The 57,671-nt window shown below is 39.5% G+C and carries 35 protein-coding genes (1 of these 35 running past the window's edge); 26 read left to right on the top strand and 9 right to left on the bottom strand.

Translation table 11 applies throughout. The features are described 5' to 3' along the window. Window positions 1–594: 594 nt before the first annotated feature. Together LVD51_RS02535 and LVD51_RS02540 are read left to right on the top strand one after the other, a co-directional pair. The gene (locus LVD51_RS02535) at window positions 595–1,236 is read left to right on the top strand and encodes a 3-keto-disaccharide hydrolase (protein ID WP_236969613.1); all 642 of its coding nucleotides are present in this window, start codon (window positions 595–597) and stop codon (window positions 1,234–1,236) included. Between the two features lie 25 nt (window positions 1,237–1,261). After that, window positions 1,262–4,375, top strand: coding sequence for a PVC-type heme-binding CxxCH protein (locus LVD51_RS02540; RefSeq protein WP_236969614.1), 3,114 nt, complete (start codon window positions 1,262–1,264; stop codon window positions 4,373–4,375). Window positions 4,376–4,498: 123 nt separating this feature from the next. On the opposite strand, the gene LVD51_RS02545 is transcribed toward LVD51_RS02540, so the two are convergent. Further along, complete coding sequence (locus LVD51_RS02545; RefSeq protein ID WP_236969615.1) at window positions 4,499–5,791, bottom strand: DUF5690 family protein; 1,293 nt, start codon at window positions 5,789–5,791, stop codon at window positions 4,499–4,501. 133 nt (window positions 5,792–5,924) lie between these two features. Between LVD51_RS02545 and LVD51_RS02550 the strand changes: the two genes are divergently transcribed. From LVD51_RS02550 to LVD51_RS02600, 11 genes are all read left to right on the top strand, one after another. Further along, on the top strand, window positions 5,925–6,545 hold the full coding sequence (locus LVD51_RS02550) for a helix-turn-helix domain-containing protein (protein ID WP_236969616.1): 621 nt from the start codon (window positions 5,925–5,927) through the stop codon (window positions 6,543–6,545). A 7-nt stretch (window positions 6,546–6,552) separates the two neighbouring features. Then, window positions 6,553–7,641 (top strand): zinc-binding dehydrogenase, encoded by a 1,089-nt coding sequence (locus tag LVD51_RS02555; protein ID WP_236969617.1) that lies wholly within the window; start codon window positions 6,553–6,555, stop codon window positions 7,639–7,641. 38 nt (window positions 7,642–7,679) lie between these two features. Next, window positions 7,680–8,360, top strand: a complete 681-nt coding sequence (locus LVD51_RS02560; RefSeq protein ID WP_236969618.1) for an HAD-IA family hydrolase — start codon at window positions 7,680–7,682, stop codon at window positions 8,358–8,360. A gap of 66 nt (window positions 8,361–8,426) precedes the next feature. Beyond that, window positions 8,427–9,404 (top strand): metallophosphoesterase family protein, encoded by a 978-nt coding sequence (locus tag LVD51_RS02565; RefSeq protein ID WP_236969619.1) that lies wholly within the window; start codon window positions 8,427–8,429, stop codon window positions 9,402–9,404. A 713-nt stretch (window positions 9,405–10,117) separates the two neighbouring features. Further along, the gene (locus LVD51_RS02570; RefSeq protein WP_236969620.1) at window positions 10,118–10,297 is read left to right on the top strand and encodes a hypothetical protein; all 180 of its coding nucleotides are present in this window, start codon (window positions 10,118–10,120) and stop codon (window positions 10,295–10,297) included. A 1,491-nt stretch (window positions 10,298–11,788) separates the two neighbouring features. Continuing rightward, on the top strand, window positions 11,789–12,055 hold the full coding sequence (locus LVD51_RS02575) for a hypothetical protein (protein ID WP_236969621.1): 267 nt from the start codon (window positions 11,789–11,791) through the stop codon (window positions 12,053–12,055). Between the two features lie 503 nt (window positions 12,056–12,558). Further along, window positions 12,559–13,719 (top strand): CPBP family intramembrane glutamic endopeptidase, encoded by a 1,161-nt coding sequence (locus LVD51_RS02580; RefSeq protein ID WP_236969622.1) that lies wholly within the window; start codon window positions 12,559–12,561, stop codon window positions 13,717–13,719. Window positions 13,720–14,072: 353 nt separating this feature from the next. Then, a complete protein-coding gene (locus LVD51_RS02585; protein ID WP_236969623.1) occupies window positions 14,073–15,677 on the top strand; it encodes a sulfatase family protein in 1,605 nt (534 codons plus the stop codon). 122 nt (window positions 15,678–15,799) lie between these two features. Next, on the top strand, window positions 15,800–18,202 hold the full coding sequence (locus LVD51_RS02590; protein ID WP_236969624.1) for a hypothetical protein: 2,403 nt from the start codon (window positions 15,800–15,802) through the stop codon (window positions 18,200–18,202). 838 nt (window positions 18,203–19,040) lie between these two features. After that, the gene (locus tag LVD51_RS02595; RefSeq protein WP_236969625.1) at window positions 19,041–20,873 is read left to right on the top strand and encodes a sulfatase-like hydrolase/transferase; all 1,833 of its coding nucleotides are present in this window, start codon (window positions 19,041–19,043) and stop codon (window positions 20,871–20,873) included. A gap of 87 nt (window positions 20,874–20,960) precedes the next feature. Beyond that, window positions 20,961–21,815: a glycerophosphodiester phosphodiesterase gene (locus LVD51_RS02600; RefSeq protein WP_236969626.1), complete on the top strand. Its 855-nt coding sequence runs from the start codon at window positions 20,961–20,963 to the stop codon at window positions 21,813–21,815. Window positions 21,816–23,957: 2,142 nt separating this feature from the next. On the opposite strand, the gene lpdA is transcribed toward LVD51_RS02600, so the two are convergent. The 3 genes from lpdA to LVD51_RS02615 are packed head-to-tail and all read right to left on the bottom strand — an operon-like array spanning window position 23,958 to window position 27,910. Beyond that, the gene (gene lpdA / locus LVD51_RS02605) at window positions 23,958–25,364 is read right to left on the bottom strand and encodes a dihydrolipoyl dehydrogenase (RefSeq protein WP_236969627.1); all 1,407 of its coding nucleotides are present in this window, start codon (window positions 25,362–25,364) and stop codon (window positions 23,958–23,960) included. Between the two features lie 21 nt (window positions 25,365–25,385). Further along, window positions 25,386–26,783 (bottom strand): PSP1 domain-containing protein, encoded by a 1,398-nt coding sequence (locus LVD51_RS02610; RefSeq protein ID WP_236969628.1) that lies wholly within the window; start codon window positions 26,781–26,783, stop codon window positions 25,386–25,388. 29 nt (window positions 26,784–26,812) lie between these two features. After that, window positions 26,813–27,910, bottom strand: a complete 1,098-nt coding sequence (locus LVD51_RS02615; protein WP_262912710.1) for a DNA polymerase III subunit — start codon at window positions 27,908–27,910, stop codon at window positions 26,813–26,815. A 103-nt stretch (window positions 27,911–28,013) separates the two neighbouring features. Between LVD51_RS02615 and LVD51_RS02620 the strand changes: the two genes are divergently transcribed. Then, on the top strand, window positions 28,014–28,424 hold the full coding sequence (locus LVD51_RS02620) for a 6-pyruvoyl trahydropterin synthase family protein (RefSeq protein WP_236969630.1): 411 nt from the start codon (window positions 28,014–28,016) through the stop codon (window positions 28,422–28,424). Window positions 28,425–28,429: 5 nt separating this feature from the next. Here the strand turns inward: LVD51_RS02620 and LVD51_RS02625 are convergent, their stop codons facing one another. Both LVD51_RS02625 and glyA read right to left on the bottom strand, forming a co-directional pair. Further along, window positions 28,430–29,500 (bottom strand): metallophosphoesterase, encoded by a 1,071-nt coding sequence (locus tag LVD51_RS02625; RefSeq protein WP_236969631.1) that lies wholly within the window; start codon window positions 29,498–29,500, stop codon window positions 28,430–28,432. 1,912 nt (window positions 29,501–31,412) lie between these two features. After that, window positions 31,413–32,687 (bottom strand): serine hydroxymethyltransferase, encoded by a 1,275-nt coding sequence (glyA, locus tag LVD51_RS02630; RefSeq protein ID WP_236969632.1) that lies wholly within the window; start codon window positions 32,685–32,687, stop codon window positions 31,413–31,415. 584 nt (window positions 32,688–33,271) lie between these two features. On the opposite strand from glyA, the gene proB reads away from it, so the two are divergent. The 5 genes from proB to LVD51_RS02655 all read left to right on the top strand — a co-directional run bounded on the left by proB (window position 33,272) and on the right by LVD51_RS02655 (window position 39,980). Beyond that, window positions 33,272–34,366 carry a glutamate 5-kinase gene (proB, locus tag LVD51_RS02635; protein WP_236969633.1) on the top strand — a complete coding sequence of 365 codons (1,095 nt, stop codon included), beginning with the start codon at window positions 33,272–33,274 and terminating at the stop codon, window positions 34,364–34,366. A gap of 222 nt (window positions 34,367–34,588) precedes the next feature. Further along, the gene (gene queE / locus LVD51_RS02640; RefSeq protein ID WP_236969634.1) at window positions 34,589–35,221 is read left to right on the top strand and encodes a 7-carboxy-7-deazaguanine synthase; all 633 of its coding nucleotides are present in this window, start codon (window positions 34,589–34,591) and stop codon (window positions 35,219–35,221) included. Between the two features lie 799 nt (window positions 35,222–36,020). After that, entirely contained in the window at window positions 36,021–36,683 is a 663-nt protein-coding gene (locus LVD51_RS02645) for an outer membrane beta-barrel protein (RefSeq protein ID WP_236969635.1), read from the top strand. Between the two features lie 75 nt (window positions 36,684–36,758). Beyond that, window positions 36,759–39,092, top strand: a complete 2,334-nt coding sequence (locus LVD51_RS02650; protein WP_236969636.1) for a TonB-dependent receptor plug domain-containing protein — start codon at window positions 36,759–36,761, stop codon at window positions 39,090–39,092. Window positions 39,093–39,101: 9 nt separating this feature from the next. Further along, entirely contained in the window at window positions 39,102–39,980 is an 879-nt protein-coding gene (locus tag LVD51_RS02655; RefSeq protein ID WP_236969637.1) for a DUF4249 domain-containing protein, read from the top strand. A gap of 1,093 nt (window positions 39,981–41,073) precedes the next feature. On the opposite strand, the gene LVD51_RS02660 is transcribed toward LVD51_RS02655, so the two are convergent. Beyond that, window positions 41,074–44,400, bottom strand: a complete 3,327-nt coding sequence (locus tag LVD51_RS02660) for a DEAD/DEAH box helicase (protein ID WP_236969638.1) — start codon at window positions 44,398–44,400, stop codon at window positions 41,074–41,076. 81 nt (window positions 44,401–44,481) lie between these two features. On the opposite strand from LVD51_RS02660, the gene LVD51_RS02665 reads away from it, so the two are divergent. The 7 genes from LVD51_RS02665 to LVD51_RS02695 all read left to right on the top strand — a co-directional run bounded on the left by LVD51_RS02665 (window position 44,482) and on the right by LVD51_RS02695 (window position 56,113). Continuing rightward, the gene (locus tag LVD51_RS02665; RefSeq protein ID WP_236969639.1) at window positions 44,482–45,408 is read left to right on the top strand and encodes a bile acid:sodium symporter family protein; all 927 of its coding nucleotides are present in this window, start codon (window positions 44,482–44,484) and stop codon (window positions 45,406–45,408) included. A 228-nt stretch (window positions 45,409–45,636) separates the two neighbouring features. Continuing rightward, entirely contained in the window at window positions 45,637–46,986 is a 1,350-nt protein-coding gene (locus tag LVD51_RS02670; RefSeq protein WP_236969640.1) for a DUF937 domain-containing protein, read from the top strand. Window positions 46,987–47,146: 160 nt separating this feature from the next. After that, window positions 47,147–48,280: an aspartyl protease family protein gene (locus tag LVD51_RS02675; protein ID WP_236969641.1), complete on the top strand. Its 1,134-nt coding sequence runs from the start codon at window positions 47,147–47,149 to the stop codon at window positions 48,278–48,280. Between the two features lie 31 nt (window positions 48,281–48,311). After that, on the top strand, window positions 48,312–49,772 hold the full coding sequence (locus LVD51_RS02680) for a Na+/H+ antiporter NhaC family protein (protein WP_236969642.1): 1,461 nt from the start codon (window positions 48,312–48,314) through the stop codon (window positions 49,770–49,772). A 152-nt stretch (window positions 49,773–49,924) separates the two neighbouring features. Then, a complete protein-coding gene (locus tag LVD51_RS02685) occupies window positions 49,925–53,479 on the top strand; it encodes a reprolysin-like metallopeptidase (RefSeq protein WP_236969643.1) in 3,555 nt (1,184 codons plus the stop codon). Beyond that, window positions 53,476–55,422 carry a DUF294 nucleotidyltransferase-like domain-containing protein gene (locus tag LVD51_RS02690; protein WP_236969644.1) on the top strand — a complete coding sequence of 649 codons (1,947 nt, stop codon included), beginning with the start codon at window positions 53,476–53,478 and terminating at the stop codon, window positions 55,420–55,422. Before LVD51_RS02685 ends, LVD51_RS02690 begins: the two co-directional genes overlap by 4 nt. Window position 55,423: 1 nt before the next feature. Continuing rightward, on the top strand, window positions 55,424–56,113 hold the full coding sequence (locus LVD51_RS02695) for a 3'-5' exonuclease (protein WP_236969645.1): 690 nt from the start codon (window positions 55,424–55,426) through the stop codon (window positions 56,111–56,113). A 318-nt stretch (window positions 56,114–56,431) separates the two neighbouring features. Here LVD51_RS02695 and LVD51_RS02700 read toward each other — a convergent pair whose 3' ends face one another. Then, window positions 56,432–57,502 (bottom strand): cytochrome-c peroxidase, encoded by a 1,071-nt coding sequence (locus tag LVD51_RS02700; protein ID WP_236969646.1) that lies wholly within the window; start codon window positions 57,500–57,502, stop codon window positions 56,432–56,434. 68 nt (window positions 57,503–57,570) lie between these two features. Beyond that, window positions 57,571–57,671 carry the end of a hypothetical protein gene (locus tag LVD51_RS02705; protein ID WP_236969647.1) on the bottom strand. 682 nt of this gene lie beyond the right edge of the window, so only the last 101 of its 783 coding nucleotides appear in the window; the start codon falls outside the window, past its right edge — the gene reads right to left on this strand; its stop codon occupies window positions 57,571–57,573.

The following is a 57,671-nucleotide window of genomic DNA, read 5'->3' on the forward strand; positions in this document are numbered from 1 at the left end:
GTGGCTCCCTCATCGTAGACCTATTTAAGGTCTACGGTTCTTCGAACTACATTCGGTCGTGAGCTTCATTCGGTCATATTCAGGACATTGGATGCTACATATTTTGCTCGTTCACATTTAGTCCATCGGGTTGCCCTAACTGGCAACTGCCCTCAGTCATCTCACCATTGACCGATTTACGGTCAATGATACTTTTGGCTATTCCATCCGAGATCAACAGATCTCGGTTCTCTCATCGATAATCCCTATTGGATCATTGGTGCCTTCCACTTCATTCGTTCGTGTTCGATAATGTACTATATTCAGTCATTATAAAATGTAATTCGTATTCCTTGAAGAACCAAGGTCTATATAAACTTTCAATGAAGATTTGTCTTATACAAGAACCTATTGTCTGCATATATATGGAATAGAATATTGTATATGTTTTATGCTATAAAAGTAGAATTTAATAACTGCCATTCTAAAGTGAGCTTGACAAGATTCGGCTTAATTTTATTATATTGTATTATTGGTTGTCTAGAGTAGGAATAGATAATCAGTCAATAATTAATTACATAAAAACTTCGCTCACCTATGATAAAGTCATTTACTATGAGGTTAAAATTACTATCCCTTTTTCTTTTTTTTCAAATGTCACAGGGTATTACACAAATTAAAATGCACGAAGTCCATCTATTTAATGGATATAACTTGGAGGGCTGGCAGACTGTGAATCCAAAGTTTATGGAAATGTGGTCGGTACAAGACAGTAGTATCGTTTGCGGAGATGGGATTGCTCATATTCCCAAAAATACCTATCTCCATACTCAGAAGGAATATCATAATTTTGAATTGACCTGTTTGTTTAAAATAACGGGAGATCCAAGTACTGGTCTCATAAATAGTGGGATTCAGTATCGATCACAGGTTGTCGATGGCAAAATGATAGGCTATCAAGCCGATATAGGTGATGGATATTGGGGTGATTTATACGATGAACATCGTCGAGGACTATTGGCAGGCGGCCATCGTGCTGTATTGAATCTGGTGTTAAATAAAAATGGTTGGAATACCTACCGCATCAAGGTGATCGGACCTCGACATCAGTTGTTTATTAATGGAGTGAAAACAGTAGAATATTGGGAAGAAAATGAGGAAATACCAGATACAGGAGTGATTTCTGTCCAAAACCATAGCGGAGGCAATTCGAAAGTAGAATTTAGAAATATTACCGTGGTCGAATTTCCGGATTAGGCCATAAATCGAATAAATCATTATCATGAAATTTATACTCACCTGTGTACTGGGAGTGCTGTTGTTGTGTAGTGCTTATGGACAGAAAAAAACACATTCAGAACGACTAGATCCTTATCCACCATCGGTACAACAAAAGATGTTTGAGTTGCAGCCCGGTTTTGTGATTGAGTTGGTGGCAAGTGAAGCCGATGGTATTGTCAATCCCATCGATTTGACCTTTGACGATGCAGGTAGGTTGTGGACCCAAACGGCGCGGATGTATCCCCTAGATCCAGTCAATGATTTGAGCTGGGGGGCTTTGCAAGAATTATTGGAAGACCAAGCCAAGCAAGATTCTTACCCTGGATTTAAACGAGTGAAAGATTTGTATGAGGGCAAGGTGAAGGGGGATGATGAGATATTGATATTGGATCATTTATACGATGATGAAGTTGTAACAGTTAATTCATGGGCTAAGGGGTTGGCCATCCCTATGTCTATATTGCCCTATAAGGATGGTGTGGTTGTGGCACAGGGCTCGGAAATGATTTATTTGAAAGATGGCGATAGAGATGGAATGGCCGACCAACGCAAGGCAGTACTTAAGGGATTTGGTTTCACCGACACCCACACTATGGCCCATACTTTGATAAAAGGGCCGGGCGGTTGGTTGTACTTTAGTCAGGGTGCTCTAAATAAAGGGGAAGTTTATGCCACGGAGAGCGATGCCAAAGTAAGAATTGATTATAGTAAAATAGTGCGGTTTAAGCCCGATGGTCAAGCCATTGAATTGGTAAATGCAGGTCTAAATAATATTTGGGGAGTGCAACTGCGCAGCAATGGTCAATGGTATGGTATAGAGGCCAATGATTTGGGCTATTCCGTAGTGCCTATGGAAGGGGGAACGGCTTATCCGGGAATTGGAAATGATAAATTGAGATCCTACCAACCTTTTATGCCTAGATTACATGAGTTTAGAGTGGGAGGGACTGGGTTGTCTGGACTGGCCTTTGCCGATGACGAATCGGGATCTTTTCCTTCGACCTATGAAAATGTTGCCTTGTTGGCCAATCCAATTACCAATGCCATCAATGCGGTACGGATCATACGGAAACCGGATGGAAGGGTGGAAGCTGAGGTTTTGCCTGATCTATTGAAGAGTACAGACGATTGGTTTCGCCCCGTCAATCTTGAATTTGGGCCAGATGGATGTCTGTATATCGCGGATTGGTACAACAAAATCGTATCGCATAATGAAGTGACAACCAGTCATCCCGATCGAGACAAATCCCATGGCCGGATTTGGCGAATACGTCATGTCGATCAAAAGCCACGGCGGATTCCCAATTTTTATACCTTATCTCCAGACGATTTAATCGATTATTTAACAGCGCCATCTCTGTGGATGAAACGGGCTGCTTGGAATCAAATCGATGAGCGATCTATCGGGGAAACCAAACATTTGACCTCAGCCTTACTCGCTTTATTGGAGGATGACGATCAGACCGAGGTCACTAGGATTCACGCTCTTTGGAGTTTGGAAAGTATTGGCCAAATAGATGTAGAGCTCTGGCGAGATATATTGCAATCGGCCCCCGATAATTTAAAACGAGAAGCTATTCGCTCACTATCTCAACTAGTGGTAGAGCCTGTGGAGTACTATGATTTGCTCAAAATATTGGCGGAAGATGACAATCCACAGATTAGGGCCCAGGTCTTGCGAACATTGGGTGAATTTGACGACCTCGATTTCGAAGGCATTGGGATCTTGGTTCAAGCTTGTAAGGTGGCCTTGTCGGGCAATGATATGGGGGGAAGCTACGAACGGCGATTTGAGCGTTATTTGGCTCGGAAGGCCTTGGAGTCTTATCCCGTTAAGTTAACTCAATTTTTGGATCGAGAATTTTATTTTGACCATCCCAAGGAAAATGTCTTATGGGCTTTAGCCGCCTTGCCGGATAGATTTAGATCATTGTATTTTATACATTTATGGCAAAACCTATCTCTAGATCGATTTAGTCCGGAATTGTTTATTGAAATCAGCAATATGTTAGATGAAAACAGGGTGTATCGCCTTGTGGATACTGTATTTCAAAACCCTAAATACAGCAGGGAATATTTAAACTATATGGTGGAATATAAATCCAATATTCGGGATACTTCCCTGGCTCGAATGATGGAGCCTGTAGTCATAGCTAGTTTGGAATCAGAGGATGATGTTGAATTGGCTTTAAAGGTTATTAGCTTGTGGAAGATGGAAAAAGCCAATGAAGGAGTTTTGACTTTATTCAACTCCGGTCAGACCTCGGAACGGCACTTAGATCTCATTATTCAGGCCATGAAAAATAATGCGAAATCCAATATTGATATTTTTGCATCTATTTCATCTGATCCTTCTATTCATAGGCAATATCGTTTGGCGGCCTTGCAAGTAGTGAGCAATGCGGACATAGATCGCGGTGGAAAATTGGCATTGAGTTATTTAGAAAAAGCAGGTAAAAGAGATAAGGCCTCTTTTGTTAAAGAGATGGCTACTTCGGTCAATGGATCTGGGATCTTATTGAATTTGTTAGATGAAAAAGTCTTGGCTGAGGGTGATATTCCCATTGAGGTGGCAGAGCGGATGAAGTCTTCGAGGCCAGATGATGCCAGATCTGTGGAACTGTATGCAAAACTATTACAAGCCAATCAGAAAAAAAATCCTGTAAAGGAGGAGATAGATATAGCCATTGAGAAAGTGAATCGTCATTCGGCTAATCTGGAGAATGGAAAAATCTTATTTAAAACATGTTTGATGTGTCATAGTGTTGGAGGAAAGGGTGTGAATTTTGGGCCTGCACTTGACGGATCGGCATACCGAAGTGTAGAGGCTATCGTGACCGCCCTTATCGATCCCGATGCTGCGGTGGAATCGGGATATGCGGTGTATCGAGTGGAGAAAGGGGATGGGAGTAATTTACAGGGCTATCTTATTTCTCAAAACGACAATGGTGTAACTCTTGGGTTTATGGGAGGCGGAGAGACGTTTATCCCGCAGTCCGAGATTGTGCAGCAGGGCTTTTTACAGGGTAGGTCATTTATGCTAAGGAATTTGATTGCTGGGTATAGCGATCAAGAGTTGGCCGATTTAGTAGGTTATATTCGATCTTTAAAATAATACGATTTAATCTTTATAATTATCTGAAATAAGATACTTTCTGTAAAATTACTGAGAATGATTAATGAAAAATATAGGTAATATAACGTGGAAGAATGTAATTCGTATTAATCTATCTTGACTTCAATTATGCGGGCTTTCCAGCTGGGGTAAGGACGGTTGATTCCTAGATTGAAAAGATAAAAAAACCACTGGTATTAATAATATTCCTATGCCGACATATATGTTTAATTGGGTGAAAAAATGTACCCATGATAGGTCAAAAGAAAATATTTGTTTCGAAATTAGAATGCCTACACTTGCCAAATACCCAAGTGCATCGGCAATGTAGAATAAAAAGCCTATGGTGCCGGTAAATCTTATTATGGCTAGAAACCTTTCAAAGATCAAACAGTGAAACAAGATATAGGGAAGGTAGATTCCCGTGCCAGAGATTATCATCCAAGCGACTGAAGAGATTGCAGAATTTTGGAATAGAATAGTAGAAACCAATATTAATACAGCCGCTAAAATCGTAGCGTATAGTGACCATTTAAAAGCGATTTTGTTGTTGGTTATTAAAATTCCCGCTGCAGATATCATTAAGACGATGACTGCAATCGGTGTTTCTGTTAAAGCGATAAAACCAGGTTTGTCTCCATAGCCCAATTCCGCCCAGAAATCGACCATGAAATTATCTCTAAAATCTCGGACGATAGTGAGCAATACATAGATGATGACCAATGCTGCAAATGCCCAACCGTGTTGATAGATGAAAGCACGACGTTGATATTTATTCATCGACTGTCGCTCCGTTCTGGCTAATTTGTCTTCTTCACTAGGGGGATTGCAGCGACTTAGTAAATAGATGGCCAGTAAGAAAAAAGGGAAAAATACCAGACCTGTGAAAAAAGGCATAGAAAATTCATTGATGCCCCATATTTGCATGAGATATAAACTCACTGATTTAATAAATCCAGTAGCAAATATGAAGGTGGCACTCAATCCAGCTACCAATAATTCTGTATTTTTTCTGCCTTCTAATGAAGATAAAACCAGTCCAAATACCATGCCTAAGGGTAGTCCATTTAAAAACATGGCCAGGGGTTTCCATTCCAATGGAAGTATATAAAAGGCCAATAACATAAGGAGACCAAATCCTACCAATCCTGCCAAAAGTAAGGTCTTTCCACTTTGTTTGTATTCGGATACTATTTTAATGCCAATAAATTTGGATATCATATAGCCGATGACTTGACTAATGACTAATAATGTCTTAAAATCAAAGTCATGGAGTTGTAAGTCTGTAAATTGACCGGCGAGAAATGATTTTCGAACAGCATACATGCCAGTATAGGCTATAAAAGCCGAAACGACGAGGTATAAATCATTTCTCGAAATGCGAATACGATTAATAGCTGGATTTGAAATTTTCATAAGAAGAAAATTATTATATGATTATTCGCTGCAAAGATAATTTTCAATATAGATGTGATGTCTTGTATTGTTGTTATGTAATCATTAAGTTTATTGTGGTTGCTCTGAAATGGCTTATAATATTTTTCTTGATATGAAAAACGTTATATATTTGCTCATAAGAATTAATACTATGCCCAATTCGGAATATATCACCATATGGATAGGATCTAAGATTAAGGATGTCAGAAAGTCTAAGGAGTTAAAACTGGCTGATCTTGCTCAGATGTCTGGTATAAGTATTGCTATGTTGTCAAAGATTGAAAATGGACGCGTTTTTCCGACCCTGCCTTCCCTTTTGCAGATTTTTGAAGTGTTGGATATTGAATTGTATTCATTTTTCAATGATTTATATATCACCAATAAATTTCCTGGCTATATATTTAAAAAGCGGAAAGATCTCAAGTTGCTGGAAAAGGAGGAGGGCGCCATTGGATTTCAATACGAGTTGATATTGTCACATACTATTGAGAGGTCGTCGGTGGAAATTTCACTACTCACATTAAAGCAAGACAATCATCGGGAGAAACTGTCTACTGAAGGCTTTGAATATATCTATTTAATCAAAGGTGAAATCGAATATAGATTGGGACAAAACACATTTTATATGGAAGAGGGCGATTCATTGTTTTTTGATGGTAGGATAGACCATGTACCTATCAATAGAGGTGAGGAAGCAGTGCTTTTGGTCTTGTATTTTATCACGTTGAATTAATTGAAAAATGAGTATAAATAACCTGCCCTGGGCCATGGTATACAATCCAGATGAAAAAAAATTTGAAAAAACTGGGTTTGCCCACTGGGATGTATCAAATGGAGAAGTTTGGGTGAAAATTGTATATGCTACCATATGCACCAGCGATTTGCATACCGTATCGGGTCGACGTTCTTGTGCTGGACCCTGTATATTGGGACATGAAATCATAGGAGAAGTCGTGGCCTGTGCTGATGTTGATGATTATTATGGTCATTCTTTGCAATTGGGTGATTTGGTGACTTGGTCGGTGTATGCATATGATGCCCAAGATGAGATGGCGGTCAAAGGAATTCCCCAAAAGTCGAGTCAGCTGTATAAATACGGTCATGAGGTATTGGATGAAGATCAAATCATGAGTGGTGGTTTTGGCAGTCATTGTCTATTGAAGGAAGGAACATCCATTTTTAAGTTGTCCAACAATTTTTCATACAAGGTGGCAGCACCATTGAATTGTAGTCATGCGACAGTGGCTGGTAGTTTGCGATTGGCTGGAGAAATAAAGGGTCGAAACGTATTGGTTATTGGGGCTGGAATGATAGGGCTGTCCGCTTCAGCAATGGCGGTAGAATCAGGGGCTCGCAATGTTGTGACGACAGATATAGATGATGAGAGGTTGAATAGAAGTAGGGATTTTGGGGTGGATCTTGTATTGTCACATCACTTGTCCAATGAGGATTTGGAAATTGCATTGACAGATATTGGGGGAATCGATATTGTTATAGATACCAGTGGTTCTCCAGATGCTATTGAGAAGTGGATTTCGAAAATGAATATTGGTGGAACGGCCGTATTGATTGGTTCTGTATTTACTCAAAGAGATATTCATTTAAATGCAGAAAAATGTGTTCGCAATTTGTGGACAATTCGAGGATTACACAATTATATGCCTCAAGATTTGGCCTATGCTATTGATTTTATGGAAAACAATCACCAACGCTATCCTTTTGACAGTTTGGTGAAAAATGAATTTAAATTGTCAGATATAGAACTTGCCTTTACGCAAGCTCATCGAGGGGAAGATTATAGAGTAGGAGTCTATGTCGATCAACCATAGATGATAACATTAGATTGTAATAAAATATAATGAATATTATGAAGAATGTGAAATTAGTTGTATTTGACATGGCGGGTACGACGGTAGATGAGGATAATGTAGTTTATAAAACCTTGCAAAAAGCCATTAATCAATACGATGAATCGGTGACTTTGGATTTTGTCTTAGATCATGGAGCGGGCAAAGAAAAGCATCAAGCCATAAAAGATATTGTTATTCATTTGGCCGAGGGCCAGCGATGGTTGAATATGTCTGAAGTGATATTTTCGGAATTTGTGAAAATGTTAGATCTAGCTTATGGAGATTTAGTGGTTAAACCTTGTGCAGGTGTTGTTGATTTTATTGGGGAATTGAGGAAGTTGGGTATAAAGGTAGCATTGAATACTGGGTATAATTCTGAGGTGGCCAATTTGTTGTTGAAAAAGCTTTCTTGGGAAAAAGGTAGGGAATATGATATCTTAGTAACGGCAGATCTTGCCACGCAATCCAGGCCTCACCCCGATATGATTTATTTGGCTATGGATGGTTTAGGATTGAAAGATAGTAGTGATGTTGTAAAAATAGGGGATTCAATTATTGATATCGAAGAGGGGAAAAATGCGGGCTGTGGCATGACGGTTGGTGTAACCACTGGTGCTCAAACTAGGATTCAATTGTTGACGGCAAATCCCACTTGTGTGGTAGATAATGTATTGGAATTATTAGATATATTAAAATAGCATATAGGGGGATTGTCTCTGAAGTGCGTTGTAAAAATTTCTTAATAAGTATATAAATCATCAATAATGAAACGACGAGATTTTATAGAGAAGACGGGTTTGACCGCTGGATTTGTGTTGACGGGGAATCAATCCAAGCCTAAGTCTCAAATAAGAGATTTTTCAATTAATGCGACACCATTAGAGACTGAGATATCATTTAAAGGTATTGAAAAGCCATTCACTGTACTCCAAATCAGTGATAGTCATATTTCTTGTGACGATGCTTCTGATAAAGTTTATGAAATTTACAGTAGTAGGATGGGTAGGGCCTATGAAAGGGTTCGCCATTTTCAAACAAATGAAGAAACGACACCACTTAGATGTTTTGAAGAAACTTTGACAAATGCTGTGAACGATAAGGTCGATATGTTGGCATTGACTGGAGATTTAATAAACTATCCTTCAGCTACAGCGGTCAATCGTATTTTGGCTATGGTTAAAGAAACCCAAATTCCATTTGTATACACAGCCGGCAATCACGACTGGCATTATGAGGGAATGGAAGGCTCGTCTGAAGAATTGCGACGTACCTGGGTTGAAAAAAGTTTAAAGCCCTTGTATCAAGGTAGTCATCCGCTTTATTCTTCCACTGTTTTTCATGATGTCAATTTTTTGTGTATTGACAATAGTACTTATCAGATCAGTGAGGACCAATTGAATTTTTTTAAGCAGCAAAAGAAGTCTGGACTACCTATTGTTTTATTTGTCCACATTCCATTGTATATGCCAAACATGAGGATTTGTTGTGGACATCCTGATTGGGGATGGGAGGCTGATGATTCATCGGAGATAGAGCGAAGGCAGCGATGGCCAAAGTCGGGTAATAGTTCGTCGACGGTGTCATTTCTCAAAGAAGTCATGAGCAGTAAAAATATTCTCGGAGTATTTACCGGCCATTGGCATCATACTAGGAATACCAGTTATCGTGGTATTCATCAATATTTTGCAGGTCCCAATTTAAATGGTCAGTATCGCAAGATTTCGTTTTTGCCTAAGGTGTAGCATTGTCCATTGTTAGCCATGATTAGGGAACCGCCACTGCGCTCCGGGTGATTGCCCTGTAAATCGTCAGGCATTTATACCTCTGGCTCCGACGTGATCTTTTAATTCATTTTGAGGACGTAGAGACGCAATGCCTTGCGTCTCCCAACAGGGTCGAATGAGACGCAAGGCCAACCCACCCGAAACACAGTGATTTCGGTTTCTTCACCCAATCGACATTTAGTCGATTGGATACTTCGTATTTCGTTCAGTCATGTCTCTACTGTGAGGCGTGATTGCCCTGTAAATCTATAGAATTTTACTTAATAATATTATGTCGTCCTTTCAGGACTTCTTTCGATACCATATCCTTAGACAGGACTTTTTCTTGCCCTGGTATATTTCGCCCTTTCAGGGCTTTTTATTAAACATAAATCAATAGTCAACACCTTTTAACCTTAATTAAATGTTTGCTTGATAAAAAAATGCTTAGACATACAAATTTTACTGTGTCAGAATTTCGAATTTGCATAATATTATTGTTGTTATTAATGAGGTCATCATGGATTTGTCATGATTTTTGCAATCAGATATTATAAAAAGGATGGTGGTATTGTCAGATTATAGTTAGGCCAATGAATTCTAATTTGGCAAAAATCCCGCCAAATCAATTTAAAACCACATTCTATCCGTGGGTTTTCAACCCACGGCTATTAACATATCATCCCTACAGGATGACTGTGCGAAGTTGCTCTTTAGAGCAACCAAATGCCGTAAATCGGCATTTGGCGAAGATGACCGAACAAAATGCACGACTGAATAAAGTTGCTCAAAGAGCAACCCGATGGACTAAATGTCCATCGGATGAAGGAGCCACGACCACTGTGTCGTGGATGGGTGGGGAAAGACCGTAAATGGATCAATGGTGAGGATGACTGAATGAGGCTCGGAGAGCCATTGACTGTAAATCGGTCAATGATGAAGGAACCATGACCACCGTGTCGTGGATGGGTTGGCCTTCCCATTTCGGGTGGGTGACTGAACGAAATGCGAAGCATCTGAGACCGTAAATCGGTCTCAGGTGAAGGAACCATGACCACCGTGTCGTGGATGGGTTGGCCTTCCCATTTCGGGTGGGTGACTGAACGAAATGCGAAGCATCTGAGACCGTAAATCGGTCTCAGGTGAAGGAACCACGACCACCGTGTCGTGGGTGGGTTGGCCTTCATATTTCGGGTGGGTGACCAGCCACTGCGCCGAGGCGTGATTGCAACGTTGGTAGTAGAGACGCAATGCCTTGCGTCTCCCAACAGGGTCGAATGAGACGCAATGCCAACCCACCCGAAACACAGTGATTTCGGTTCCTTCACCCAATCGACATTTAGTCGATTGGATACTTTGTATTTCGTTCAGTCATGTCTCTACGGTGAGGCGTGATCGCAACATAATTCGATAAGTTTTTAGCCACTGCGCTCCGGGTGGGTTCGCCACTGTGCTACGACGAGACAGCATTTATATTGATAAGTATTACATAAGTGGGATTGTAATAGACGATTTGATGAAATATTGTGAATTTCGAGGATTTTTTTGCATTTTTTCTGAAAAATATTAAGAGGAAAATTTTTCTATCTTCCATTTTCTTTTTATATTTAAAATCATCATATAGTTGACCCCCTCGAAGAATCACATAATGATAAGAGTATCCTTAATCGGAGAAATTAATTTTAGCCTTTTGTGGTGATAAAGATTACAATTAAATAGCATTTATAAATCATTGCCTTTATCGGAAATAATCACTTTGTTACGGTGATTGATGCGAATAATTCCCAAAGAGTTATCGGCGAATGTATTTTAATAATGCTACTTTTTTGAGGTGGTTTCAGCTGCATCTGGTTTTCTATGAAAACAGGGTGATATTGTCGCAGGGGGGCTTGTAGTTGTTATTGTATACTGGTAAATTAAAGTATGGAACTATATCAGATAATTATATTTATTGCTATCGTGTTAGAAAACGTGTACATCTTTAATTTCAAAAAGTCAAGTGTGGATTGGAGAAGAAGAGTATTTTTTGTCGGATTGTTCTTGGTCGCGATTTATGAAATTTTTTTTACGGACACAGGAGCTATTCAAAATGGAGTTGTATTAAAGAATATGGTGAGATGGATATGTTATATTGTTGGTAATTATGGTATTATATGCTATGTATATTCGATTTCAAATGCATTGATGAAGAGCCATCGCGTATAGGGATTCCATCTATGTAGAATAAATTTTCGTCGAGTTCTCACGTCGAGCCATGTCTTGTACATAGTTCTCTACTCAGAAATTGACACTGGATTAAAAGGCAGGTATTGGAAGATATCCACTTTTCTCGGTGATTGTATTTCGTATAAATAATATAAATTATGGAATTGTATTACATAGTCATTTTAATAGCCTTCCTTTTAGAAAGTATTTACACCGTGAAATACAAGAAGTCAAAGGGAGGTATAAGAGGAAAATTAATGTTTTTAGCAGTGCTCATTGGGGCATTGATTATAATAGGTTTTATTATAGTTTGGGGGGCAAACCAAGGTGGTCATGTATTGGAGGATTTGATAAAATGGCTTTGTTACATTATTGGAACAATAGGTATATTGTATTATGGAGCTTTAATATTAAGGCATTATTGAAATAACTGTATTCGAATTCAAGCAGTTCGAAAAAATAGATATGGAAAAAGGTTCCTAATCGTGAAGCTTTCCTTTACATCTATTGAGAACAGATTTGTTTCCTCTTCTGCAAATTAATTTCTAATTAAGTAAATCGGTCTTTCATACTTCGAATAATGTTAATGCTTCTACCTCCAAAGCAGAGAGTGGCTCATTGTCTTATTTAAGGAGGGATAATCAATTATAATTGTAACTCGTATTGTATAGTAGGTTTAGCTATGGAAAATGTAAAAAGGCAAGTTGAATAATAGAACTCATTATTTTTATTAAAAAGTGTAACAAAGATTCCATTTTAATGGATTTGCTAAAGTTGAGCTATTACAATCCAATGATTAGGTCCTCTCTGAGAAAACCATATATCTTTCTGTGTTTAATCCATGAATTCCAATAAAATATCTAACATTGTATGTATATTAATCGATAATTCAAGGATTGCAAAAATATTGGCCTTAAAATCACTAGAGATGAAAAAAGAATGGACGCATAGTATCTTTTACACCATTTTATTGACCGTTATATGGCTATTTGTCAATCGATCGACGGGTGGAAGTTTGTTTTATTTAGATGCTTTGTTTTTTGTGGCTTTGTATTTTCTGTTTTTCACTTATGGCAAACCGGCCACCAGTCAATGGTTGAAGAATTATTGTGATGTAAGGCGGGTGCGTATTTTATTTTTTCCCACTTTGCTATTGGTTATTTATTATATATATGGCATTATACACGGTCAACCCATATTCGATGGGCCGATGTTGCTCGTGCCATTCTTAGTTTATTTTCCATCACTGATGGTATCGGTTTTTGAGCAAAAGGGGAGTGAAGTTCACAAGTCGGATATGTTTACACTGTGGTTTTTTTTATTTCCCATAACCTTGGTGGATCTTCCTTTTAAATCCAATTTGCCCATTGATGGAGTGAGTTTGGAATCGGTATTTAGGATGGTGGTCATGTTGGCTTCTATTCATGCCTTTGTCGTACTTAGGGGGTTGAAAGATGTAGGTTTTTTCCCAGAATTTTCATGGAAAAAATTAGCTACCACGACATGGGTATGGCTATTGTATATTGGAGTAATCTTCGCTGTTGGATTTGCAGTTAAATTTATACAGTATGCCGGTTATGAAAATGTAGATTGGGTTTGGGTAGAGAAAATGGCGACCAAGAGTATTAAAATATTCTTTCATACAGCGATTTTTGAAGAATTGTTTTTTAGGGGGTATTTTCAAAATATGTTGTGCAAGCAATTGGACAAAAACTTTCAGCATAAAAAGTATTGGTTGATTGGGTCGGTGACCATGGTGGCTATCTCACTTTTGACAGGGTATGGGATGGAAGGTAGTATGCAATGGTTTCCCGCTTTGGTTTCTGTGATTATTATGGGATTTGCCTATTATTTGGCCCAGAGGTTTCCGGCTTTACAGGCTACCTATCTCGGTATGGCTATCGCCAGTATAGTGTTTGGATTGGTTCACTTTCACAGTGGTTCTATCATTTTTGTCGGTTTTGCCAGTGTTGCTGGTTGGGCTTATGGTTATGTGTATTACAGAACGAAAAACGTGTTTTACGCCGCCCTCATTCACACCTTGGTTAATTCATCGGCGCCATGGTTTGGGTTGGAATTGATGAAGTAAAAGGAATGTGAAAGAGGAAAAGTGGATGGTATTTATGCGTTTTTGCACAAAACTTTTTTGTATTAAATCTTCATAACTGAGAGCTTATTCTGTTTCGGCTCTACTTTTTATCAGTGTCAAAAACCATGATATCGATGGTCTAGGGTGGTGTTATAATCATTGGTTATTCTCTTCACTCAAGAACCTTAAATTTATGATATTGAATCGGTCAAAATTATTGTAATCAATTGATCTTCTTTTATTAATACTTATCACCATGTGAAGTATTTGTAAATAAATTATTATCTACCATTATAAATACGATTATTTATATATTTTAGGAATATATTAATACAAACCATTATTATACATTGATGAAACTTATTGAATTTTTGTTTTATTCTGCAGTTGTAACTGCGATTTTTAGTTGCAGTGAAAAAAGTCAAGAGATTGCAGAAGTCCAGCGACCCAATATCCTATTTGCCATCAGCGATGATCAAAGCTTTATTCATACTGGGTTCGGAGGATCGGATTGGATTAATACACCGGCCTTTGATCGCATCGCTTCCGAAGGTGTTTATTTTACCAATTGTTATGCCGGATCACCGGGATGTGCTCCTTCGCGGAGCTCCATTGTAACTGGGCGTTATCATTGGCAAAATGAAGAAGCAGGTCAACACGCTGCTGGATGGATGGAAAAATATGTTCCCTTCGTCGATATATTGGCGACCAATGGCTATCATGCCGGACGTACCGGTAAGGGCGTAGGTCCATTTAAATATGGTGACTCTCCATTGCGAAGTGAAGACGCCGCGGGCAAGGCATACAACGATATAAAATACGATTCTAATAATGATGAACGGTACGCAGAAGGTATTAATAATGTCAATTACTTTGAAAATTTTAAAGCCTTTCTAAGTGAGCGCGAGGAAAATCAACCCTTCTTTTTTTGGTATGGGTGTAAAGAACCACATCGCAGTTTTGAAAAGGATTCTTGGATCAGAAGGAATAAAAAATTGTCCGATGTCGTCGTCCCCGATTTTTTACCAGATGTTGAAGAAATACGTGGCGATTTGTTGGATTACGCAGTGGAAATAGAGTGGTTTGATCTCCATTTGGCAAGAATGATCCAACATCTAGAGGAAATAGGTGAATTGGAAAATACCGTGATTATCGTCACATCTGATAATGGAATGGCCTTCCCTAGAGCCAAAGCCAATGGATATGAATACGGGGTGCACGTACCTATGGCCATCCGATTTCCCAAAGGAATACCGGCCGGTAAAAAAATACATGAAGTCGTTAGTTTTGTGGATTTGGCTCCTACAATATTGGATTTGACACATACACCCAGGGATGGAATGTTGCCGATGTCGGGGCAGAGTTTGGCGCCTATGCTGACCTCGCAAAATGAAGGGGCAGAGTTGAAACTCAGAAATTATGCCCTAATGGGTAGGGAAAGACATTCCTCTTCCCGATACATGAATTGGGGCTATCCACAGCGAATATTGCGAAAAGGTGATTTTTTATTTATCTGGAATGCCAAGCCTAATCGATGGCCTGCTGGCGCACCTCAGCGATTAAAAGAGCAGTCTTCTAATGAAACTTTTCCCATGCACGGAATAGACAAGGATGGTATACATCACTCAGAATGGGCATATACCGATATTGATGCCTGCCCGACTAAGTCGTTTATAATCCAGCATCATCATGAGAATGAGTATTATAAATATTTTGTCTGGTCGGTGGCCAAAAGACAACAACACGAATTGTATAATGTGGTGGAAGATCCACATTGCCTCAATAATTTAATTGCCCAGGCCGATATGAGATTTGTCAGAAATGAAATGCTGGAATTACTAAATCAAGAACTAGAAAAAACCAAAGATCCCCGAAAAGTAGGACCTGATACGGAAATATTTGATAGCTATCCCAGACATAGTCCTATGCGTTATTTTCCCAATCCAGCTGAAAATTGATTACTAATTTACCAGACTTGATAGAATGTAAGTAAAATACAAGTATTGGGCATTTAAATACTTTGAGAATTGTATCTGTGGCTGCTATATTTCGAAATTATTTCATTGTGTAAAATAGTATTATGCGACTGTGGTTGAAATTGTCAATTTTATTTTTTCTACTTATTGGTATGTACTCTCCTTTAAAGGCAGACGATATCGATTTTACGAAGGCTGAGGTCGAGGTTTTAACAAAATCTCCGTTAGGGAAGGTATCTTTGGAAATGCTGGAAGCAGAATTAAAGGTGAGAACGGGGCTGACGTGGGATAAAAATACCTCAAGCTCATCGAGCCCCCTTGTCGTATTGACGACTGTTGAAGTCATTAAGGGAGAAAGAAAATTTAAAGATGTTTTTAATCCCCCTTCAGTATTAAATAAAGATGGATTTAAAATAGCAGTCTATGAATCCGGTCAGCGAAATATCCTTGTCATTGCTGGACACGATGCACGTGGATTGCTATTTGGAGTGGGCTATTTCTTAAGAAAAAGTCGTTTGGCTAAAAACAGCGTGATGGTTCCATCATCTATATCCATCGATACATGGCCTGAAACTCCTCTTAGAGGGCATCAATTGGGCTATCGACCTAAGGTGAATTCTTATGATGGATTTACTGTGGCCATGTGGGAGCAATACATTCGGGACTTGATTGTATTCGGGACCAATGCGGTGGAATTGATGCCGCCCAATACCGACGACGATTCCCATAGCCCAATGTTTACATTGCCGCAAAAAGAGATGTTGGTAGAGATGAGTGGATTGTTGGAGAAATATGGCCTAGATGTATGGATGTGGTATCCATTGATGCACGGAGATTATGCAGATCCCAATGTGGTGGAAAAGTCCTTGGTTGAAAATGAAGAGATTTTTAAATCAATACCCAAATTAGATGCCGTATTTGTACCTGGAGGCGATCCGGGAAAACAGACTCCAAAGGTCTTGTTTGAGCATTTGGCAAGAAAAATAAAAGTATTGCATAAGTATCATCCCAATGCCGAGATTTGGATATCTCCACAGGGGTATAGCGCGGAATGGATGGAAGAATTTATAGCCTTACTGAAAGACTATCCATCATGGATTTCCGGTGTGGTGCATGGACCTTGGGTGAGAATGGATGTCAATGATTTGCGAAAGGTAGTGCCCCAAAAATACCCCATTAGACGATATCCCGATATAACTCACAGCATAGACGGTCAATATTTTGTGCCCAGTTGGGATTATGCTTATACCGTCACTCAAAATCGAGAGACCATCAATCCCCGGCCATTGGATCACGGCAAGATTTATCGCTCTGTTGCTCCTGAAAATGCTATTGGCTTTATTTCTTATTCCGAAGGTGTAAACGACGATGTCAATAAGATGATATGGAGCGGACTGGGGTGGGATCGATCCAGTAGAGTTATCGATATTTTAAGGGATTACAGCCGTTATTTTATCGGTGTGGACTACGAGGATGATTTTGCTCAAGGACTTTTAAATTTAGAAAAAAATTGGCAGGGTAGTCTGATTGACAATAAAATGGTGGTCACTCATCATCAGATGTTTCGAGAAATGGAGAAAAAAGCAGCGCCAAATGTCCAACTTAATTGGCGGTTTCAATCTGCACTATATCGGTCGTATTACGATGTGTACAATTATCATCGATTGATCTATGAAACTTCTCTCGAACAACAGGCGATGTCCATACTTAGAAAAGCCCAATATTTCGGCTCAAAGAAGGCTATGGATTTGGCTATGGAGGTAGTGGACAAGTCGGTAGAACAAGGTACATCGAGTGATGAGCGTCAACGGGTATTCGAATTGGCCGAGGCATTGTTTCAGAGTATCAGAATGCAGTTGAGTACGGATAAATATTATGCCAAAGCTACTATCCGTGGCGGTAATCTCGACTTAATCGACACGCCTTTGAACAATCGATTGTGGTTGGAATCGGAATTTGTGAGAATTCGAAATCTAGATGAAGAAGAGGATCGCATCAATGAATTAGATAAAATAGTCAATTGGCAAAATCCTGGACCTGGGGGGTATTACGATGACTTAGGGGATTTGACCAATCAGCCCCATATGGTCTACGACTTAGACTATGAAAAAGATCCCAATTCTTTTCGTTCGTCTTTTGTTGGTTTGCCAGGGGGGTATAGCTTAGAGATGGATCGCATTCGTCGTTGGCGGGTATCTTGGAAAACCTATATGCAGACTATTTATGGATTACCTCTGCAAATGCATTATGAGGATTTGGACCCGAGGGCGCAGTATCGAGTAAAGGTTACCTATGTTGAGGAGGAACCGATAAGATTGCGCACGGATGATGGAACTGTGATACACGATTACCTTGAGCCGGAGGAATCTCCCAGACCTGTGGAATTCGATATTCCCATGTCAGAAACCAGTGATGGAGTCTTGGATTTGTTTTGGGAAATTGATCCAAGTGGAAAAGGACCTGGCCGGGGTTGCTCGGTAGCAGAAGTGTGGTTAATTAAAAACTAATTTTATGCATTTATTTCCAATTTATGGAAGAGAGAATTCAAGCGAGATTCCAAGTTTGATTCCAAGTGAGATTCTAAGTGCGAGGCCAAGCGAGATTTCAAGTTTGATTCAACAGGATAATTTAACATAGATTTCAAAATTGCCCGATCTTCTAGTGTTGAAGATATGAAGAAAGGCTTGGTTAGTCTGTTTTAGAATAATACGATTTACGTTTTATGATGACGGAAAAGATTTTGAAAATATTTGGAGTTATACGAGACTAAAGACACAGGCATAGCCTTAGCTACGGCGTGACTGAGTAAAGTTGCTAGAATGGCAACCAAAGGTCGTAAATCGACCTTTGATGAAGATGACCGAACAAAATGCGCAGCATCATTGATCCTAAATGGATCAATGGTGAGGGAACCGAAACCTCCGTGTTTCGGGTGGGTAGGCCACTGTGCCGAGGCGTGATTGCCCTGCAAATCCTGGTTAAGATACTACCAGTATAGCATTATGTCTCAATCCACAATATATAAGCCGCAATGCATTGCGGCTCTACAATAAATCGAAAGATTTCCGTCAATTATAGACGTAATTCGTATAACTAGTCCATGGGCAATCAACATATTGTAGAGAAAAATATTTAAATACTGAATCAAGGTTAAAAATGGGGTATTTAAAATGACAGACTACTAGGGTAGCAGGTTTTTCAATGAGTCAATCATAGAGTGGTGAGGTTGGTTTTTAATAGGACTATTATTGCGGAAGTAAATTTTTAAAAGGTAAAAGCTGTCAATGTATTGATGGATTAAATGGATTGTTGATGAAATAATGTATTTTTATAGAAAAAAATAAAATGAATAGACTCGGTTTGTTGTATTATTTCTTTGGTTTAATGTTAATTGGGTGTTCGACTGAAGTTACAGAGGTTGATCGACCTAATATTATATGGATTGTAAGCGAAGACAATAGCCCACTTATCGGTGCTTATGGTGATGAATTTGCGACAACGCCCAATATAGATAAGATGGCTGAGGAAGGTTTGCTCTATGAATTGGCCTTTGCTACAGCGCCGGTTTGTGCACCAGCTCGATCGTCTTTGATTACTGGAATATTTCCCTCTTCATTGGGTACTCAGCATATGAGGTCTACCTATAAGATACCGGATATGGTTCATTTTTATCCTCATTTTTTGAAGGAGGCCGGGTATTATACCAGTAACAACTCTAAGAAAGACTACAATACTATAGATCAACCAGAGGTCTGGGATGAGTCGGGCAAGACTGCTCATTATAAAAACAGAAGTGAAGAAGATCAACCCTTCTTTGCTATTTTTAATTTTACGACCAGCCATGAAAGCTCGGTGCATAAACCAGTGGATTCATTGCGACACGATGCCAAAAAAGTGCCTATTCCTCCCTATCATCCGAGAACTGAGGCAATGGAACACGATTGGGCTCAATATTATGACAAGGTAGAAGATATGGATGCTCAAGTTGGAGCCATTCTCGATGAATTGGAAGCCAGTGGATTGGCGGAAAATACCATTGTGTTTTATTACAGTGATCACGGTGGCGTATTGGGACGAAGTAAACGTTACCTGTATGAATCTGGTCTACATGTGCCTTTGGTGATACGTTTTCCTGAAAAATACCAACATTTGGCCGGAGCAGAACCGGGCTCGCGAACCAATCGATTGGTTAGTTTTATTGATTTTCCACCCACTTTATTGAGTTTAGCTGGAATCGCTCCACCGGATTATATGCAGGGGCAGGCGTTTCTCGGTAAATACAGTGGAGAAGAAAGAGAATATGCCTATAGTTTTAGAGGGCGGATGGACGAATGTGTGGATATGTCGAGGTCAATTCGCAACAAGGAATTTCGATATACATTCAATTTTATGCCTCATAAGATATATGGGCAGTATTTGGAATATTTATGGCGGGCACCATCTATGGTTTCTTGGGAGGAAGCTTATAAAGCAGGGGAGTTAAATGCCGTACAATCGGCTTTTTGGGAAACCAAAGATGTTGAGGAATTGTATGAAGTGGGATCGGATCCCCACAATATTCACAATTTGGCCAAAGACGAAAATTATCAAGCCGTTTTAAAGGAGATGCGTCAAGCCATGATAGACTGGATGGTGGAAGTCAAAGATGTAGGATTGTATCCAGAGTCTATGATAGAGGCCATAGATGGAGAGCATGTAATGTATGATTATGTAAGAAGGGAAAATGAATATCCGATTGAAGACCTCCTACCCAAGATTATGGCCATGGTGTCGGGAGATGAGTCAACGATAATTCAGTGTTTGAAAGAGGATAATGATTTACTGAAGTATTGGGCTACACAGGCTTGTATAATGTACGCTGATATGGCAATGGAAAATCAAGCTGACTTATTGAAATTGCTCCAGGATGATGAGTGGGCGGTAAAAATAGGAGGAGCAGAAGCTCTTTTTCATGTAGGTGTCCAAGATCGGAGTATTGAAATATTGACTGAAGCTTTGGCAGTAGACAATGAGAAAACGAGGTTGCAAGCTTTAAATGCATTGCATACAGTAGGCAAGGTGCCGGCCAATTCCATGGCAGCCGTTAAATCAATTATTCCAAATGATATAGAAAATAGAAATTACGATGTGCGATCGGCAAGGGGCTTGGTTTTGAAAATGGAGTCAAATAAATTCTAGGTTAAATATGAAAGAGGATAGGTGAGTTTTTGGATAGTGGAATAACTTTGCAGCTTAATTTATGTAATTTTTAAAAAGATAATTTTAATGGTTTCTTCCTACTTATTGTGGTTGTATGGTTTTTTGGCATTTGGGATTTTGCCTCAGCAAGATAGTGTGATTTTAGCAAAAGATATTGAAATGCCTACTAGGGGATTGTGTGCACATCGAGGCGCTATGGGAACTCATCCAGAAAACACATTGGCTGCCTTTCAACAAGCCATCGATATGGGGGCTCATATGATAGAATTTGATGTGCAGTTGACCAAAGATAAGGAGTTGGTTATCATGCACGATAAGACCATAAACCGGACCACGAATGGCAAGGGCAAAGTATCTGATTATACATTGGCTGAAATCAAGGCTTTGGACGCCGGAAGTTGGAAATCGGCAAAATTCAAAGGAGAACGGATTCCCACTTTAGCGGAGACTTTGGAAATAATGCCTGTCAATGTATGGTTGAACGTCCATATCAAGGGAGATGGATTAATCGGTAAATTGGTGGCAGAGGAGATTGTAAAACAAAATAGACAGCATCAGGCTTTTTTGGCTTGCGGGCCTGAATCGGCTAAAGCTGCGAAAAGGGTCTCTTCCGATATGCTGATTTGCAATATGGGTGATCAGCGTTCACCGAATTGGTTGTATGCCAATATAACTGTGAGAGATCATTTGAATTTTTTGCAGTTTTTGGGAGAGGTCGATGAGGAATACGAAGATATTGTTGATTATCTTAAGGACAACGATGTTCAGATAAATTACTGTTGTACCGACGATGTTAAGGTACTCACTAAGTTGTTTAATTACGGAGTACAATTTCCTTTGGTCAATGATATTACTACGACTATGGGATTGGTATTGCCTTTGGGTATTCGACCCAATACCCCGGTATATAAAACCGAATGAAGTGACCGAGCGAAGTGCGAAGCACAGAAGGTCGTAAATCGACCTTCTGCGAGGGAACCGGAGCCACTGGCTCCGGCGTGACTGCCCTGTAGTTCGATAGGTATTTAGCCACTGTGCCGAGGCGTGATTGCAACGTATTTCGTAAGGTCAAAGCCACTTTGTTGTGGATGATGCAGGCATGACGAAGGAATTTTCTACTATTGGTAAAAAACCATCCATTCCCTCTATTAGAAATTGTGACTGATATACATTGTAAAAAGAAGGAATAGAGATGATTCTGGATTTGTCATGATTTTTGCAATCAGATATTATAATAAGGATGGTGATATTGTCAGATTATAGATGGGCCAACTAATTCTAATTTGGCAAAAATCCCGCCAAATCAATTTTGTTTATACTGTATGGAATCTCGTCATGCCGCGGTGGGCATGACTTCACACATCCGATGGATATTTAATCCATCGGGTTGCTCTATTGAGCAACTACATTCGTTCACACCCGAAACACAGTGATTTCGGTTCCTTCAACTTTAATATTATTATTGAAAAATGAAATTTAATACTTATCAATTTAAATGCTGCCTCGTCGCAGCACAGTGGCTGCGACTTCACTCGCGCTGGCTTCCCCACCCACGACACAGTGGTCGTGGCTCCTTCATCCGGCTTACCCACCCAAAGCCAGTGGCTTTGGTGCCTTCGTCATTGGTAGATTGACTACCAATGGTCCTGCGGACCCTACTCAGTTAGATTTAGTTCATCTGGTTGCTCTTCGAGCAACTGCATTCAGTCATGTTTAGGACATTGGATACTACGTATTTTACTCGTTCACATTTAGTCGATTGGATACTTCGTATTTCGTTCAGTCATGTCTCTACGTTAAGGCATAATTGCCCTGTAAATCGTCAGGCATTTATATCTCTGGCTCCGGCGTGACTGCAACGTAAATCTATAGAATTTTACTTATTAATAATATGTCGTCCTTTCAGGACTTCTTTTCAAGGTGACAATTATTTCATAGGGTTTCACCCTATGCTGACATATTTCGCCCTTTCAGGGCTTTTCTAAGCTTGAATGGCGTGATCTCATTGTAATTCGATATGTATTTTAGCCTCTAGCTCCGGCGTGATTGCCCTGTAAATCGTCAGGCATTTATATCTCTGGCTCCGGCGTGACAGTAATGTAATTCGTTAGGTTTTAGCCATTGGCTTTGGGCAAGCCAATCTAATATAACAAGAGAAAGTCCTGAAAGGACGTAGTCTAATAGCATAGGGTGAAACCCTATGAAAAGGATGCCTTCCTAGAAAAAAGTCCTGAAGGGACGAGGGAATTCATTTCTATCGTCAGCAAACATCATTTTCTATCAAAATCAAAAATTGCTGTGAATTGAATGATAACATGAATAGTGATGCTCATGGATTTGTCACACTTTTTTGCCAATCTATCCTATTGTATCATTTCAGGGAATGAAAAGATATGATGTATTCGTGTCAGAAAATTGACAATGCAAAAATCCCGCCAAATCAATTTTGTTTATACTGTATGGAATCTCGTCATGCCGCGGTGGGCATGACTTCACACATCCGATGGATATTTAATCCATCGGGTTGCTCTATTGAGCAACTACATTCGTTCACACCCGAAACACAGTGATTTCGGTTCCTTCATCAAATGCCATCAATGGGCATTTGGTAGTCTCTCAGACTACTTCATTTAGTCGTGACTCTACAACAATAATTCGAAATATAACCGACAATTATAAATGTATTTGGTAAAAGATAGGTGCAGGAAGTGAGAAACAGGGAAGTCCACAAAAGGTAAACAATATTGAATAATGAATACTTCCAGTGGTTATGAAGGGAAACTCATAATATAGGCACAAAATATTAGTATCAATGCGAGTACTAACCAGAATCGGAAATCATCTAGTAACGAATTGTTCTGCTCGGTCTTCATTCAATCTTCCTTTTACCTGTTCTTACTTCAAAAAGGATGCCATATATAAATTTTTTAATATGATATTGGCTAGATCTACACTGAATCTCAAGGCTTATTAGGATATATTAAAAAACAACCATTAATCATCACTTTGATCAAAGTGATGATTAATGGTTGTTGTCCCAAATGCATATGGAATAAATAGTCGTTATAAGTGTATGGCTCTGTTGTCAGTGGCATTTAATGCCGCTTCTTTTACCGCCTCTGTAAAGGTCGGATGGGCATGAGACATTCTAGACACGTCTTCTGCTGATGCTCTAAATTCCATAGCCGTTACTGCTTCTGCAATAATATCAGCTACTCTAGGCCCAACCATATGTACACCCAATATTTCATCGGTATGTTTGTCGGCCAATACTTTTACCATACCCTCGGTATCTCCGCTGGCTCTAGCTCTACCCAATGCCTTAAATGGAAATTTACCCGATTTATATTCGCGCTTCTCCGCTTTTAACTCCTCTTCTGTAAAACCAACAGCAGCTACTTCTGGCCATGTGTAGACTACACCAGGTATTAGCTTGTAGTGAATGTGCGGCTTTTGTCCCGCCAATTGCTCGGCAACCAAAGTACCTTCCTCTTCTGCTTTGTGAGCCAACATTGCTCCTCCAATAACATCTCCGATAGCATAGATATTGGGGACATTGGTTTGCAACTGTCCGTTTACTGGAATAAATCCTCTTTCGTCTAGGGTAATACCAGCATTCTCTAGTCCCAATCCATCGGTATACGGTCTTCTACCAATGGCCACCAGACAATAGTCGTAATCACCTACTATGGCTTCGCCACCGTCATTGGGTTCAAAAGTTACTTTCGCTGAATCTTCACTGGGTTCAACGGCCGTTACCTTGTGATTGAGGAAGAACTTCAACCCCTGTTTTTTAAGGGCTCGTGTCAATTCTTTGCTGCAATCCTTGTCCATGGTGGGTAAAATTCTATCTTGAAATTCTACGACCTTGATCTCAGTTCCCAATCTCGCAAATACTGAACCGAGTTCCAATCCTATCACTCCTCCACCTACAACAAGCATTGACTTGGGCACTGTGGTTATATTAAGGGCCTCAGTAGAAGTGATTACTCGTTTTTTGTCGTAATTGAACATTCCCGGTACTGTAGGCTTTGATCCAGTTGCCAAAATAATATAGGTAGATTGAATCTTTTCAACTTTGCCTTCCGCGTCTGTGATATTAATTTCATTTTTAGAAGCCAATGATCCATGACCGTGGTAGACCGTAACCTTATTTTTGTTCATCAAAAAATCGATGCCGCTACAAGTTTGTGTTACCACATCATTTTTTCGCTTAATCATTTGTTCCATATTCACGGAAACCTCACCCTTTATATCTATACCAAACTCTTCGAATTTGTGTTGGGCTGCATGAAAGTGCTCAGAGGAATCTAACAAGGCCTTGGAAGGAATACAACCTACATTGAGGCAAGTACCCCCTAAGGTATCGTATTTTTCAATAAGACAGGTTTTAAATCCCAATTGAGCTGCTCGAATTGCTGCTACGTAGCCGCCGGGGCCTGAACCGATAATGGAGACATCATATGTCATAGTATAATCTGATTTAGTTTTTTAAGAGTTATTGTTTTTATTTTCAGTATTGGGTTTACTCTCTGGTTTACCCGATTTTTTCGATCTATTACTTGGCCTGCTCCTTCTCTTGTTATTAGATTTCGGCTTGCCTCCTCTGTTGTCTTTATTTGGAGCATTGCTATTGTCCTCCTTGCTTCCCGATGCTGTCTTACCGCCTTTGGAGTCTGCGTCTCCTTGACCAGAAGTCTTTGGTTTATTGGGACGGTTGGATCGACGGTTGTTGTTTTTCGATCTTCTATTTTTTTGATTCCCCGACCGATTTCTATTGTTTCGCTTCTTCTTCTCATCGGGTAACTCAATAATACCGGTTAAATTTTCTTCAAATTCAACTTCTTCATCTTCTTCCGTCGATATATTTTCAATTTTTATTTCGTCAAATTTATCTGGGAATTCACCTTTTTTATTGGCGGCGTTAATTTTTTTAGCCGTTTCTGGTGATAAACTGAGAATAGTGGTTTTTCCCATTTTGTCGACCAAACTGTAATACATAATCCGTTTGAAAATGTCGGTCTTAATCAATTCTGCCTTGCCCATCTTGGTTTTAAGAAATCGAGCCTTGGATGGATAATCTTTTAAAGCCTCAATGTAGGTGTCCAATTCATAGTTTAGACAACATTTTAATCGACCACATTGCCCGGTCAGTTTGGATTGATTGAGGGCCAAGTTTTGATATCGCGCTGCCGATGTAGTAACAGAAGAAAAATTGGTAAGCCAAGTAGAACAACAGAGTTCTCGACCACATGAGCCAATACCCCCTACCAAAGCAGATTCCTGTCTACTTCCAATTTGTCGCATTTCGATTTTAATATGAAATTCCCGAGCGTATTGTTTAATCAATTCCCTAAAATCCACCCGACCGTTGGCGATAAAATAAAATGTCGCCTTTTTTAAATCGGCTTGATATTCGATATCTGATATTTTCATATCAAGATTGAGTGATCTGGCAATGGCTCGCGCTCGAACCAAGGTATTTTTTTCAACATCTCTGGCTTTGTCTATACTGGAAATATCTTTTTCAGTGGCCAGTCTGACTATTTTATTAAAACTGTTTTTTTGCGATATATTTTTCTTTTTCAATTGCAGTCGGACCAATTCACCACTTAAGCTGATTTGTCCCACATCGTAACCGTTGCCCGTATCTACGACAACCATATCGCCCGTACCCACATCTAAGTGGTCGGGTTTGGTATAAAAATATTTATGAGAGCCAGCTTTAAAGCTTACTTCCATTACATTGTATCCATCAACATCAGTTATATCGTAGGTTTTTAACCAATCAAAAGTATTTAGTTTATTACAGCCACCGGTGCTACAGTCGCCATTGCTTTTACAGCCTTTTGGTTTTCCATCTCCACTTCCACATGATTCACATCCCATATCTTCCTATCATTTATATTGAGTTAAAATTATTTTCTAATTAAATCCTTGTAATCTAAGATAAGATTTGCAGCTAATATTTTTTTATTTGCATTTTGTCTCATCGATTCTATATATGTATTCATTTTTTGCACCATGGGGATAAAATCCATGGCAGTTAACTTAGTTAACAAATAGTTTGAGGCCTTTTGTTCATCTCGCAATAGTTTTTTCACATATTTATCGCGATAATTGCTGGCCATGGTTTCTCGTAGGAAGTGCAATTGATATTTTAAGAAAAATAAAAATTCACTGTTGTTGAGCTTTTGAACCTGATCTGCCCAAGCCATCATGCCCGGTCCATTGTTTTTGATGGCCATTCGCAATCCGGAAAGTAAATACTCTGAAAATTGAAAATTTTGTTGTTCAATCATGTCCAAGGCATCGGCAATATTGCCATCGGCTAAATAAACCGCCTCCTTAATTTGATGCTCAGTGCCCAGGTTGCGATCCATACAATACTGAATGATGGACTCGTCATTGGCTTTGGGAACATCGATGTGTTGAAGCCTAGACAAGATCGTGGGCAGTATTGCACTCTTATTGTAAGTAATAAAGATGAAATAAGTGTTGTCCGTAGGTTCTTCAATACTTTTGAGCAGCTTATTTCCCTCTTTGCCCAAATATTCGGCTCCCCAGATAAAGAATATTTTTTTACCCCCTTCGTAGGTTTTTAAATGGTAGGTCTGTACAATATCCTGAAATTCCTTCATGTAGATATTGGGCTTACTCGTCGTTTTGATAAATTGAGCCCATTGTTGAAAAGTAATGTAATCTCTTTCTTGAATAAAGGAACGCCATTGAGTCAAAAGGTGTTTACTAGTTTGATCCCTGCCAAATGTGGGGAAGGTAACATGAATGTCTGGATGAATCCATTGAACAGTGCGCTTACAGTTGTTGCAAGTCATGCAAGGTTCTGGCTGTGGATTCTGGCACATCAAGGTAAGGGTGTAGTAAAATGCTTCCATAAACACCCCCCTTCCTTCTTGTCCGGAAAAGAGGATGGCATGAGGTGCTCTGTCCCTTTGCATTTGCTTGTGGATGAGCTGTCTCGTCGACTGGGTTTCTATGGATGATTGAATATTCAGATTATATTTTTATAATTTATTAAACTAAGTTAGAACTTTTTGTATTATGTTGTTTCCAAATTAAACGGATACAATATAATTTTGTCAAAAATAGCGACTTTCAATGAGAATAGCGGTGATAAGAAAAGGGCATTTTAATGCAGCCCACCAATTATATGTTAATTCCTGGAGTAAGGAAAGGAATAATGAGGTTTTTGGCAAGTGTGCCAATCCACACTTCCACGGTCATAATTATGAGTTGGAAGTAAAGGTGACGGGGGAATTGGATCCCGTAACCGGTATGCTTATTAACCTCAAAGATTTAAAGGACATCATTCAGGTAGAGGTGGAAGAATATTTTGATCACAAAAACCTAAATATTGAATTTGAGGAATTTAGAGATAGTCCTCCTACTACAGAAAATCTATGTGTGGTGATTTATCAGCGATTGCGAAAAGTTTTGGATCCCAATATGGATCTAAAAATTCGATTGTCTGAGACCCCTAGAAATTTTGCAGAATTCCCAGCGGATTAAAGCGATTATTCTATTTGGAAACTGAATTGACTATAGCTTGCGGTATCATGGGCCAAATGCTGGGTTGAAGGTGATAGGCCGAAATAAGGCGAGTAGGTGTTGACTCGAACGGTTTGTCCATCGGGTAAAAATTCTAGACAACGCAACCAACCATCGCCACCATTGCCCTGCCATCCACCGCCTAGGGCTTGAGCATTGAATACCATTTGAGTGACTTGTCGTCCTTTGTGGTTTTTCTCCTGAGCAAAGGCTGTATGGCCTTTCATATCATTGGGTTTACCGATATGGCCGGCAATGACCATTACTATATTGTCGGCGGGATAAATGAGTTTTTGCCACATAGATTCGCCGTAATTGCCGTCGGTCACCGGATAAGATTCAGAGACTCTGCGTTTGTTTTTTGCATCCATATAGGAATGGGTAAGTACAATGACGCGGTGGTCTTGATATTTTTCACGATCGACTACTTCTTTAGCCCATTCTATAACGGCATTTCTGGGAGCAAACTCTAAATTGAGAAATAAATAGGGAATATTGTTGGGATCTATCCATTCAAAAGCAGCATTGGCCAAGGTCGGCATGCCATCGGTTGAATAAAAATATTCTTGCAGGCGATTTTCGTTGAGTGGATTTCGATCAGCGGTAATGTATTTATTGTAAAAACTATGTCGATTCTCAATGTTTTTATAGCCAAAATCGTGGTTGCCGGCCGCTAAGACATAGGGAACTACATGATCCAATCGCGAGATGGATCGATCGATGGCCCTCCATTGATTGAGACTACTTTGATTGCCATTTTTGCCATCACCTTTTAAAATGTTGTTTTGTTCGACCAAATCCCCTGTACACAATACCATTTGAATGTTTAGCTGAGCTTGATTTTCAGCTATCCAAGCCGTCATTATATCAAAGATCCCTTGATTTCGTTCATATTTGACGTAGGACTGGGGGTCGGGAAGAATAACTAGAGACCAAGAATCTGGTTGAGAGAGACGAAGAGGCTGGTAATCAGAAGGCTGAGCCATGGCAGAATAAACAAAAATGACCATGGAGAATATAGTAGTGAATCTCATCATTGTATTATTTACGGTTCTCTCAAAAATAGAATAATTGCGGAGTATTTGAGAGGGGGAGGAGGTTGTTTTTGAGAAATTAAAAATTTGATAATGGTAGGTTGTGGGAATTTAAGTCAATTGTGAAATTGTTTCAAATGGATTTTGTATTGCTCAATAGAGCAACTTTATTCGGTCATTTTAGAAAATTCCCCTCCTTTGGAGGGGTGTCAGTTTACTGACGGTGGTTTGGAAATTCTGCAGGAAATATTAGAATGTCTCGTCCTAAAAAAAGCTTACCGTTTTAAATTATAATCCTGTAATAGATTTACGTTGCAATCACGCCGGAGCCAGGAGTATAAATGCCTGCCGATTTACAGGGCAATCACGCCGGAGCCAGTGGCTAAAAATCTATCGAATTTCAATGAGATCAAGCCATTCAAGCTTAAAAAAGTCCTATAAGGACGAAATAAGTCAGCATAGGGTGAAACCCTATGAAATAATTGTCATCTCGAAAAGAAGTCCTGAAAGGACGACCTATTATTAATAAGTAAAATTCTATAGATTTACGTTGCAATCACGCCGGAGCCAGAGGTATAAATGCCTGACGACTTACAGGGCAGTCACGCCATTTTGTAGAGGCGCAAGATTTTGCGTCTCCTGTCATATATTTTAATGAAGTCTCGTCGCAGCACAGTGGAAATCTGTATAAATCTTATTGATGCCTAGCCGGAGCCAGTGGCTCCGGTTCCCTCATCAAATGCCCATTAAGGGCATTTGGTTGCTCTAAAGAGCAACTGCATTCGGTCATCCCGCTGGCGGGACTGCCCGAAAGGCGGGGGTGGATATGATCTTAAATTGATTTGGCGGACTTTTTGCATTGTCAATTTTCTGACACCAATACATCATATCTTTTCATTCCCTGAAATGATACAATAGGATAGATTGGCAAAAAAGTGTGACAAATCCATGAGCATCACTATTCATGTTATCATTCAATTCACAGCAATTTTTGATTTTGATAGAAAATGATGTTTGCTGACGATAGAAATGAATTCCCTCGTCCCTTCAGGACTTTTTTCTAGGTAGGCATCCTTCTCATAGGGTTTCACCCTATGCTATTAGACTACGTCCTTTCAGGACTTTCTCTAGTTATATTAGATTGGTTTGCCCAAAGCCAATGGCTAAAAACCTAACGAATTAGTTTCAATCACGCCGGAGCCAGAGGTATAAATGCCTGACGATTTACAGGGCAATCACGCCTCGGAACAGTGGCCTACCCACCCGAAACACGGAGGTTTCGGTTCCTTCAACTTTAATATTATTATTGAAAAATGAAATTTAATACTTATCAATTTAAATGCTGTCTCGTCGCAGCACAGTGGCTGCGACTTCACTCGCCCTGGCTTCCCCACCCACGACACTGTGGTCGTGGCTCCTTCATCCGGCTTACCCACCCAAAGCCAGTGGCTTTGGTGCCTTCGTCATTGGTAGATTGACTACCAATGGTCCTGCGGACCCTACTCAGTTAGATTTAGTTCATCTGGTTGCTCTTCGAGCAACTGCATTCAGTCATGTTCAGGACATTGGATACTACGTATTTTGCTCGTTCACATTTAGTCGATTGGATACTACGTATTTCGTTCAGTCATCTTCGCCAAATGCCCATTAAGGGCATTTGGTTGCTCAATAGAGCAACTTTATTCGGTCAATTTAGAAAATTCCCCTCCTTTGGAGGATTGTCAGTTTACTGACGGGGTAGTTTGGAAATTCTGTAGAAAATATTAAAATTTATTTTTTATTCATTCGAACCACCTGTCTGACAAGTCAGACAATCGTCCAATGGAAGGGAATTTGACTGTCGAATTTGGCTGTCGATTTTGACTTATCCCCCAAAAAAAGGGCTAAGTTTTGAAGCTTAGCCCGATCGTTGTATCTATAAAGAAGGGTAAAGTGGAAACTGTTTCATGTATTCATTCACTTCTCCTCGAATGGTTTTAATATTGTCTTCGTTTTTAATATCGCTAAGAATTTTGTCAATCCATGTTACGATATCTTTGCTTTGGTCGGTATTGAATCCTCGACTGGTAACAGCGGCGGCGCCTATTCTAATACCTGAAGTGGTAAAAGGTGACTCTGTGTCGAAAGGTACCATGTTTTTGTTGACGGTGATATCGGCTTTAACCAATGCATTCTCAGCATCTTTACCGGTCAATCCTTTGTTTCTCAAGTCAATCAACATGACGTGGTTGTCTGTACCTCCAGATATAATCTGATATCCTTTTTCGATAAATTGTTCTGCCATAGTATTGGCATTGGCAATTACCTGATCGGCATAGTCGGCAAAAGAAGGCTGTAAGGCTTCGAGGAAAGATACTGCTTTGGCGGCAATAACGTGTTCCAATGGACCTCCTTGCATGCCTGGGAATACTCCACTATTCAAAATAGCAGACATCTTAATGGCTTTTCCTTTCTTTGTTTTTCTACCCCAAGGGTTGTCAAAATCTTTACCCATCATGATAATACCTCCTCGTGGACCTCTCAATGTTTTATGCGTAGTACTGGTGACGATATGGCAATGTGGCATAGGGTCGTTAAGTTTCTTCGCGGCTATCAATCCAGCTGGGTGGGCGATATCGGCCATCAATAAAGCACCTACTTCGTCGGCTATGGCTCTAAATGTCTCATAGTCCCAATCTCTGGCATAGGCAGATGCACCGCAAATGATGAGTTTCGGTTGAGCAGCGATGGCTTTTTCCCGAACTTTATTCATATCGATGATGCCGGTTTCTTTTTCAACACCATAGTGTACAGCGCGATAGTTCTTACCTGAAAAACTAACTGGAGAACCGTGGGTTAGGTGTCCGCCATGAGATAGATCAAATCCCAAAATAGTGTCGCCTGCTTTCAATGTAGCTAAGTAAACGGCAGCATTCGCTTGAGAACCTGAATGAGGCTGAACATTGGCATATTCAGCACCAAACAATTCTTTTAATCGATCGATGGCCAATTGCTCAATCTGATCGACAACCTCGCAACCACCATAATAGCGCTTTCCGGGATAGCCTTCCGCATATTTATTGGTGAGGCAAGTTCCCATCGCTTGCAAAACATCGAGGCTACAAAAATTTTCGGAAGCGATTAATTCGATTCCGTGCCTCTGTCTGCTTAATTCATCTTCGATTAATTGTTGTATTACAGGATCCTTCATTTATTATTTTTTCATAAATTTTTAGAGGTGCAAAGGTATGTTTTTTATCTTAATTTGCCTTGAGATTATAGTCTAAATATCCTGTAAGACTGTGATTTTTAATGTGCAATTCGTATAAGTCTGTCAAAATCCACCTTTAGAGAGTCATGTACTATTATTCAAGGATCTTTGGTTTATTGCTCAAGAGGCTGAGGAGAGATTTGTTTATTGTTTGAATTTGTTTAATGAATGTTAGACTTTAATGTGATCCTTCCATATAATACGAATTACATTTATAATTAACGGTAATCTTTCGATTTATTAGAAGTTTTACTTCGTTTAAAATACTCGCCGTAGCTACGGCTATGCCTGTGTTTTTAGCCTCGTCAAACTTCAAATACTCTCGAAATCTTTTCCGTCATTATAAAATGTATTTCGTATAAGATTCTATGTTGTGACCGTGATCTTTCGGTCTGATTGGAGTTGAGTCTTTCTATTTTCAATTGAATTAAAAATGGCATTGGCGAATGAATGATGATTAGAAATTTATTCTAAATTCTATATTTTTACTTCCTACCTTTGTTCCCACAATTATATATGATGTCATGGTCAACTATCGAAAAGTAGTTATTAAAATTGGATCCAACGTATTGACACAATCCGATGGCTTACCCAATTTGGAAAGGATGAGTCATTTGACTGAGCAGGTGGTCGAATGGGTTGAGCAAGGTGTGCAGGTCGTATTGGTCTCATCTGGTGCGGTGGCTTTTGGACGCAGTCTTAATCTGTCTACCGACAAAAAAAACAGCGTGGCCAATCGACAGATATGGGCGGCAACGGGTCAGGTAAAATTAATTCAGGCTTGGCAGCAGCGCTTTGAGCCTTCTGGTATTCAATGTGCTCAAGTCATGGTGACCAAGGAGGATTTTAGAGATCGATTACACTATCTCAATATGAGGCAGTGCATCACCCATTTGATACAGCATGATGTCATTCCGATCATCAATGAAAATGATGTAGTGGCCGTGACCGAGCTCATGTTTACCGATAACGACGAACTGGCGGGTTTGATCGCTTCAATGGTGGAAGCCGATGCCTTGTTTATATTGACCAATGTCGATGGTATATATAATGGAGATCCACGACATTCTGATGCCCAATTGTTGGAAGATATCGATCCATTAAATTTTGTGGTCACCGATTATATTTCAAATGAAAAATCGTCTTTTGGCAGGGGAGGAATGATTACCAAGGCAAATATGGCCAAGAAAATCGCCAAGTTGGGCATAGCGGTACACATTGCCAATGGATTGAAGAAAGACGTGCTGCGAAATCTATTGAACGAAAATTTAATTCATACCAAAATTCATCCATCGAAACCTACAAATGGAAAGAAAAAATGGTTGGCTCATGCCGGGCATTTTACCAATGGCGAAGTAGTGGTAAATCACGGTGCTAGGGAAGCCTTGTTGTCAGCCAAAGCAACCAGTTTGTTGCCCGTAGGTGTCATCGCCATCAATCATCCTTTTGAAAAGGGTGACATTATCAGAGTGATTGATGAAAATGGCGGTGTTATCGGTTTAGGTATTGCGGAATATCCTTCCCAAAAGGCCGAAGAGAGAATGGGATTGCAACAGCAGAAAGTACTTATTCATTATGATTATCTGTTTTTGGAAGATGATGCTGTGGAGATAGAATAGCGCAGTTATTTGTCCTTGAACCGGATTGAGGAAGAAGTGGTCTAACTGGTTGGAGATTTTATCAGATGTCCATATTCTCATTGGTTTGAATAGAGGTCTGGCGGAATGGCATTGTCACTGGCGAAGTTGTTGGCTTGAAATGGTGTGATAAAAAACAATCTAATCCTCGCTTATTTCTTGTATTTTTGCATTTTTAATCAGTCTTTAAATTGTACTAGGGTATTGAGTTATAGTGTCAAAGAAATTTATTATACACTTCAGGGAGAAGGTCACCATTCCGGTAGATCCAGTGTTTTTTTGCGATTTTCGGGATGTAATTTATGGTCGGGGCGAGAGGAAGATCGTTCCAAGGCCATCTGTCAATTTTGTGATACTGATTTTTGGGGTGTCGATGGCGAAAATGGCGGTAAGTTTAAGGATGCACAAGCCCTAGTGGACCATGTGGATAAGTTGTTTCCCCAGGACAGTCAATATAAATATGTGGTATGTACGGGCGGAGAACCCATGTTGCAATTGGATAAATCATTGGTCGAGGCCTTTCATCAGCGTGGTATTGAGGTGGGTATTGAAACCAATGGAACCATAGCGATCGACATTGATATCGATTGGATCTGTGTGAGCCCCAAAGAAAATACTGTTATTGAGCAACGCAAGGGCAACGAATTGAAATTGGTTTACCCCCAAGGGAATATGGATCCCAGTGATTGGGAGGATTTAGACTTCGACTATTTTTTACTTTCTCCTATGGACAATGTAGATCAAGCTGCCAATATCAAGGCCTGTATGGAATATTGTATGGCTCATCCCAAGTGGCGATTGAGTTTGCAGACCCATAAAATATTGGATATTAAGTAGTCTATCCGAATTAAAAATGCAATCACGCATCCTATTAATGTTTATCTATAGGATTTATGGTGCAGTCATGCCTCGGCCAAATTCCAATCAAATTATTCATTCTCGTCACGAAACTGTGGTCGGCTACTTTTATATATGTAATTAATATTCTTAAACTAAGTGAATATTGGGGGTGTTTATTAAATAGTCTTGTGTGTTTCTTTTATTTTAATAAAATTTGTTTTATATATTAAAATATAAACATTTTTAATTAATGTTTTTTAATTGCAGTTGTTGTTTTTTTTGTATAAAATATATTTATAGTGTTGTGTGTTTTTAATTATTCTGAATTAGATTTACATTTTTAGTTATGCTTTTGAATTAGTAAACTAGTTTGGTGATAAACTGATAAACTGATAAACTGATAAACTAATAAACTAATAAATTAAATTTTTTAATACCTAAATGTTATTCTTTGCATAAAGTTGTTGTGTTGGTTCTCTGAGTTTGATCAATCATTTATATTCGGTTTGATTTTTTTTATAATATATATGACGTGTTTGTGAATCAAACAACAAATTGACTATGGTTGGGTGTTTAGTGCTTTTGTCAATTGGTGGTAAATAAACTAGGTACTATAAACTTGGATATTGGTTCTTTGGTTAATTGTAGTAAGTCATTGGATATCAGGATTTTTTTGACCAAAAATATATAGGCTGTAAGATTTATAATAGCTAGTTGTAACAGGACTAAGGGGTTTTATGTTAATATCGTCCATTGGTGCTGACTAAATAAAATTAATCCACTTTAATATTTTAAAATGAAGAAAATATTTATTCTATTATTATTCGGATTTTATGCTACCGTTAATTTATCGGCTCAAATAAAGCTCGATGCCGTTGTTGGTGGTGGATCTTCTTCCATGGTTCAATATTTTTCAGATCATCACCAAATTAAAATCAACCCCGATTATTTAGTCAACGCGGGAGTAATGGCTTCAACAAAGTTTCGAAAAGATGGAATGTTGGGGCTTCAACTCGGCATGTTGTGGAGTTATTCGGGCTTTAAAAGTTATTTGCCCGATTGGGATGTATCAGGGCAAAACGGCAATGACGTTATTTGGCAATCTGAGCCCAATAAGATCAGGAGCCATTTTCTCAAAATACCTTTAACCCTTGATTTTAATGTCTATGAGCGGTTGGGCCTTTTATTTGGAGGGCACCTAAATCTTCGCTTATCCAGCAATGAAGAAAGGTTGGCACTGTTTGCGATACAAGCTACGGATGAATCTATATCAGGCTATCGCAAGTCAATAGCTGGTGTTCATGCAGGGGTTTACGGGAAAATAACTGATAGAATAAGATTGGATGCGAAGGTATTTAACGACATCAATTCTAGGCTTTATAATCCAGGATATATAGATAATATACAATTTAGAGAGCTGGGTTTTTCTTTTAATCTCAATTACAGATTGAATCCATAATCGTTATTATACAATAAACATAAAGTACTGAGGGCAGGAGTAATTTGTCTTCGGTACTTTTTTTAAATTAAATCAATGGGAAAATATCTACTTGTATGGTGGATGGCCATGCCTTTTGTAGCCTGGGGTCAATCCACATCTATTGTAGTAACTGCAGCTGAAACAGGGGAGGCTTTATACTTGGCATATGTTGAAAACAAAACCAGAAAGACCATTGTCAATACCGATGAGTCCGGAAGAGCTCAATTAGATCTTCATGTAAAAGATACTATAAAAATAAGCTATGTCGGATATAGAGACAGTATATGGGTGGTTGAAAATCAATTCGATATAATATACATACCATTGTCAGCTCAAGAATTGGAGGCCATAGTTATATTTGGCAAAGAAGCCCATCACAAAAGAGCTGCGCAAGGCTACCAAGATATCCCTTTAGAATTTTTAACTTCTGTGCCCTCCATGACTGGTGATGCAGATATAATGAAGACCATCACCTTCTTGCCTGGTGTTAGCGAAGGCAGAGAAGGTTATGCTCACTTATTTGTAAGAGGGGGAGATCAAGATCAAAATCTTATTTTATACGACAATGCCTCCTTGTTTAATGTCAACCATGCAGGTGGAATAATATCGATGTTTAATTCAGATATGGTCAGTACTGTTGATTTTTACAAGAGTTATTGGCCTTCAGAATACGGGGGAAGGTTGTCATCAGTGATGAATATCCATTCTGCACAAGGCAATTTTAAAGAACATGAACAAATGATAGATTTAGGCCTGATCTACTCAAAGGCCAAATTTACTGGGCCGTTGTGGAAAGACAAGGTCAGTTATAGTTTTGGAGGGCGGAGATCCATGATCGATTTGGTTACAGGGCCACTTTTGAGAAAAGCGCAACGGGATAAAAGTGGGTCAATGACCAACATTATCGTCAACGATTTCAATGGTCGGATCGATGCTAGAATTAACGATGAACACAGTCTTGCATTGAGTGGGATTTTTAGTAAAGATAGAATCCATTATTATGAAAATCTTCGAGCCGGTGTGGCAGAAGAAAAAAGGAGGGTGGCAAATACTGCCCTTGCCTTGAATTACAGCTATTACCCCAATCATAATACGACATTGAAAGCACACGTCAGTTGGAGTGAGTATGAACATCAATATTTAGATACCTCTCTAGATACCATTGATTTGATTAATGATTTTACTCGTAATGAAGTCCTAGACTTAGTCTCAATCAATCGACAAAATCTGGGAAGTGCTATAGAATCACAAAAAATAAGTATAACTGGACAAAGTGATCTGTCTAATAGGATAAGATTGAATTATGGAGTGAATTATGAGAAACGAAAATATAAGGTGTCGGCAGATCGGTCTGAAACAGAGGAGTTGTTAGATGTAAAAACGACAAACTTTGCCCTACAGGGAAATATTAAGAATGATGGGGTGAAAACAACTTCTATTTTTTCAGATTTTGATTACACCTTGAATCCTAAGTGGAAGATTAAAGTTGGTATACGCCTCCCGTATTTTCAAAATCAATCTTTTTCTAAGATCTTGCCCGAGCCCAAAATAATGACATCCTTTCATCTAGATAAATCCACATCGTTGAATGCTGTTTATAATATGCAACAACAGTCTCTATTATTAATGGGGTATACCAATTCGGAAGGAGGATATCGAGAGTTTTATACCACGTCGGATAGTCAGTTGCCGACGGCTCAATCTCATCAGTGGTCGGTCGGTTTTTTTAAATCACTCAATACTTGGGTTGATGAGTTAAATATAGAATTGTTTTATAAGCAACAAAATAACCTATCCAAATTTCTAGCATCACGAGACGAAGTGCATTCCATTGCAAACTTTTACGATTATTTCCATACTCAAGGGAAAAACAATAGCTATGGAGTGGAAGTGTTGATGCAAAAGACCAAGGGTAAGTTGCATGGATCTCTAGCCTATACTTATGCACATTCTACCTCTCGATTTCCCAGCTTAAATGGTGGAAAAAGCTTTGCTGCTGACTTCGATTATCGCCACAATATTAATGCATTGGTCATATGGAAGTTTAGGAAGGATTATAAGTTGTCTGGACAATGGACGTATAAAAGTGGTCGTCCATTTACCATTTCTTCGACTGTGGCAGGAAACAACGATGTGGTAGCACCTAATTATCCTGTTATAACAGCATTAAACAACTATAGAATGCCTGCCTACCATCGGTTGGATATTGGCTTGGACAGGGAGTGGGTGAGTAAACGCAGGGGGAAAAGACAGTGGTTTGGGCTGAGTGTGTATAATGTTTATGATAAGGTTAATCCTTTTTCAGTATCACCTACTGAAGATGGTCAATTGAGAGTGTACGGATTTTTACCCATTATTCCTTCATTCAATATAGGATTTGAACTTTAATAGAAATAAATGAAGCATTTAATAAAACGACCTTTAAATATTAGGATGTACTTCCTTTTGAGTTTTTGTATGATAGCATTATCTAGTTGTGATAAAAGCATTACGATTCCATTAGATCCCCTTGTATATACACCTCATTTAATGATATACGGGATAGCAAGCCCACAGAGTGGTGCTTTGGTGAATATAGAATACAATCGCCCTTTGTCCGGATTGGAAGACGAAGTCCCCAATCTACCTAGTCTTGAAGTATATCTCTTGGTGTCTGGTGAAAAAAAATATCGATTTAATGAAGATTCAATTGGATCTTTTAGTTTAGCTCCTGAGGAAATAGACCTCAAATCCACTGAAGGATATAGTCTTTGGGTAAGAGATCTAGACTTAAATGTGGAGTATCAGTCTGCGATAGAGAAGTTGCCTATTCAACCTAATATACTCGATGATGAAATACTGTCTGTTTCTGACTCTCAAAAAGTTTTTGTACAGATTATCTTAGGGGAAGTAGATCAACCTATTGAAGGGTATTCTATTGTCACTTCACTGTTGGATTCCAATTTGGTCAATTTGTCAAGTAAGTCATTCAGGAATAAAATAAGACAAATGCAAATCCCGGATGCGGTAACATGGGATGAAAAACCGGTGACTATTCTGATAAATCCCGAACAGTACGACATGGAAAATGAAGTCGTATTTTATGCACCTTATGTTCTTATAGATGTCACCTATTATTCTAAGGGATTGGCTTTGTTTTCCAAGGATGCGAGTCAGTATTTATCATCTGGAGAAGATATTTATCAGGTGGTTCAACCTATTTATTCCAACATTTCGGGAAATCACGGTGTATTTGGTCTGTATACTGAGGAGGAGATATTGGTAAAACTTGAGTAATACGAATTACATGTATAATGCTGGAAGCTATGAGGCCATTGTCTCGTCCTAAGAAAAGCTTGCCGTTTAACTAATTGTCCTGTAATATATTTACGTTGCAAACCCACCCGGAGCACAGTGGTATAAATGCCTGACGATTTACAGGGCAGTCACGCCGGAACGTAATGGCTAAAAACCTATCGAATTACATTACTGTCTCGCCATTTTGTAGAGGCGCAAGATTTTGCGTCTCCTGTCATATATTTTAATGAAGTCTCGTCGCAGCACAGTGGAAATCTGTATAAATCTTATTGATGCCTAGCCGGAGCCAGTGGCTCCGGTTCCCTCATCAAATGCCCATTAAGGGCATTTGGTTGCTCTAAAGAGCAACTGCATTCGGTCATCCCGCCAGCGGGGGACATTAGATGTCGTGTACATACGGTCATGACGGAAGTTATGAGGTCATTGTCTCGACCTAAGAAAAGCTTGCCGTTTTAAATTATAATCCGGTAATAGATTTACGTTGCAATCACACGCCAGAGCCAGAGGTATAAATGCCTGACAATTTACAGGGCAGTCACGCCTTAACGTAGAGACGCAATGCCTTGCGTCTCATTCGACTCTGTTGGGAGACGCAAGGCATTGCGTCTCTACTGCCAACGTTGCAGTCACGCCAGAGCGCAGTGGCTAAAATACATATCGAATTACAATGAGATTACGTCATTCAAGCTTAGAAAAGCCCTGAAAGGGCGAAATATGTCAGCATAGGGTGAAACCCTATGAAATAATTGTCACCTTGAAAAGAAGTCCTGAAAGGACGACATAATATTATTAAGTAAAATTCTATAGATTTACATTCTAATCGGGTTTCGGTATGGTGGATTAAAATCTATCGAATTACATTGCTATCACGCCTCGGCACAGTGGCTAAAAACCTATCGAATTACGGGGCAATCACGCCTCGGCACAGTGGCCTACCCACCCGAAACACGGAGGTTTCGGTTCCTTCACCCAATCGACATTTAGTCGATTGGATACTACGTATTTCGTTCAGTCATCTTCACCAAAGGTCGATTTACGACCTTTGGTTGCCCTAAAGGGCAACTACGTTCAGTCATAACTCGATTTCAAAATACTGTTCCACCAACTGTCGATACATCTGGTTTTGAATCAACAATTCCTTATTGCCCAAAAATATGATTTGATGTCGGGCACGAGTCAACGCAACATTAAGTTTGCGATCGATACCCTCAGATGTGATGGATTGATTGAGCATGTGGAGTTGAGAAAGGCTATTGACACAATACGATATAATGATAATGTTCTTTGCTCCACCTTGATATCGCTCTACCGTGTCAATGGTCAATCCTTCGGCTTGGAATTTGGCCTCGTTTAACGCATGGGTTATTTGAGCGATCTGCGCTCTGTACGGAGTAATTATACCCACTTGCCTCCAGTCGATATCGGGTTGTTCACTGTGTAAAAAGGTCAATATCGCTAAACACTTTTGAGCTTCCTCTTTGTTGATCTTGGGATGGTCGGCATTCTTTTCTATGGTCGGAATAAACACATTTCTATGAAGTAAAATTTGTGTTATATCATTCTCATGAGTAGAAGGTAACTCCGGAAGGGGTTGACATTGATGGTCATTGTTAAAAGGCAAAATCTCTAAGATGCCATTGTAAAACTGTTGGTTCGGAAAATCCATTAAAATTTGATGCATTCTTCCCTGATGCTTTAAGACGCCGAGAGAGTGATGCCATTTATTCTTGAGATTAAGACTGTATAATCTCTCGAAATAGGAATTGGTCAAATACCTAAGGTCAATTTTATTGAGCTCCTTGTCTACAACCATGGAGTCGGATTCGGATTGAATAACTACTGCGGGCAGTTGTTTGTGATCACCGATTAAGATATAGGGAATATTTTTACACAGTAATCCTATAAGCCCGGGTTCGAGGATCTGGGACGCTTCATCGATTATAATCTGATCAAATCGGATGAGGTCAAATAACTCAGGTTTCCCCGAAATGCTGGTTATGGTTCCGCAAACTATTTTCGTGTTTTCTAGAAGATTTTTTAAAGAGATTCTGTTCTTTATTTGAGTTGTTTTTTCTCTCAATAACAAAGAGCGAAATCGGGGATGAGTTCCATACATGGATCCTATTCTCGTGATTTGATCTTTCTGTATATGGGGAATTTGTAACAGTGATTCACAGATTTCATCTACCGCTCGATTGGTATAGCCCAAGATTAGCAACCTCGTTTTCGATGATCTGGTTCTAATGGCTGCGTATTGATGGAGCATGACACTGGTTTTTCCCGTGCCAGGAGGTCCCCAAAGTAAATAGTAATCACCACTATTCAGCATTTGTTCTAGAATCTCATTCTGTATAGAAGTCATTTTGTCGTTGTATGTGTATGGCTGAATCCATCTACTGGGTTGAGGTTGACGCAGGCCGAGTATTACCTCACTGTGTTGTGGATCGATAGCCAGTATTTCGGCCAGTGATTGATACATAGAATGAAATGAACTGTCCAGTTGGTCGCGTTCGATCTGCCACTGAGAACCCTTTCTGAAAATGGGGTGATATTGTCGTGCCCGCAATCGAATGGTAATGCTATCCTCATCGATTTCGAGTAAGGTGCAGCGATAGACCTGGCCACGGTGGGGGTTTTCTTTCCGAGAGCTGGGGTAGGTCAAGATGATATCGCCCACTCTAAAATTGGCCAGTGGGTGGGTATTGGCCGATTTTTTAAATTTTACCAATGGATTGGCCTGTCTGCTGTCATCCTCTTCCACTACGAGGTCGGCAAGGAGGTTGTATTGTCTATCTTTCGATTTCCACGATTGTGTCCACAGACTGGATTGCCCCTGTCTGTCCTCAGATACCTGGCCCAGTTTGGACAGGATTTGCTCTCGAGTGACGAAGGTGAAAAAAGCATCGAAGTATTTTCGTTGAACTGTACTACAGTTTTCATAGGATTGGTAAAAGTCCGACCGATCTCTAGCCGTAAAGCCCACCAAATGTTCGTCCAACCCCTGTAAAACTTCGTAAAGATTGCGTTTGTTTTTCGTCCATTGGGCCAACTGCCATTCCAATATGATGATGTTGTTGCGTATCCCTAAGGCCTCGTATTGCCAGTTTTTGATCACGGGAGCGTGACGTAAAATATCCTTTTCTTCCGCCGAATACATGATGTAGTTGGTCGCCGACAAATCGGTTTCATCGGCGGATTGAACCAATAAATCATAGAGCAGGGTTTGGATATAATGTGGATGATTGAGTCCATATGAATTGGGCCGGAAAGTTTTTCCACTCTTCAATTCTACAATCACTTTTTGGTTGGGAAACTGGGGGTGTTCATACAGCAAATCCAGCCTTCCCTGAAGCCCGTATTGAGGAGAGAAAAAACTGGGTTCTACAATACAATATTGAGGATCAATTCCATATCGAGGAAACTCTTCTACAATGGCTCCTTTGAGGTGGAGGTAGTGTTGATGAATGGTTTCGAGGATAGATCTGGTTTCGTCGTCATTGTAGGCTGTCCAAGCCATTTCATTGATGGCAAAAAGATTTTTACAAAGGGTTTCAAAACTTTGGTCGGCATCGTATATAAGTTCATCCAACATCATATTTACAGCATTCCCTATCAGCAAATGCACACTCGGTCGATATCTTTGGATCTTGCCTATGAAATAATTGGTGATCAATTCTCCAAAAGGGGTAAAACACTTGGCAATGGCGGTAATATCAATGAGGTGGTCGGGGGAGAATACAATGGCCGATGGATGTAATTCGTTTTCTACATGGCTACAATTAATAAGGTGTGTATTAATGGGCAGGTAGACTTCCACATCCATTAACTTTAGAGCTTTGACTTGGTTGTTGGTCTCCATTAGTAAGGAGGGACGAACAACGATTTCTTCCCCATATCGATCTATCCAATATCCGTGATAACTGAGTTGTGTCTCTGATTTTTTGGCAAATAAAACTACCTGGGCGAGTGGAATGGAGGGGGCAGATGGACGAGGTGACCAAAACGCTTCGTCGGGCTCGTCTAGACTTCGGTCTAATTTTATATTGAATGTATTATTCGATAAATGTTGGTAAATATGAATGGAAGTCCACAATAAATTATTGAAGACTGTTTCCATTTTTTCGTCATTTAATTGGTGGGTTGACCGATGATCATATAATATTTTAAACCAAGCAAATCTCAGCTTGTTAGGTAGATTATAATGGTTGCATACATGAGTGAATTGTACATAGTGGTTGAGCTTTATTTCCACACTGGGGTGGTTGAGTTCATTGGTGATCTGGGACAATAGCAACAAAGTAATGTCGTACAATAAATAATATTTTTCACTATTATTGTCTTTAGAATTGAGGATGGAACGAATTCCATCGTGGTATATATTTTGGATGTATTTTTTCATGAATTACAAAGTTAGTGAATATTGCAGTAGAAGATAGAGCACAGCCAAATTCAAATATTAAATATAAATACGAGATCCAATATGATTGATGTAGATAATATGGTGCTTCATTTTGATGAAGGTCAATTGAGAACCTTGAATTACTGTTTGGGTTTTATGATGTTTAGCGTGGCGTTGGAATTGAAGAAAGACGATTTTATGAGGGTCTTTAAAGATCCTAAGTCTACTTTAGTGGGGCTGTCGTCACAATTGATTCTATTGCCGCTGTTTACCTTTGCTTTAATTCTAATCTGGGATTTGCCCCAGAGTATTCAGATGGGTTTGTTGATGGTCGCGGCTTGTCCTGGCGGCAACGTATCCAATTATTTAGTCCATCGAGCCGGAGGCAATACAGCCCTGAGTATTACCATGACTTCGGTAGTCACCTTGACTTCTGTCTTGCTGACTCCATTGATGTTTTTTATTTATTCCACCTATTTTTTTAAAATTGATCTTGGGGCGAATCTAACTGTAGACGCAAGTAAAATGGTGGGGATTTTACTCCAAATTATTTTAATGCCATTGGTATTGGGAATGTTGCTCAACCACTACGTGCCGAGGTTTACAAATCGGATAAAACGATTTGTCAAACCGCTTTCTATTATTTTATTACTTACCATAATTGCCGTGGCTCTTTACAGAAATATCTATAATCTTCAGGAATATTTGTATTTGGTTTTTTTCTTGGTATTGGTCCACAATGGTTTGGCTTATGTTATCGGTTACCAATACGCTAAATGGTGGGGACAATCAGACGAAAATGCGAGGGCAGTTTCATTCGAAACCGGCATTCAAAATGCGGGTTTAGGGCTAATCTTAATATTCAATTTCTTCGATGGATTGGGTGGAATGGCTTTGGTGGCTGCTTGGTGGGGCGTTTGGGATTTGGTATCTGGTTTTCTACTATCTCAATATTGGATGAATAAAAAAAGTCAAACAGCGACGATACCCAGTATGAGGGAAATATAAGGGGATATCAATATCTTTAGGGTGCTAGTTTTTAAACATTTCTGTTTACTTGTTTGTCTTTATCTATGTTCTGTAGAAGCGGATGTTTCTATGGTGGTTTTATTAAATTGGTATAATTTTCGATAAAATAGGAGATCTTTCTTATCTTTATTGAGGTTAGATTTAATTATTTGTAATAGTTTGGCGGCGAACATTTTACTTTTATTGACCGCAATTATGATATAAATTATGGGCAATCGATTGTTTTTTGTGTTTCAAAAAGAATTTAAAAATTCATTGGCAGATGCTATACGCAGTTCTGGCTTCATAGATTTATCTGAATCTGTGGATTTGGGTTTAGAAGAGATTTTGGAAGTCATCCACGCCTACATTATTGGGGGACTAATTGTAAAAGTAGAGGAAGAAAACGGGGCCAACGTATTGGGGAATCTATTGGTCAAAGGTGGTCATAATGGTGAAATATTGGAAGATATTTCATTGATATTCGATCAAAAAGATAGTTTTGATTACCATCAGAAGTTGGGCAATAGTTTGTTGAGTTTTGTTTTTGATGAAGACCAAACCACTACTTTTCAGTCCATAAAGGAATTAATGCACAGTGAATATGGCATTGATAGCGATGACTTGGATGCATTGAACAAACTGGTTATTCCATTTTCAATGGGCATTATTGGTAAAGAAGTCAAGACCAATTCATTTTCCAATGCTCAACTGGGAGAAACCCTGATCGGAAATACTCCTATCCTCAGTGAGAAATTTTCTAAATGGGCTAAGGTATTAGAGTTAATGCCAATAGTCAAAGAAAATGTGACGACAGACAAAAAAGAATCTGTGAAGCCGAAGGAGGAAGGTGTGGAATCATCGACTCAGAAAATGGGAAGTCAGCAAAGTATTAAGTCGGCTTCAGGTCTCAATATTCAAGTGTTCTATAAGAATTTTTTTCCATGGTTGGCTACTTTTATTATATCTGCTGGTAGCCTTTACGCCCTCCGCTATTTTGAGACCCAAAAAGAAGATAGTCCAGTTTTAGAGGCCAATAGTCCATTTCAGTTTATCCAAAACGATAGTTTGGCAGTGAAGAGTTTTAGCGAAGTGCCTTGGGTGGACAATGTCGATAACGATTTACACAATATATACCTAGACTCCCTGAATCACAATATCAAGCAGGAAAAATTGGTAAATACAGTGATTTTCAATAATGCCAATCTTCATTTTGAGGAGAATATTCCCAATATTTCAATGGAGGGAAAGAAGGAGTTAGATGAAATCCTAACCGCTCTTAAAAAGTATAATTTTCTTCATCTAGATATTCAAGTGGATGGCAATCCTACCTTTGTTCAGTTGAATAAGGAGTTGATAGATAGGAGGTTGAAGAATATTCAAGATTACTTTATTGTTTTTGGAATAGAGGAAGAGAGAATTTCGGTGGCCTATAAAATCTCTAACCCAGAGGAAGCTCTAGATTCTGTAAAGAATAAAGCGGTAGAAGAGAGTCCTCATAAAATAGATCCTCTGCCTTCCGGTACTGTATTGAGTAGTATTCATTTCCTTTTTAGCAATCAGGAAAAAAATATTTAGTATTCGCCTGTATTTTCAATTAAAGTGGTGGTAAAATGTAGTATCTTGATAGCTAATGCATAGCAAGATTATTTCGATACTATTTTGTTTAATTTCCACATGTTCACTCTTTGCACAGGACATGGATCGTTTTGTTTATGGTAATGAATTTAAAAGATCCGTGCGTTTTTCATTTCAAAATGTTCAGAATTTTATCTTGTTAGATGTCAAAATGGAGGGCATTCTTCCTACTCATTTTATTTTTGATACGGGAAGTGAATACACTGTGATCTTAAAGAGAGAATTGGCTTATTTGCTAAACATGGATTACTTTAAATCCATCCCACTATACGGTTCCGATTTAACCAGTGTGGTCTATGCTTTTATATCGCGAAATGCCAATCTCAATATCGATGACAAGTTGTTGATACGATCCAATGTATTGGTTCTCGAGGAGGATTTTATTCATTTGGATGAAATGTTGGGTATGCAAATCGATGGAATATTGGGTGCCAACATTTTTAATCGATATGTCTTACATCTCAATAATAAGAAAAAGTACATCGAGTTTATTAAATCAGATTATTTTAGTCCGCCCAAAGGTTTTGTTGAATTGCCGATAGAAATACATAAAGGGAAGCCCTATCTGGTAACCAATATTGGATTGAATGGAGAGCAGAAACAGACCCTAAAATTTCTAATCGATTCTGGTTCGGCCATCCCCCTTTTGTTGTACAATAATACGAGTCAACATATCGATTTGCCAGAGACCGTTATTCCTGGAAATTTGGGAATTGGTTTAGGAGGGCAATTGGAAGGCTTTATGGGCAAGGTGGATGAGTTGGAGATTGGGCCCTACTCATTTAGTAATTTGATAACGAGTTTTCAAGATTTTGAAATCGATAGTACCCAACAATTGTATCTCAATAGAAATGGTTTAATCGGCAATGCCCTATTGAGTCGATTTGATATATATATTGACTATACAAAAGAAAAATTATATATTCGAGCCAACAAGGACTTTGATAAAAAATTTAGAATCGACAAGAGTGGTTTGGTTCTGGTAGCCACTGGAGAAAATTTTAATAATATTGTGGTGCACAGGGTGCTGAAGGGAAGTCCAGCAGATTTGGCTGGAGTCCGAGTGGGGGATGAATTGCATAAATTTAATCGATGGCCAGCTTATTTTTTTGACATTCATTCGGTTTCGTATAAATTGTCTGGAAAGGAAGGACGGAATATAAAATTGAGTTTGAGGCGAGGAGATGAAAAGAAAGTAAAGGTGCAATTTAAATTAAAGTCCCTTTTTGATTAATAATTTTCTACCAGTTTTTCAAAATCTACCTATGGACTTTGGTATTTTAAGTTTGTTGCCCCCTATTATAGCTATTGTATTGGCTATTGCCACACGGCAGGTATATCTTTCCCTAATGGCAGGAATATACATAGGTTGGGTGATTATCAGTGAAGGAAATATATGGCAAGGGTTTTTGTCCAGTCTTGAAGGATTGGTAGCAGTATTTCAAGATGCGGGGAGTACGAGAACGATCTTGTTTAGTGCACTAGTCGGTTCTTTAATTATGCTAATTCAGCGGTCAGGAGGAGTGGAAGGTTTTATTCAATGGGTAGGTCGTAAATTGGAAAAAGACCGCGGAGGCAGTCGGATTAAATTACAATTTTATGCTTGGTTAATCAGCGTACTTATCTTTGTAGAAACCAGCATTTCTGTGTTGACTGTAGGTACTATATTCAGACCTTTGTTTGACAAATACAAAATATCAAGAGAAAAACTGGCCTATATTATTGATTCCGGTTCTGCTCCGGCATGTATTATATTTCCATTGAATGGATGGGGGGCATTTATCATTGGCTTATTGGTTACTCAATCTATAGAACAACCCTTTATGGTTATGTTGTCGGCCATCCCATTTAACTTTTATGCCTTATTGGCCCTAGTGGCTGTCCCTTTGATAATAAAACGAAATTGGGATCTACCATTGATGCGTAAGGCCGAGAATAGAACTCAGTCTGGGGCCGTTTTATGGCCAGATGCTACACCGATGATTACCGATGAAGCGCTGAATATATCCTATGATGGGGAAAGCCAGCCCAAAGCTTACAATATGATGATTCCTATTGGTGTTATGATATTGGCTATGCCACTTATATTGCTGTATAGTGGATGGAATAATCTACCTCAAGATACTTCACTGTTAAAAACCGTGTTTTATGCTATAGGCAATGGTTCCGGTTCTACAGCCGTCTTGGTCGCTGTATCTTTGGCGATATTGGTGGCGACTACGATGTACAAGGTTCAAGGAATATTAGGGATTCGGCAGAGTGTAGATTGGATCGTAAAGGGAATTGCCGCTTTAATGCCATTGGCTTTGCTGATGCTTATGGCTTTTGCCATAGGTAATGTTTGTAAAGCATTGGGCACAGGTCAATATGTGAGTCATGTCATTGGCTCTTTTTTACATCCGGGACTCATTCCCGCTTTGTTATTTGTGACCAGTGCATTTATTGCTTTTTCGACTGGAACATCTTGGGGCACTTTCGCCATTATGGTGGGCATTGCAGTGCCTTTGGTGCAGGGGCTTGGATTGGATTTTGCCCTTTGTCTCGCAGCAGTATTGGGTGGAGGGGTATTTGGAGACCACTGTTCTCCGATATCAGATACCACGATCATAGCTTCCATGTCGGCCGCCACCGATCATGTGGATCATGTAAAAACTCAAATGCCCTATGCTTTAATAATCGGTAGTATAAGTACTGTTTTGTATTTGATTTTTGGTTTTACTATTTAGCTGATAGCGAATCCGAATTTATCTTGGTTGATTTTAATTTAAACTGACTTTTATATACAGTAAAGTAGAGGGAGAAGTGTAAATTTAGTTAAGATAGCTAGTCATGACCACAAAACGGATTATATTTATTCCTAGAATTAATTTTTTTGCTCATGCTTAGATCAATATTTGTTTTTGGAATTTTACTCATTTGTATTTCAGGTTATAGTCAGCAATGGACACCTGTACCTATAAGTGATAAAGACCAAGGTTTGCCTTTTTTCAATAGTAGCTCGGCTGATACTCCTTGGCAGATCTATACCTTTGACCACTTGCAATTGCGTTCTGCAGATTTGTCCGAGATGGAATTGCCAACCACTAGTGGAGAGATATTAAGAGTTAATCTCGTTGAAGATCCTCTGTTTGCACCGGGGTTACAGGAAAAATATCCCCATCTTCGCTCCTATAATATACATACTGAGGACTGGATAGGTCGATTGACTTGGAACGATGGCAAAATTGACGGTTGGTATAAGTATCAAGGACAATGGATGGTGGTAGAACACCTGCAAGCCAATAAATATGTAGTCTACCTCGAGAAAGAAGGTTATCAGACCAAAGCCGATAAAAGTATTGTTTTAGGAAGTTGTTTAACTCCCGGAGATTTGTCAACTACAGAGCTAGAACCTGAAATTGTACCGGAATTGCGCGCCGATAATGTTTCGTTGAGGGTCTATGATCTCGCCGTATCCACCACTTCTACATACTCCGCTCGCTATGGAGGAGAAGTCGCTTCGGTATTGGCCCAGATTAATATAGTATTCAATAGGGTCAATGTCGTATTTCAAAGAGAACTGGGGTTGAAATTTAGGATAATAGACGATGTCCCGGAATTGATTTATTTGACCGACGATGAAGATCCATATTTTGAGGGCAATAACAATGCTATGTTAAACAAGGCTGGCTCCTTGTTTAATTCTGTAGTGGGTATCAATAATTACGATATTGGTCATCTATTGGCCACCAACTGTGGAGTCGGAACAGCAGGGGTGTCGTCGGGCATAGGAACAGTGTGTAACTCTAATAAAGGTCAGGCATTGTCCTGTGATTTGACCCAAAATTTAAGTGATTATGTAAGAGTGTTGACCCATGAGCTCGGTCATCAGTTGGGAGCAGAACACTCTTGGTCCAATTGTCCCGGTTTAAATGATGTTCAACGCACGAGTTCTTCTGCAGTAGAGCCGGGTAGTGGATCGACAATCATGAGTTATATATCTTCCTGTGGCGAAGAAAATTTAACTGTTGTGGAGGGCCCACTTTATTTTCACGCCAAGTCTATTGCCGAAATGAATTATTATATGGATCAAGGTAGTGGTTCCACCTGTATTAGTAATGAATCAGCGGTCAATCACCATCCGGAGATTGTTTCCCTACCCAAAGCAGATCTAGTAATCCCAATAAAAACAGCCTTCTTCTTAGAAGCCCAAGCCCAAGATGAAGATGGAGATGAATTGACCTATAATTGGGAGCAAATGGATGTAGGTCCCATATCTCCTTTAGGATCTCCGATTCAAACCGCTCCTATGTTTCGTTCTTTTCCTCCAGATAGCGAAGGCAAAAGAAATTTTCCTCAATTATCCACTCAATTGTCTAATGTGGCTTCGGTGGAAGAAGTATTGCCGACCTATAGTCGAAATATGAATTTTCGCTTGACGGTACGCGATTTCGATGCCATTGCCGGTGGAATGGCCATTGCCGATTACCAATTGAAAAGTACTGCCAATGCCGGCCCTTTTGTGTTGGGTTTTCCCAATTTGGCCACCGATGATGTTTTTGCAGGTGGTTTGACCACGATTACTTGGGATGTAGCCAACACCGATGTAGCACCAGTAAATGCCAGCCACGTAAAGATATTTTTGTCTGTGGATGGGGGAAATACCTATCCCTATGTTTTAGCCGAAAGTACGGAGAACCGCGGTTTAGCTGTAGTGCAAATACCCAACGTAGTGACCGACCAAGCTAGAATAATGGTGGTGGGAGAGGATCACATATTCTACGATATATCAGATGAAGATTTACGCATTCAATTGCCTTCTGAACCTACTTACGGTCTCAATATAAAGTCGGGAAACCAAACCCTGTGTTTGCCCGATACCGGGAGGGTAGAAATTCAAGCATTTCCCGTGTTGGGATTTGCTGATTCCATTGAATACTTTTTGGATAATCCCTATTCCGATGTCGATGTGTTCATTTCCCGGATTCATGGAAAAGTCAACGATCCTGTGTCTATCGATTTTGTTGTCGATGACAATTTTAGTTCAGATACCCTTGAATTTCAACTCTTGTCCAAGGCTCCTGGTCTGGATACCTTTAAACGGGACATTAAATTGTTTGTAGTCAATAATAATTTTTCAGGAGTGCAAGCAATTTATCCCTCAAACAATGAAGTAGATATCGAATTAGCTCCCAATTTGACTTGGTCCACATTGCCCAACGTGGATTATTATTCAATTGATGTCAGTGAATCGGCGGATTTTGGAGAAGCTTCAACCGTTTTTAGTGAAACGAATATTTCATCGGGAACCTATGTGGCTCCAGTGATCTTGGACGGTGGCCGAGTTTACTTTTGGCGGATACGCTCTCACAACACTTGTGGCCAAGATGAAGATGTCAAGGTATATGGTTTCAAAACGGCTGGATTCCAATGTGAGTCCTATACTTCTGGAGATTTGCCGAAGGGAGTAGGGGGTAGTAGTCCAGGCTCTGTTGTTTCCGAGATTCCCGTAAGTGATGATTTTGTCATAGACGACGTGAATATTCGACAAATCAAGGGCTTTCATGAATCGGTAGATCAACTGCAATTTTCGATTGCTCACAACGACACAAAAGTCGTGCTCTATGACGGGGATTGTGGGGTCAAGAGTTTTGATTTTAATATTTCATTTGACGATGATGTAATCGTGTCTACTGACTGTAATCTAAACTCAGGTGCGACGGTACGTCCCTTCCAACGCCTGTCGAATTTGTACGGACAGTCTTCTGCAGGTCAGTGGACAATGACCATGAAAGATAGTGTTATAGGGGCAGGTGGACTGTTGAACGAGTGGACATTGGAACTATGTGGTAAAACCATATCCCCATCATTATCGTTGTCTACCGATAGTCTAAGAGTGGGGCCGATGTCGTCGACTCCTCTCACCAGTTCCCAAATACAAATCAATGATTACAATAATCTACTCTTCGAATTGGTCAGTCTTCCTCAGAAGGGGCAATTGTTATTCAATAATCAAGTATTGAGTATAGGAGGAAAATGGACGGGTAGTGATTTGATTGAAGGCAGAGTGGTCTATCAGTCACTGGAATCTACTAATGGCTTTGATGAAATTGATGTGTCTGTGGTACTCGACAATGAAGCTTGGTCGGGAATAGTATCTGTCCCTGTGGTGATTGATCAGCAAGTGTCTGTGACTGGGATTACTTCCCATCACAACCTTGCGGTATATCCCAATCCAGTGTCGAGTCGGGCGCGAATATCGGCCGGTAGTCATATAGATTGGCGTTATTGTCAAGTCTACGATGTCCATGGTCGATTGGTACATCAGCAGTCTTTAAATCCTCAGGAAGTAGTATTTGAATTAAATACCGAAAGTTGGGCCGCGGGCATGTACTTTGTAGTGGTTTCTTTGTCGGATAAAAGTCTATATACCATTAAATTACAGCAATTATGAGTAATAAGGCTATCAATGTGCTAAATGATAGGATAAAGGATTTTTTAGTCAAATTTCCTCCATTTAGTATGATGACTATTGAAAATTTGGATAAGGTTCTCGCTCGAATAAAAATTAAATACATCGAGAAAGGAGAAATTGTATTTAATCAAGGCGATCCTCCAGGGGAGTTCTTTTATGTGGTAAGAAAAGGAGCGGTGAAGTTGGAAAGAATAGAAGGGGGAAATAACATTCTTATCGATGTATGTGATGAGGGTGATGTATTTGGGATTCGGCCATTGATAGCGGAGCAACCCTATTTGTCTACGGGATTGGCTCATGAAGAATCCATATTGTATGCCATTCATACCGATGATATAAGAAACATAATGATTAGCAATCCCAAAGTGGGATATTTTTTGGCTTCTAGTTTTGCGGCGGGTTCGCGGAATAAAAAGCAGGGGCACAATACCGATGGTTTGATTTTTATCAGTCACAATCAACAATTTCTCCAAGAAGATCGATTGCTTGAGGTACAAAAACTGTCTATTGGAAGACAGCCCATATCCTGTACTTTGTCGGCCAGTATTCAAGAAGCCGCAAAAATTATGACCCAAGAAAATGTGGGTTCTATCGTTGTTGTTGACGAAGGACAATTGCCATTGGGTATAGTTACTGACTCCGATATTCGGCGAATGGTGGGCAATGACCAAATTGTTTCCACTATGGGTATCGATCAAATTATGAATACCCCGGTAATCTGTCTTCCGGTCGGAACTACTTTTGCCGATGCCCAGATTGTTATGCTGCAGCGGGGAATCAATCATATAGTAATGACTGAGGATGGAAGCGATGAAAGTCCGGTAAAAGGGGTTTTTTCGGAGAGTCAGCTATTGGCTTATCAGGGCAATAGTCCAGGCATTATCATCAAGCAGATGAAGAAGACCAAGAAGCCAACAGAGTTAAAGAGGATCCGAGATAAGGCAGATTTTTTATTGGAAAAATATCTCTATCAAGAAGTGTCCATCAATTTTGTGTCCGATGTTATGACGGCCATCAACGATGCATTGTTCGTAAGAGCTATAGAGTTGTCTCAAAATGATATACTGGAAGAAAGTGGGCAGAAAGTTCCGGTAAGATTTTCCTGGGTAGCCATAGGTTCGTTGGGAAGAAGAGAGCAAATATTGAGAACAGACCAAGATCATGCATTGATTTTTGAAGATGTTGACGATGAAAATTATGATGAGGTAAAAGCTTACTTTCTGGACTTGGCCAATCGGGTGGTTGATATTCTTAAAATATGTGGGTTTAAAGATTGTCCAGCACAGATGATGGCCAATAACCCCAAATGGTGTATGTCCATCAAAGAATGGAAGGATCAATACAGGCAATGGATTCACTCACCCAACAACGAGTCGATTCTCCATGCCAATATATTTATGGATTATCGATCCGTGTATGGAGATGTAAGCTTAACTAAGCAGCTCACCGCCTATATCATGACTATGGTACATGACCATAGAATATTTTTGACCTACCTGGCCAAATACGCTGTCGAGACCCCACCGCCAGTATCTTTTTTCCGAAACTTTATCCTTGAAAAGAATGGTGCGCATAAGGATCAATTCGATATCAAGCAGCGAGCTATGTTGCCTTTGGTAGATGCGGCTAGAGTTCTGGTGCTAGATCAGAGGGTGGAACGAATGAACAATACCATCCAGCGTTTTGAGCGACTGGCTGAGGTAGATGCCAAAAACAAAGAAATGTACCTAGATGCCAAATCTGCCTTCGAGGTATTGTTGAGGCTAAGGGCTCTCAATGCCCTTAAGAATAGCGATAGTGGACGGTATATTAGTCCCGATTCACTAAACAAAATTCAGCGAATTCTATTGCGCAATAGTTTTAAACCTATCGGTCATTTACAAGATGTACTTCAGGTGAAGTTTCAATTGAATTTCTTTTAGTATGAATTGGAAACATCTGTTTGGGAAAAAAAATAAAGCCGCATTGCGGTCTTCCGATCCGGAGTGGTGGCGGGAGTACTTTGTAGAAACACAGGCTATCGATAGGAATCAGCCGGTAAGTTCATTTATGTTTAAGGTGGTGGATCTCGAAACCACTGGATTTGACTATCAATCTGATCGCATTATTTCGGCCGGAGTGATTCCTTCTATGGGGTATGAATTATATCCTGCTCAGGCTTATCACACCTTAGTTCGTCAAGACTTTATTAAAAAAGATGGAGTCCAGATTCACGGATTGACCATGAGAGATATTCAATCTGGTATTGAAGAAGTCGATTTTTTAATACAAATTGTTGAGCAGCTGAAAGGTACGATAATTGTCGGCCATCATATTGGATTTGATGTCGCCATGATCAATGCTGGTCTTCAACGACATTGGGGATTGAATCTAATAAATCCGGTTATCGATACGGCCTATTTGTATAAGCGCTGTTACCCGATCAAATTTATTTATGATAAATACGTGAATCAAATTCCTTCTTTGGATGATATTGCCGAAGAATTTGAATTGGTATTCCACGATCGACACTCTGCATTGGGTGATGCTGCCATCACTGGAGTGATTTTTTTAAAGTTGCTTCGGAACCTGGAAAATGCCAAAGTAGAAACATTAAAAGAGTTGTTGCAGTAGGTAGAATGGTTTGGAGAGGGATATTTAGATATGTGTACAAAAGAAAAGCGAGTCATATTTTATCATATGACTCGCTTTTTGCAAATTATAATCCCATGAACATATCCAAAACTATTATACTGAACTTCGTTGTTTTATCATCTTACTAAAACTTTCTACGTCGTTACAATGGTAAATATCGGAATTATATTCAGAGTGTAACAATACAAATAATGTGTATTGTTACATGATTATTTGTGCTATGTGTTTTTTAATTTATTGATTATCATTAATTTATTGTTTGTTGGTAGATGTATTTGTTATTTGATTTTGCCTGTTTTAAGGAGCTGAGTAGCTAGGATTTTCTAAAAAATTACTGTCAGTAAGTGTTTTTATAAATTCAATGACTTGGAATTTTTGTTTTTCACTTAATCCGAGGGGTTGAATTAGGGGGTCGGTATTGATTTGACGATGTCCCCCTGAATTGTAGTGATCCAATACTTCTTCCATGGTTTGGAATCTTCCATCGTGCATATAAGGAGGATTGATCATGGCATTGATTAGACTGGGGGTTTTAAATTTTCCAATATCTAATTCGTTCATGGTTACTTCAAACCGTCCTTTGTCCACAAATTGATTTAGGTCGGTGACGTTTTCAATTCCGTTGTTTTTAAATTCGAAGGTAGTGAAGAATGGTTCTGCATGACAGTGTCCACATTCGGCATCGGGCAGGTCGGGAACGACGTCAAAAAACATTAAATAGCCTTGGAGTTCGTCATCGGTAAAGGTCGCTTCTCCGCGCAGGACTTTGTCGTATTTGGATTGCCCACTGCTGATAAGGGTGCGCTCGAATTGGGCAATGGCTTTGGAAATAAGATCTTCGTCGATATCTTCGACGGTTTCTATACCAAAGGCCGCTCTAAAAAGCCTGGGGTATTGATTGTGATTTTTAAGTTTTTCCTTCAATGTTCCCCAGTCGTGATCCAATTCTAATGGGTCGTTGATAGGGTGGTCGACTTGTTCTTCTAGGGTAGAGACTCTTCCATCCCAGAAAAGGGGGAAACTGTTGTAGCCTATGTTAAGCAGGCTCATGCTGCTGCGTCTCCCTATTTGACCATCAATGCCAATGGCCAAGGGCTTGCCGTCTTTGAAACTCAAATCTTGGTTGTGACAGCTGGCACAAGAAATCGTACTATCTCTAGATATTATGGGGTCGTAGAACAATTTTCTTCCCAAGGCTATCCCGTCAACAGTTAATGGGTTGTCGGCTGGTATCCTCATATCTGGATAGTTGGAGGAAATATTGAGCTCGAAGGATTTGGGTTGATAGGGAAATTGGGTTAAATCAGTTTTCTTCTCTATTTCTTCTTTTTGGCAACTCAGCGCTTGACCGATTAACAATAATAACATTCCTATGTAGCCCAATTTTACCATACCTATCTTTCAACAGATTATTTGCTATTTCGTTTTTATTAAACTCATATTTTTAAGGCATTGGGGAAATTTTCTATGATTTTGGCTTTTAATGTCGATGTTGGATCGGATAGGGATATGCCTTTAAATAATTCATCGATGTGCA

Origin of the sequence: Membranihabitans marinus (genome assembly GCF_021729155.1) — a bacterium.
GTDB lineage: Bacteria > Bacteroidota > Bacteroidia > Chitinophagales > Saprospiraceae > Membranihabitans > Membranihabitans marinus.

Coding starts and splice junctions, on each gene's coding strand:
- LVD51_RS02585 (WP_236969623.1), top strand. CDS start 14,073: ATGAAACTTATTGAATTTTTGTTTTATTCTGCAGTTGTAACTGCGATT.
- LVD51_RS02670 (WP_236969640.1), top strand. CDS start 45,637: ATGGGCAATCGATTGTTTTTTGTGTTTCAAAAAGAATTTAAAAATTCA.
- LVD51_RS02580 (WP_236969622.1), top strand. CDS start 12,559: ATGAAAAAAGAATGGACGCATAGTATCTTTTACACCATTTTATTGACC.
- LVD51_RS02600 (WP_236969626.1), top strand. CDS start 20,961: ATGGTTTCTTCCTACTTATTGTGGTTGTATGGTTTTTTGGCATTTGGG.
- LVD51_RS02535 (WP_236969613.1), top strand. CDS start 595: ATGAGGTTAAAATTACTATCCCTTTTTCTTTTTTTTCAAATGTCACAG.
- LVD51_RS02660 (WP_236969638.1), bottom strand. CDS start 44,400: ATGAAAAAATACATCCAAAATATATACCACGATGGAATTCGTTCCATC.
- LVD51_RS02565 (WP_236969619.1), top strand. CDS start 8,427: ATGAAACGACGAGATTTTATAGAGAAGACGGGTTTGACCGCTGGATTT.
- LVD51_RS02655 (WP_236969637.1), top strand. CDS start 39,102: ATGAAGCATTTAATAAAACGACCTTTAAATATTAGGATGTACTTCCTT.
- LVD51_RS02700 (WP_236969646.1), bottom strand. CDS start 57,502: ATGTTATTATTGTTAATCGGTCAAGCGCTGAGTTGCCAAAAAGAAGAA.
- LVD51_RS02545 (WP_236969615.1), bottom strand. CDS start 5,791: ATGAAAATTTCAAATCCAGCTATTAATCGTATTCGCATTTCGAGAAAT.
- LVD51_RS02555 (WP_236969617.1), top strand. CDS start 6,553: ATGAGTATAAATAACCTGCCCTGGGCCATGGTATACAATCCAGATGAA.
- LVD51_RS02650 (WP_236969636.1), top strand. CDS start 36,759: ATGGGAAAATATCTACTTGTATGGTGGATGGCCATGCCTTTTGTAGCC.
- LVD51_RS02540 (WP_236969614.1), top strand. CDS start 1,262: ATGAAATTTATACTCACCTGTGTACTGGGAGTGCTGTTGTTGTGTAGT.
- LVD51_RS02680 (WP_236969642.1), top strand. CDS start 48,312: ATGGACTTTGGTATTTTAAGTTTGTTGCCCCCTATTATAGCTATTGTA.
- LVD51_RS02560 (WP_236969618.1), top strand. CDS start 7,680: ATGAAGAATGTGAAATTAGTTGTATTTGACATGGCGGGTACGACGGTA.
- LVD51_RS02645 (WP_236969635.1), top strand. CDS start 36,021: ATGAAGAAAATATTTATTCTATTATTATTCGGATTTTATGCTACCGTT.
- LVD51_RS02685 (WP_236969643.1), top strand. CDS start 49,925: ATGCTTAGATCAATATTTGTTTTTGGAATTTTACTCATTTGTATTTCA.
- LVD51_RS02570 (WP_236969620.1), top strand. CDS start 10,118: ATGACTGTGCGAAGTTGCTCTTTAGAGCAACCAAATGCCGTAAATCGG.
- LVD51_RS02695 (WP_236969645.1), top strand. CDS start 55,424: ATGAATTGGAAACATCTGTTTGGGAAAAAAAATAAAGCCGCATTGCGG.
- LVD51_RS02665 (WP_236969639.1), top strand. CDS start 44,482: ATGATTGATGTAGATAATATGGTGCTTCATTTTGATGAAGGTCAATTG.
- LVD51_RS02595 (WP_236969625.1), top strand. CDS start 19,041: ATGAATAGACTCGGTTTGTTGTATTATTTCTTTGGTTTAATGTTAATT.
- LVD51_RS02590 (WP_236969624.1), top strand. CDS start 15,800: ATGCGACTGTGGTTGAAATTGTCAATTTTATTTTTTCTACTTATTGGT.
- LVD51_RS02610 (WP_236969628.1), bottom strand. CDS start 26,783: ATGGGATGTGAATCATGTGGAAGTGGAGATGGAAAACCAAAAGGCTGT.
- lpdA (WP_236969627.1), bottom strand. CDS start 25,364: ATGACATATGATGTCTCCATTATCGGTTCAGGCCCCGGCGGCTACGTA.
- LVD51_RS02690 (WP_236969644.1), top strand. CDS start 53,476: ATGAGTAATAAGGCTATCAATGTGCTAAATGATAGGATAAAGGATTTT.
- glyA (WP_236969632.1), bottom strand. CDS start 32,687: ATGAAGGATCCTGTAATACAACAATTAATCGAAGATGAATTAAGCAGA.
- LVD51_RS02550 (WP_236969616.1), top strand. CDS start 5,925: ATGAAAAACGTTATATATTTGCTCATAAGAATTAATACTATGCCCAAT.
- LVD51_RS02620 (WP_236969630.1), top strand. CDS start 28,014: ATGAGAATAGCGGTGATAAGAAAAGGGCATTTTAATGCAGCCCACCAA.
- LVD51_RS02575 (WP_236969621.1), top strand. CDS start 11,789: ATGGAATTGTATTACATAGTCATTTTAATAGCCTTCCTTTTAGAAAGT.
- LVD51_RS02625 (WP_236969631.1), bottom strand. CDS start 29,500: ATGATGAGATTCACTACTATATTCTCCATGGTCATTTTTGTTTATTCT.
- proB (WP_236969633.1), top strand. CDS start 33,272: ATGGTCAACTATCGAAAAGTAGTTATTAAAATTGGATCCAACGTATTG.